This window comes from Mycolicibacterium neoaurum ATCC 25795, assembly GCF_000691525.1.
Taxonomy (GTDB): Bacteria; Actinomycetota; Actinomycetes; order Mycobacteriales; family Mycobacteriaceae; genus Mycobacterium; species Mycobacterium neoaurum.
On sequence record NZ_JMDW01000008.1, the window covers coordinates 222,774 to 278,932 of the forward strand.

At 67.7% G+C, this 56,159-nt stretch carries 56 protein-coding genes and 1 tRNA gene (2 of these 57 cut by a window edge); 32 read left to right on the plus strand and 25 right to left on the minus strand.

The window, feature by feature from the left end:
- Positions 1–369: the 5' end (the start) of a 1,4-dihydroxy-2-naphthoyl-CoA synthase gene (locus tag IC40_RS0108560; protein WP_030134324.1), read on the minus strand. The gene continues 534 nt to the left of window position 1, outside the view; the window shows 369 of its 903 coding nt (coding positions 1–369); the start codon lies at positions 367–369; the stop codon falls past the left edge of the window.
- A 103-nt stretch (positions 370–472) separates the two neighbouring features.
- Between IC40_RS0108560 and IC40_RS0108565 the strand changes: the two genes are divergently transcribed.
- Together IC40_RS0108565 and IC40_RS0108570 are read left to right on the plus strand one after the other, a co-directional pair.
- Positions 473–748 carry a hypothetical protein gene (locus IC40_RS0108565; protein ID WP_030134325.1) on the plus strand — a complete coding sequence of 92 codons (276 nt, stop codon included), beginning with the start codon at positions 473–475 and terminating at the stop codon, positions 746–748.
- Between the two features lie 119 nt (positions 749–867).
- Complete coding sequence (locus IC40_RS0108570) at positions 868–1,731, plus strand: DUF8686 domain-containing protein (RefSeq protein WP_042510068.1); 864 nt, start codon at positions 868–870, stop codon at positions 1,729–1,731.
- Positions 1,732–1,737: 6 nt separating this feature from the next.
- Here the strand turns inward: IC40_RS0108570 and IC40_RS0108575 are convergent, their stop codons facing one another.
- The 5 genes from IC40_RS0108575 to fadD8 all read right to left on the minus strand — a co-directional run bounded on the left by IC40_RS0108575 (position 1,738) and on the right by fadD8 (position 6,328).
- Complete coding sequence (locus tag IC40_RS0108575) at positions 1,738–2,412, minus strand: HAD family hydrolase (RefSeq protein WP_030134327.1); 675 nt, start codon at positions 2,410–2,412, stop codon at positions 1,738–1,740.
- A 14-nt stretch (positions 2,413–2,426) separates the two neighbouring features.
- Positions 2,427–3,665 (minus strand): GNAT family N-acetyltransferase, encoded by a 1,239-nt coding sequence (locus tag IC40_RS0108580; protein WP_030134328.1) that lies wholly within the window; start codon positions 3,663–3,665, stop codon positions 2,427–2,429.
- Between the two features lie 62 nt (positions 3,666–3,727).
- Complete coding sequence (locus tag IC40_RS0108585; protein WP_081843363.1) at positions 3,728–4,348, minus strand: SOUL family heme-binding protein; 621 nt, start codon at positions 4,346–4,348, stop codon at positions 3,728–3,730.
- A 58-nt stretch (positions 4,349–4,406) separates the two neighbouring features.
- Positions 4,407–4,634: a hypothetical protein gene (locus IC40_RS0108590; protein ID WP_030134330.1), complete on the minus strand. Its 228-nt coding sequence runs from the start codon at positions 4,632–4,634 to the stop codon at positions 4,407–4,409.
- 83 nt (positions 4,635–4,717) lie between these two features.
- The gene (fadD8, locus tag IC40_RS0108595) at positions 4,718–6,328 is read right to left on the minus strand and encodes a fatty-acid--CoA ligase FadD8 (protein ID WP_030134331.1); all 1,611 of its coding nucleotides are present in this window, start codon (positions 6,326–6,328) and stop codon (positions 4,718–4,720) included.
- 58 nt (positions 6,329–6,386) lie between these two features.
- Between fadD8 and IC40_RS0108600 the strand changes: the two genes are divergently transcribed.
- From IC40_RS0108600 to IC40_RS0108610, 3 genes are all read left to right on the plus strand, one after another.
- Positions 6,387–6,638, plus strand: coding sequence for a DUF3253 domain-containing protein (locus IC40_RS0108600; RefSeq protein ID WP_030134332.1), 252 nt, complete (start codon positions 6,387–6,389; stop codon positions 6,636–6,638).
- Between the two features lie 63 nt (positions 6,639–6,701).
- Positions 6,702–8,324, plus strand: coding sequence for an amidohydrolase (locus tag IC40_RS0108605; protein ID WP_030134333.1), 1,623 nt, complete (start codon positions 6,702–6,704; stop codon positions 8,322–8,324).
- A gap of 24 nt (positions 8,325–8,348) precedes the next feature.
- Complete coding sequence (locus tag IC40_RS0108610; RefSeq protein ID WP_042510067.1) at positions 8,349–9,347, plus strand: o-succinylbenzoate synthase; 999 nt, start codon at positions 8,349–8,351, stop codon at positions 9,345–9,347.
- 112 nt (positions 9,348–9,459) lie between these two features.
- On the opposite strand, the gene IC40_RS0108615 is transcribed toward IC40_RS0108610, so the two are convergent.
- Positions 9,460–9,654 carry a toxin-antitoxin system HicB family antitoxin gene (locus tag IC40_RS0108615; protein WP_030134335.1) on the minus strand — a complete coding sequence of 65 codons (195 nt, stop codon included), beginning with the start codon at positions 9,652–9,654 and terminating at the stop codon, positions 9,460–9,462.
- Between the two features lie 90 nt (positions 9,655–9,744).
- Here IC40_RS0108615 and IC40_RS0108620 point away from each other — a divergent pair, with 90 nt between their 5' ends.
- From IC40_RS0108620 to IC40_RS0108640, 5 genes are read left to right on the plus strand one after another with little or no spacing between them, the layout of a single operon-like run.
- Entirely contained in the window at positions 9,745–10,707 is a 963-nt protein-coding gene (locus tag IC40_RS0108620) for a GlxA family transcriptional regulator (RefSeq protein ID WP_030134336.1), read from the plus strand.
- A gap of 9 nt (positions 10,708–10,716) precedes the next feature.
- A complete protein-coding gene (locus tag IC40_RS0108625; RefSeq protein WP_030134337.1) occupies positions 10,717–11,430 on the plus strand; it encodes a DJ-1/PfpI family protein in 714 nt (237 codons plus the stop codon).
- Positions 11,431–11,440: 10 nt separating this feature from the next.
- The gene (locus IC40_RS0108630) at positions 11,441–12,229 is read left to right on the plus strand and encodes an alpha/beta fold hydrolase (RefSeq protein WP_030134338.1); all 789 of its coding nucleotides are present in this window, start codon (positions 11,441–11,443) and stop codon (positions 12,227–12,229) included.
- A gap of 9 nt (positions 12,230–12,238) precedes the next feature.
- The gene (gene menD, locus IC40_RS0108635; protein WP_030134339.1) at positions 12,239–13,897 is read left to right on the plus strand and encodes a 2-succinyl-5-enolpyruvyl-6-hydroxy-3-cyclohexene-1-carboxylic-acid synthase; all 1,659 of its coding nucleotides are present in this window, start codon (positions 12,239–12,241) and stop codon (positions 13,895–13,897) included.
- A 35-nt stretch (positions 13,898–13,932) separates the two neighbouring features.
- Positions 13,933–14,469 carry a DUF3592 domain-containing protein gene (locus IC40_RS0108640; protein WP_234411708.1) on the plus strand — a complete coding sequence of 179 codons (537 nt, stop codon included), beginning with the start codon at positions 13,933–13,935 and terminating at the stop codon, positions 14,467–14,469.
- Here the strand turns inward: IC40_RS0108640 and IC40_RS0108645 are convergent.
- Positions 14,427–15,089 (minus strand): DsbA family protein, encoded by a 663-nt coding sequence (locus IC40_RS0108645; protein ID WP_234411707.1) that lies wholly within the window; start codon positions 15,087–15,089, stop codon positions 14,427–14,429. The two genes, IC40_RS0108640 and IC40_RS0108645, sit on opposite strands and share 43 nt — an antisense overlap.
- Positions 15,090–15,185: 96 nt before the next feature.
- Between IC40_RS0108645 and IC40_RS0108650 the strand changes: the two genes are divergently transcribed.
- The gene (locus IC40_RS0108650) at positions 15,186–16,313 is read left to right on the plus strand and encodes a glycosyltransferase family 4 protein (protein ID WP_030134342.1); all 1,128 of its coding nucleotides are present in this window, start codon (positions 15,186–15,188) and stop codon (positions 16,311–16,313) included.
- A 9-nt stretch (positions 16,314–16,322) separates the two neighbouring features.
- Here the strand turns inward: IC40_RS0108650 and IC40_RS0108655 are convergent, their stop codons facing one another.
- On the minus strand, positions 16,323–17,147 hold the full coding sequence (locus IC40_RS0108655) for an SDR family oxidoreductase (RefSeq protein ID WP_030134343.1): 825 nt from the start codon (positions 17,145–17,147) through the stop codon (positions 16,323–16,325).
- Positions 17,148–17,307: 160 nt separating this feature from the next.
- Here IC40_RS0108655 and IC40_RS0108660 point away from each other — a divergent pair, with 160 nt between their 5' ends.
- The 3 genes from IC40_RS0108660 (at position 17,308) to IC40_RS0108670 (ending at position 19,850) form a co-directional block, all read left to right on the plus strand.
- Positions 17,308–17,991 carry a demethylmenaquinone methyltransferase gene (locus IC40_RS0108660; RefSeq protein ID WP_030134344.1) on the plus strand — a complete coding sequence of 228 codons (684 nt, stop codon included), beginning with the start codon at positions 17,308–17,310 and terminating at the stop codon, positions 17,989–17,991.
- Between the two features lie 84 nt (positions 17,992–18,075).
- The gene (locus tag IC40_RS0108665) at positions 18,076–19,029 is read left to right on the plus strand and encodes a CobW family GTP-binding protein (protein ID WP_030134345.1); all 954 of its coding nucleotides are present in this window, start codon (positions 18,076–18,078) and stop codon (positions 19,027–19,029) included.
- A 77-nt stretch (positions 19,030–19,106) separates the two neighbouring features.
- Positions 19,107–19,850 (plus strand): SDR family oxidoreductase, encoded by a 744-nt coding sequence (locus IC40_RS0108670; RefSeq protein ID WP_030134346.1) that lies wholly within the window; start codon positions 19,107–19,109, stop codon positions 19,848–19,850.
- Between the two features lie 4 nt (positions 19,851–19,854).
- Here the strand turns inward: IC40_RS0108670 and IC40_RS0108675 are convergent, their stop codons facing one another.
- A complete protein-coding gene (locus IC40_RS0108675) occupies positions 19,855–20,715 on the minus strand; it encodes a lysophospholipid acyltransferase family protein (RefSeq protein ID WP_030134347.1) in 861 nt (286 codons plus the stop codon).
- An 88-nt stretch (positions 20,716–20,803) separates the two neighbouring features.
- On the minus strand, positions 20,804–21,331 hold the full coding sequence (locus tag IC40_RS0108680) for a helix-turn-helix domain-containing protein (protein ID WP_030134348.1): 528 nt from the start codon (positions 21,329–21,331) through the stop codon (positions 20,804–20,806).
- Positions 21,332–21,413: 82 nt separating this feature from the next.
- Here IC40_RS0108680 and IC40_RS0108685 point away from each other — a divergent pair, with 82 nt between their 5' ends.
- From IC40_RS0108685 to IC40_RS0108700, 4 genes are all read left to right on the plus strand, one after another.
- Positions 21,414–22,199 carry an aldolase gene (locus tag IC40_RS0108685; RefSeq protein WP_030134349.1) on the plus strand — a complete coding sequence of 262 codons (786 nt, stop codon included), beginning with the start codon at positions 21,414–21,416 and terminating at the stop codon, positions 22,197–22,199.
- Positions 22,200–22,210: 11 nt separating this feature from the next.
- A complete protein-coding gene (locus IC40_RS0108690) occupies positions 22,211–23,089 on the plus strand; it encodes a dihydrodipicolinate synthase family protein (protein ID WP_030134350.1) in 879 nt (292 codons plus the stop codon).
- Positions 23,090–23,125: 36 nt separating this feature from the next.
- A complete protein-coding gene (gene ppnP / locus IC40_RS0108695) occupies positions 23,126–23,407 on the plus strand; it encodes a pyrimidine/purine nucleoside phosphorylase (protein WP_030134351.1) in 282 nt (93 codons plus the stop codon).
- Between the two features lie 151 nt (positions 23,408–23,558).
- A complete protein-coding gene (locus IC40_RS0108700) occupies positions 23,559–24,776 on the plus strand; it encodes a TetR/AcrR family transcriptional regulator (protein WP_030134352.1) in 1,218 nt (405 codons plus the stop codon).
- Here IC40_RS0108700 and menJ read toward each other — a convergent pair.
- Complete coding sequence (menJ, locus tag IC40_RS0108705; protein ID WP_036469636.1) at positions 24,769–25,989, minus strand: menaquinone reductase MenJ; 1,221 nt, start codon at positions 25,987–25,989, stop codon at positions 24,769–24,771. The two genes, IC40_RS0108700 and menJ, sit on opposite strands and share 8 nt — an antisense overlap.
- Before the next feature lie 20 nt (positions 25,990–26,009).
- Between menJ and grcC1 the strand changes: the two genes are divergently transcribed.
- Together grcC1 and htpX are read left to right on the plus strand one after the other, a co-directional pair.
- The gene (gene grcC1 / locus IC40_RS0108710; RefSeq protein WP_030134354.1) at positions 26,010–27,017 is read left to right on the plus strand and encodes a nonaprenyl/(2E,6E)-farnesyl/geranylgeranyl diphosphat synthase; all 1,008 of its coding nucleotides are present in this window, start codon (positions 26,010–26,012) and stop codon (positions 27,015–27,017) included.
- A gap of 65 nt (positions 27,018–27,082) precedes the next feature.
- Entirely contained in the window at positions 27,083–27,949 is an 867-nt protein-coding gene (gene htpX, locus IC40_RS0108715) for a zinc metalloprotease HtpX (RefSeq protein ID WP_030134355.1), read from the plus strand.
- 41 nt (positions 27,950–27,990) lie between these two features.
- Here the strand turns inward: htpX and IC40_RS0108720 are convergent, their stop codons facing one another.
- Positions 27,991–28,851 carry a type IV toxin-antitoxin system AbiEi family antitoxin domain-containing protein gene (locus IC40_RS0108720; protein ID WP_030134356.1) on the minus strand — a complete coding sequence of 287 codons (861 nt, stop codon included), beginning with the start codon at positions 28,849–28,851 and terminating at the stop codon, positions 27,991–27,993.
- A 117-nt stretch (positions 28,852–28,968) separates the two neighbouring features.
- Between IC40_RS0108720 and IC40_RS0108725 the strand changes: the two genes are divergently transcribed.
- On the plus strand, positions 28,969–29,508 hold the full coding sequence (locus tag IC40_RS0108725; protein WP_030134357.1) for a hypothetical protein: 540 nt from the start codon (positions 28,969–28,971) through the stop codon (positions 29,506–29,508).
- Between the two features lie 14 nt (positions 29,509–29,522).
- Here the strand turns inward: IC40_RS0108725 and IC40_RS0108730 are convergent, their stop codons facing one another.
- Positions 29,523–30,548 carry an NAD(P)H-dependent glycerol-3-phosphate dehydrogenase gene (locus tag IC40_RS0108730; RefSeq protein ID WP_019513930.1) on the minus strand — a complete coding sequence of 342 codons (1,026 nt, stop codon included), beginning with the start codon at positions 30,546–30,548 and terminating at the stop codon, positions 29,523–29,525.
- Positions 30,549–30,614: 66 nt separating this feature from the next.
- On the minus strand, positions 30,615–31,106 hold the full coding sequence (locus tag IC40_RS0108735) for a YajQ family cyclic di-GMP-binding protein (protein WP_030134358.1): 492 nt from the start codon (positions 31,104–31,106) through the stop codon (positions 30,615–30,617).
- A gap of 71 nt (positions 31,107–31,177) precedes the next feature.
- Here IC40_RS0108735 and IC40_RS0108740 point away from each other — a divergent pair.
- Both IC40_RS0108740 and IC40_RS0108745 read left to right on the plus strand, forming a co-directional pair.
- A tRNA-Tyr gene (locus IC40_RS0108740) sits at positions 31,178–31,260 on the plus strand.
- 509 nt (positions 31,261–31,769) lie between these two features.
- Positions 31,770–33,098, plus strand: a complete 1,329-nt coding sequence (locus tag IC40_RS0108745) for a PE-PPE domain-containing protein (protein WP_030134359.1) — start codon at positions 31,770–31,772, stop codon at positions 33,096–33,098.
- A 53-nt stretch (positions 33,099–33,151) separates the two neighbouring features.
- Here the strand turns inward: IC40_RS0108745 and IC40_RS0108750 are convergent, their stop codons facing one another.
- A complete protein-coding gene (locus IC40_RS0108750) occupies positions 33,152–33,919 on the minus strand; it encodes a cutinase family protein (RefSeq protein WP_030134360.1) in 768 nt (255 codons plus the stop codon).
- A gap of 361 nt (positions 33,920–34,280) precedes the next feature.
- Between IC40_RS0108750 and IC40_RS0108755 the strand changes: the two genes are divergently transcribed.
- Positions 34,281–34,658, plus strand: coding sequence for an RNA polymerase-binding protein RbpA (locus IC40_RS0108755; RefSeq protein WP_036459591.1), 378 nt, complete (start codon positions 34,281–34,283; stop codon positions 34,656–34,658).
- 10 nt (positions 34,659–34,668) lie between these two features.
- Here the strand turns inward: IC40_RS0108755 and IC40_RS0108760 are convergent, their stop codons facing one another.
- From IC40_RS0108760 to IC40_RS0108775, 4 genes are all read right to left on the minus strand, one after another.
- Complete coding sequence (locus IC40_RS0108760) at positions 34,669–36,636, minus strand: acyltransferase family protein (protein ID WP_030134362.1); 1,968 nt, start codon at positions 36,634–36,636, stop codon at positions 34,669–34,671.
- 38 nt (positions 36,637–36,674) lie between these two features.
- A complete protein-coding gene (locus tag IC40_RS0108765) occupies positions 36,675–37,790 on the minus strand; it encodes a GGDEF domain-containing protein (RefSeq protein ID WP_051644291.1) in 1,116 nt (371 codons plus the stop codon).
- A 1-nt stretch (position 37,791) separates the two neighbouring features.
- Positions 37,792–38,265: a TspO/MBR family protein gene (locus IC40_RS0108770; protein ID WP_030134364.1), complete on the minus strand. Its 474-nt coding sequence runs from the start codon at positions 38,263–38,265 to the stop codon at positions 37,792–37,794.
- A 70-nt stretch (positions 38,266–38,335) separates the two neighbouring features.
- A complete protein-coding gene (locus tag IC40_RS0108775) occupies positions 38,336–40,699 on the minus strand; it encodes a lysylphosphatidylglycerol synthase transmembrane domain-containing protein (RefSeq protein ID WP_030134365.1) in 2,364 nt (787 codons plus the stop codon).
- 140 nt (positions 40,700–40,839) lie between these two features.
- On the opposite strand from IC40_RS0108775, the gene IC40_RS0108780 reads away from it, so the two are divergent.
- Both IC40_RS0108780 and stpK7 read left to right on the plus strand, forming a co-directional pair.
- Positions 40,840–42,270, plus strand: coding sequence for a DUF4407 domain-containing protein (locus tag IC40_RS0108780; protein ID WP_051644292.1), 1,431 nt, complete (start codon positions 40,840–40,842; stop codon positions 42,268–42,270).
- A gap of 98 nt (positions 42,271–42,368) precedes the next feature.
- Positions 42,369–44,126, plus strand: coding sequence for a serine/threonine protein kinase StpK7 (stpK7, locus tag IC40_RS0108785; protein ID WP_030134367.1), 1,758 nt, complete (start codon positions 42,369–42,371; stop codon positions 44,124–44,126).
- 3 nt (positions 44,127–44,129) lie between these two features.
- Here stpK7 and IC40_RS28450 read toward each other — a convergent pair whose 3' ends face one another.
- Positions 44,130–44,261, minus strand: a complete 132-nt coding sequence (locus IC40_RS28450; RefSeq protein WP_268817305.1) for a hypothetical protein — start codon at positions 44,259–44,261, stop codon at positions 44,130–44,132.
- Between the two features lie 346 nt (positions 44,262–44,607).
- A complete protein-coding gene (locus tag IC40_RS0108800) occupies positions 44,608–45,456 on the minus strand; it encodes an NYN domain-containing protein (RefSeq protein WP_019513943.1) in 849 nt (282 codons plus the stop codon).
- A gap of 123 nt (positions 45,457–45,579) precedes the next feature.
- On the opposite strand from IC40_RS0108800, the gene IC40_RS0108805 reads away from it, so the two are divergent.
- Positions 45,580–46,704 carry a fatty acid desaturase family protein gene (locus tag IC40_RS0108805; protein WP_030134368.1) on the plus strand — a complete coding sequence of 375 codons (1,125 nt, stop codon included), beginning with the start codon at positions 45,580–45,582 and terminating at the stop codon, positions 46,702–46,704.
- Between the two features lie 33 nt (positions 46,705–46,737).
- Here the strand turns inward: IC40_RS0108805 and IC40_RS27790 are convergent, their stop codons facing one another.
- Entirely contained in the window at positions 46,738–46,911 is a 174-nt protein-coding gene (locus IC40_RS27790) for a hypothetical protein (protein ID WP_157837307.1), read from the minus strand.
- Between the two features lie 291 nt (positions 46,912–47,202).
- Here IC40_RS27790 and IC40_RS0108815 point away from each other — a divergent pair, with 291 nt between their 5' ends.
- The 5 genes from IC40_RS0108815 (at position 47,203) to IC40_RS28015 (ending at position 52,215) form a co-directional block, all read left to right on the plus strand.
- Positions 47,203–47,958: a GAF and ANTAR domain-containing protein gene (locus IC40_RS0108815; protein ID WP_030134369.1), complete on the plus strand. Its 756-nt coding sequence runs from the start codon at positions 47,203–47,205 to the stop codon at positions 47,956–47,958.
- Between the two features lie 180 nt (positions 47,959–48,138).
- Entirely contained in the window at positions 48,139–49,287 is a 1,149-nt protein-coding gene (locus tag IC40_RS0108820) for a glycosyltransferase (RefSeq protein WP_030134370.1), read from the plus strand.
- Positions 49,278–50,291, plus strand: a complete 1,014-nt coding sequence (locus tag IC40_RS0108825) for a hypothetical protein (RefSeq protein ID WP_030134371.1) — start codon at positions 49,278–49,280, stop codon at positions 50,289–50,291. The genes IC40_RS0108820 and IC40_RS0108825 overlap by 10 nt, the downstream gene beginning before the upstream one ends.
- A 62-nt stretch (positions 50,292–50,353) precedes the next feature.
- Positions 50,354–51,763 (plus strand): glycoside hydrolase family 130 protein, encoded by a 1,410-nt coding sequence (locus tag IC40_RS0108830; RefSeq protein ID WP_090558885.1) that lies wholly within the window; start codon positions 50,354–50,356, stop codon positions 51,761–51,763.
- Between the two features lie 302 nt (positions 51,764–52,065).
- Complete coding sequence (locus IC40_RS28015) at positions 52,066–52,215, plus strand: hypothetical protein (RefSeq protein WP_169740070.1); 150 nt, start codon at positions 52,066–52,068, stop codon at positions 52,213–52,215.
- Positions 52,216–52,221: 6 nt separating this feature from the next.
- Here IC40_RS28015 and recD read toward each other — a convergent pair whose 3' ends face one another.
- A complete protein-coding gene (gene recD / locus IC40_RS0108840) occupies positions 52,222–53,832 on the minus strand; it encodes an exodeoxyribonuclease V subunit alpha (RefSeq protein WP_162179262.1) in 1,611 nt (536 codons plus the stop codon).
- Positions 53,829–56,159, minus strand: partial view of an exodeoxyribonuclease V subunit beta gene (gene recB / locus IC40_RS0108845; protein WP_030134374.1) — the 3' portion only. Its footprint extends 909 nt past the window's final position; the window shows 2,331 of its 3,240 coding nt (coding positions 910–3,240); its start codon lies off the right edge, out of view; its stop codon occupies positions 53,829–53,831. Before recB ends, recD begins: the two co-directional genes overlap by 4 nt.

Sequence of the window (56,159 nt, forward strand, 5' to 3'; positions counted from 1 at the left end):
CAGGATGTGCAACCTCCCGGCCCTTGCCGCGTCTACGGTGTCGCCCGTCTCTCCGCTTGCGTACTGGTAGCCGCTGCGGCCGCGGATGCGCTGGTCACCGCCGGAGCAGAACGCCCAGCCGCCGTCCTTGGGCGACGGGCCGTTACCGGTCAGCAGGATCACCCCGACATCGGGGGACATCCGGGCATGATCGAGCACCCGGTAGAGCTCGTCGACGGTGTGCGGACGAAACGCGTTTCGCACCTCGGGACGGTCGAACGCGACCCGCACCGTCGGTTGCGGCTTTCCGTCGATGACGTGCCGGTGATAGGTGATATCGGTCAGCTCGAAGCCGGCGACCGGCTGCCACAACGCAGGGTCGAAAGTCATTCCCCGACTGTATTCACGGTGTTTCGCCGGAGACAGTGCGGGGTACAAAGCGCGGCGACGAAGAGAATGGGGCGTGAGTCGGCGCCATGACAAGGAGGACACGATGAGGCGTACAGCGGCGGCAATACTGGCGGCTGGTGCGGCGACCGCGATGTTGGTCGGCTGTTCACCGTCGGTCACCGGTGGTGACACCGCGTGCAAGGACTTCACCGGTGCCGACGAGAAGACCCAGAACGAAGCCATCACCAAGATGCTCAAGGACGAGAAGGGATCCGACCCGCAGCAGGTCGAGATCAGCGGTACGCGACTGGCCGTGCAGACCTGGTGCCAGACGCTGGGCACCCCGGATTCCAAGATCAAGGAGGCTCCGCACCTGTAGCGGAGCCCGGTGTCTGACCAGCCGTCAGTCGGAAACGGCGGCCCTGTTCGCAGGGCCGCCGTTCTGCTGTTCGGCGCCGGAGGGCACGAGATCGGCACGCCGGCGGTAGCGTGCCGACCATGAAGTCGACCGCCGGCCGCCTCGACCGTGGCGCCCGGATCCTGGTGGTCCTGGTCGTCATCGGCGTCGTGATGGCGTGCAGTGTCGGTGGGTTCCTGGCCAGCCGCTCCTACACCCAGCAGTCCTCGGTCCCCTTCGGCACCGAGGATGCCGACAGCCCCGACGTCGTGCTGATGTCGATGTACATCACCCGGGTCGACGTTCACGACCAGTCGATGACGGTGGAACTCGATGTCAGCGACGATCCCGTCGGCGGCGTCAGCGACGGGCTCACCGAGGACATCACCGTCGAGACCAACTCGCGCCGCTCCAGCGTCGTGAAGTTCAGTGAGGGCGACCGGTTCCACACCGTGATCCAGGAGTTCGCCCTCGGTGGCAGCAGCACCGACTTCCCGTTCGACACCTACCAATCCTTCCCGGCCATCCAGGTGCTCGGCGCCGACGGCGCACCGCTACCGCTCGAGGTGACGGTGTCCAACGGTGACGCGTTCTTCGCCGTCACACCGGCGCTTTCGCCAGACCAGGGCTGGCTGTCGCTGACCCTGAAGGCCGAACGCAGCGTGCCCACCATGGTTTTCGGCGTGTTCATCATGGTGCTGATGCTGGGCCTGGCAGCCTCTGCCGCGGTACTGGCCTCCTACGTGGTGCGCACCCGCAGGGGCGTCGAGTACGGCGCCTACTCGGTGATGGCCGCGTTGCTGTTCGCGATGGTGCCGCTGCGCAACGCCATTCCCGGCGATCCGCCCATCGGGTCGTTGATCGACTTCTCCGCGTTCTTCATCGCCGAGGCGGTGATCGCGGTCTCGCTCATCACCAGCGTGGTCGTCGGGTACCGCAATCAGTTGTCCGTCGACTCGCGCTAGCCACCTCTAGAACGTGAATCCGTGCGATCGCAGCGCGGTGCGCAACCCGTCGGGACGCCGTGCGGTCGGTAGCGGGTCCACAAGGGCGAAGGCGCAACCCACGGCGCGCGCGCCGCCGTCGGCCTCCTCACTGTCACCGACCATCAGCGTCTCTTCGGCGTCCACACCGAGGCGTTGCAGCGCGATTCGGAAGATGGCGGGATCGGGTTTGACGGCGCCGACCTCGAATGACAACACGTACTCGTCGGCACCGGTGCCTGCGGCGGCCAGCGCGGGCCGTAGGTCGAAGGCGATGTTCGACACCACGGCCGTCTTGATCCCTTTGCCGCGCAGTCCGTTCAGGGCCGTCGCGGTGTCGGGGTAGGGCGTCCAGGAAGCCGGGTCCACGAGCTTCGGGTACAGGGCGGCCGCATCCGCGCCGGTGAGACCGGACTCGCGCAGCACATGCAGGTACGCCTCACGGTGTAGGTGCGGTTCCAGGTCTCGGTTGGCCCAATTGTGTTGCTGCTCTGCGTTCATGGGCACTGTGCTTCCGGTCGGCGCGGTCACACGACGCATCAGCTCGGCCTGCACGTGACCCTGCACCGCTTGTTCGTCGACGGTGATGCCGTCGAACCAGTCGTCCTGTTCCTCGAGACGGAACAGGGTGCCGGAGAAATCGAAGAGTACGGCGCGGATCACGGAGCCGTCCTTTCTCAGTAGTGGTCGGGGATGGCGGGCGCCACCGGCCAGCCGAAGCCTGCGGCCGCACGGTGTACCGAACCGGCGGTCAGTTCGTGGACCAGACCCGCGCCGGCGAGGTGGGAAAGGTTGATACCGCCGAGGTACACCGCGCCGAGGTCACGCGCGCTGATGGTGATATCGGCAGGCGCGTCGGTCTTTTCGCACGCGGCGCCGTTGAGATCGCCCCGCAACCGGTACCGCGCGGTGTTCCACGGGCAGAACTCGTCGCGCACGTCGAGAACCGTATCCACCGGTGCGGCATACCGGCGCAGCGCGAGTGCCTTAGGAACGTCGACGAGCCGGACGAAGATGCCGTCGGCGATATCGCAGCGCAGCGCTCGGCTGTCGGCCACCAGCACGCGCAGCGGTTCGTCGACCGCGGCGTCCTTGAAGACCAGACGTCGAACCAGGTCGATCTCCAGCAGGAATCGCCAGAGCTTGGCGTAGGCACGCGGATTGGTGGCGCGCACCTCCTCCACATGCAGCTCTCCGGTAGGGCCGCTGGTATCCCACGCCGACTTCGTCCGGTACCGCGCGAATCCGCTTGGCGTACCGTCGGGTTCGCGGTGCAGAGCGAATCGGATGCTGCCGCTGTTCTTGCGGCGCTCGTCGTTGTCGAAGACCTGGTAGTCCCACCACGGACGCGGCCGGTCCATCCGGCCCGGCAGATCGGCCACCGCCCGGTCGTAGATGGCGGGTCCGACGTCCAACAGTGTGTCGACGTCGATCTGCGAGACGGCGCCCGCACCGAGGTCGACATCGGGGCGGAAACCGAGATCACGCACCTGGCCGGACAGCGTGGCGTTCTGGCTCGCCAACCCGTACCCGAAGCGGCCGTAGATCGTCGTCTCGGAGGCGAACAGCATGGCCACCGCCTCGGTGCCGCGGTCGCGGATGGTGTCCAGTTGGTGGCGCATCATCCGGCTGAGCAGTCCGCGCCGCCGGTGGTCGGAGGCGACGCTCACGCCGGTCACCGCGGCAACGTCGGTGCGTGTACCGCCCGGCAAGACGACGTTCTTCCGGTAGTCCCCGGCGGTGGACACCCATCGGGTCCCGTCGTGAAACCCGAACATCCGGTCCAGATCGGTGAAGGCACGGGCGAGTCTGATGTCGTCGGGCTGGGGGTCCTCCAGGAAGGCCCAGGCCATCGCGGTGTTGAAGTCCTGGTAGTCGGTCTCGTCACGCAGGGCGCGCAGGGTCAGCTCGGGCACATACCCATGTCTACCGTGACGGGGTGATCGGGCGCGCGTCATTTTCTCGCCCGCACATCCGGCTAGATCGGCACGACCACCTCGTTGCGGCGCCGGAAGGGCAGCGTCCAGGGCGGATCGTAGAACCATGCGACCGGCTCGCCCGCCGGTTCGATGCCGTTCGCGGCGAGTGTGTCGACGAGGTCGGCGGACTGTTGGGCGACGGCCGCCGGGCTGCGGTCCCCGGTGAAGCGGATGACCGCGACGGTTTCGGGCGGTACGGACACCAGGTCGACGTCCGGGTCGTCGGGCTCCGGCAGGGTTTCCAACGTCCATTCCGACGGCATGAAGAACCGGATGGTCCAGCCCTCTTCCGCGCTGCCCTGCTGGCTCACCGGCGCGGTCATGGCGATCTCCTGGGAACCGCCCTGTTGGCTCACCGGGGCGGTCATGGCGATCTCCGTCCTGCGTCGGTTTCCGCCGAAGATGTAGGACGCCAGCGTGCGGAATCCGGCGTTCAGGGCCCGTTCTCGGTCGCCGGTGACGGTGGTCTGCGCCGCAATGCGGCGGCTGTACCGCCTGATCTCGACGTTGCCGGTGAGCGGGCGGCTGATGTAGCGCGGTTCCTCCACGGTTCGTACGCCCACCACCGACGGCACCGATTCGACTATCTGACCTGCCAGTTTGACGAGATTCACTGCCACGCTCCTTCCTGCTGAAGGTATTCGCGGCAGATCGGGTGACGGATGGGTCGACCGCCGATCAGCTTTCGCCGAATTCGTCGGCCTCGGCCTTGAAGAAGAACATGCTGACCACGAAGCTGGTCAGCGACAGCAGGCCGACTCCGAAGGTCAGACCGATGCGTTCCAGGCCGAAGGCTCCGATGGTCAGGGCAAACCCGATGATCCCGATCATCGACAGGAACAGCGCTCCGGTGCTCAGTGCCTCGGAGGTGGCGGGGCGGGAGGCGACTGCGACGCGGTCGTCCATCGTCGGGGTTCCTATCTCGGGATGCCTATGTTGTCAGCGCATCTGTACCCCGGACCGACCCGCTCCAATCCTCGGCGGGAAACTCAGCCGACCGAGCGGCCTGCACCCTCCCAGAACTGCGCACGTACCGCCTTCTTGTCCGGCTTGCCCAGCGCGGTCACCGGCACCGAATCCACCACGACCACCTGCTTGGGCACGTGCACCGAACCCTTGCGTTCCTTCACCGACGCCTGGATCTCGGCGATCATGACGTCGACCGCGGACTCGTCGGACGCGGCATCGGGACGCAGCACCACCACCGCGGTCACCGCCTCCCCCCACTTCTCGTCCGGCGTGCCGATGACGCACACCTGGGCCACCGACGGGTGTTCGGCCACGACGTCTTCGACCTCACGCGGGAAGACGTTGAAGCCGCCGGTGACGATCATGTCCTTGGTGCGGTCGACGATGAAGTAGAAACCGTCCTCGTCCTCACGGGCCAGGTCGCCGGTGTGCATCCAGCCGTCCTTGAACGTATCGGCGGTGGCCTCCGGCAGATTCCAGTAGCCGCCCGACAACAGCGGGCCGGCCACGCAGATCTCACCGACCTCGCCCTGGGGCACCGGCTTGCCGTCATCGCCCAGCAACGCCACCTTGGCGAACAGTGTGGGCCGTCCGCATGAGGTCAGGCGCTTCTCGTCGTGGTCCTTCTTGGCCAGGTAGGTGATCACCATCGGCGCCTCGGACTGCCCGTAGTACTGGGCGAAGATCGGGCCGAACCGCCGGATCGCCTCGGCCAGGCGCACCGGATTCATCGCCGAGGCGCCGTAGTAGACGGTCTCCAGCGACGACAGGTCGCGGGTGTGACTGTCGGGGTGGTCCATCAGGGCGTAGATCATCGACGGCACCAGCATCGTCGCGGTGATCTTCTGTTCCTCGATCACCCGGAGCACCTCGGCCGGATCAAATTTCGTCAGCACGATCAGCTCGCCGCCCTTGACGATCACGGGGGTGAAGAACGCGGCGCCGGCATGCGAGAGCGGGGTGCACATCAGGAACCGCGGATTCTCCGGCCACTCCCATTCGGCCAGCTGCACGGTGGTCATGGTGGTGATCGACTGCGTCGTACCCATCACGCCCTTGGGCTTGCCGGTGGTGCCGCCGGTGTAGGTGAGGCCGCCGATGTGATCGGCAGGCAGATCGGCGGCAACCAGCGGCGTGGGGTCGTACTTGGCGGCCTCGGCGCTCAGGTCGACGGCCTTCACACCGGCCTCGGTCAGTTCGGCGGGGACGGGCCCGATGGTCAGGACCTGTTCCAGCGACGGGACCTTCTGCACCAGTCCGATCGCTCGTTCGACGAACATCGGCTGCGGGTCGATGATCAGCGAGGTGACCTCGGCGTCGGAGAGCACGTAGGCGTGGTCGTCCAGCGAACCGAGAGGGTGTAGTGCCGTGCGGCGGTAGCCCTGGGTCTGGCCGGCTCCGATGATCATCAGCACCTCGGGACGGTTGAGGGAGAGCAGTCCGACGGCGGCTCCTGTCCCGGCGCCGAGCGCCTCGAAGGCCTGAATGTACTGGCTGATGCGGTCGGCGAGCTCGCCGCCGGTCAGCGTGGTGTCACCGAGGAACAGCACCGGCCGGTCCTTGTGGCGCTTCAGCGCGCCGACGGTGAGGTGGCCGGAGTGCAGGAAATGGCGCAGCTGCGAGTCGCTCATGACATCAGATTAGAACGTGTTACAGATTTAGTTTCAAGGTCCGGTGTTCACTGGAGGGGTGAGCCAGAACCCCGAGCTGCGGCGCGCGATCCTGTCCCTGGCCCGGGAGCGCGGCCCGGACAAGACCATCTGCCCGTCGGATGCCGCGCGTGCCATCGGCGGTGAGCGGTGGCGCGAGCTGATGGAGCCGGCCAGGGATATCGCCCGCGACCTGGCGCGCGACGGTGTGGTCGAGATCAGCCAGCGCGGCACGGTCCTCGACCCGGACGCCGGCTGGCGCGGTCCGATCCGGATCAGGGCCATCGGCTGATCGATGACGACCGAGTCGTTCGTTTCGCCCGGGGACGACTCGGTCGGCCTCTAACCTTGGCCCATGTCAGGCCCCGATACGCCGGCCGATCTGGTCATCACCGGCACCATCCTCACCGTCGACGATGCTCGCCCGGAGGCGCACAACCTGGCCGTCGTCGGGGGTCGGATCGCCGCCGTCGACCTGGCCGAGGACGAACTCCAGACCTGGATCGGCCCCGATACCACCGTGCTGTCGGTCGGTGACGGGTGCGTGCTACCCGGTTTCGTCGAGGCGCACGGCCATCCGTTGATGGAGGCGGTGGCATTGTCCGAGCGGATGGTCGACATCCGGCCGGTGACGCTGCCCACCGCCGAGGAGGTGGTGGCCGCGGTGCATGCCGAGGTCGCCCGCCGCGGCGCCGACGGTGCGTATCTGAACGGCTGGGATGCCCTGTTGCAGAAGGGTTTACCTGATCCGACATTGCAGTGGTTGGACAGTGTCGCCGATACCCCGCTGGTGATCATGCACAACTCGGGCCACAAGGCGTTCTTCAACAGCGCGGCGGCCCGCAAGGTCGGGATCACAAGGGATACACCCGATCCCAAGGGGGCCCGCTACGGCCGCGACGCCGATGGCGAACTCGACGGCACCGCCGAGGAATCCGCCGCGGTGTTCCCGTTGATCGGCGGGGCCATCGCGGTGGCCGACTACCCAGCGATGCTGTTGGCCGAGTGCGATCGGCTGAACCGGGCGGGCCTGACCACGTGTTCGGAGATGGCCTTCGACCCGATGTTCCGGCCCGTGCTGGCGGCGATGCACGACCAGCTGACGGTCCGGCTGCGCACCTACGAGATGTCGACGGCCGATCTGCACACCGACGCCCGGCCGTTCGACGGTGACGATCTGGTGCGTCAGATCGGTATCAAGATCTGGGTGGACGGGTCACCGTGGATCGGCAACATCGATCTGAGCTTTCCGTACCTGGACACCGAGGCCACCCGCACCATCGGTGTCGTCCCCGGCTCATGCGGGCACGCGAACTACACCCGCGAGCAGTTGGCCGAGATCGTTGGCACGTTTTATCCGCAGGGCTGGCAGATGGCCTGTCATGTGCAGGGCGACAACGGGGTCGACACCATCCTGGATGTCTACGAAGAGGCCCTGCGCGCCCATCCGCGCGATGATCACCGCCTGCGCCTGGAACATGTCGGCGCCATCACCGATGCGCAACTGGCGCGCGCGCATGCCCTGGGGGTGACCTGCAGCCTGTTCGTCGACCAGCTGCATTACTGGGGTGATGTCATCGTCGACGGGTTGTTCGGGCCCGAGCACGGCGAGCGGTGGATGCCGTGCGGTTCGGCGGTGGCCACCGGTATGCGCATCTCCCTGCACAACGACCCGCCCGTCACCCCCGAGGAGCCGTTGCGCAATATCAGCGTCGCCGTGACGCGCACGGCCCCGAGCGGACGGGTGCTCGCACCGCAGGAGCGCCTGACCGTCGAACAGGCCATCCGCGCCCAGACCATCGATGCCGCCTACCAGCTGTTCGACGATGAGCGGATCGGCTCCATCGAGGTCGGCAAGTATGCCGATCTCGTTGTGCTGTCGGCAGATCCACGCACGGTCGACCCGGAGGAGGTGGCCGATCTGGAGGTCAGGGCCACCTATCTGGCGGGCAGGCAGGTCCACCCGAAGCCGGCATGAACCCGTCCGCACACCGCCGCTAGCATGGATGCGCCCACTGGTGACCTTGGGAGGATCGCGATCGCGTCATCGTCTGAGTGTCCGCCGCTGGATGACCTGCTGGAGCGTCTGCACGTCGTCTCGCTGCCCATGCGGGTCCGGTTCCGTGGCATCACCGTCCGTGAGGTCGCACTGATCGAAGGGCCGGCCGGCTGGGGCGAGTTCGGCGCCTTCACCGAATACGAGCCCACCGAGGCCGCGCACTGGCTGTCCTCGGCTGTCGAGGCCGCCTACCGGCCCGCACCCGTCGCGCATCGTGACCGCATTCCCGTCAATGCGACGGTGCCCGCGGTGGCCCCGGAACAGGTCCCCGAGGTGCTGGCGCGTTTCCCCGGTGCCCAGACGGCCAAGGTGAAGGTCGCCGAACCCGGACAGCGCCTGGCCGATGATGTCGCCAGGGTCGAGGCCGTGCGGGAGCTGGTGCCCATCGTGCGTGTCGACGCCAACGGTGGCTGGAGTGTGGCCGAGGCGGTGGAAGCGGCCGGCGCGCTCGGCGAGCTCGAATACCTGGAGCAACCATGCGCCACCGTCGAGGAGCTCGCCGAGGTGCGCCGCCGGATCGACACCCCGGTCGCGGCCGACGAGTCGATCCGCAAGGTCGTCGACCCGTTCCGGGTCGTGGCGCTCGGTGCGGCCGATATCGCGGTCGTCAAGGTGGCGCCGCTGGGCGGCGTGCAGCGGCTGCTGGTGATCGCTGCGCGCATCGGCATCCCGGTGGTGGTGTCCAGTGCACTGGACAGCGCGGTGGGCATGTCCCGCGGGCTGCTGGCCGCCGGGTGCCTTCCGGAGCTGCCCTATGCGTGCGGGCTGGGAACCGGGGGGCTGTTCGTGGAGGACATCGTGGATCCGGTGGCACCGGTCGACGGCTTACTCCCGGTCGGTCCCGTGGTCCCTGACCGCGCGCGGTTGACCGCGCTGGCGGCAACCCCGGAGCGACGGCAGTGGTGGATCGAGCGGGTGCGGCGCTGTCACGCGCTGCTGTGACCGGGCGCCGCGGTGACCGGCCGAGATGCTCCTGCGGACGTGGTACTACCGGTGGTACTGCACGCGACGGTAGTACCGCCGGTAGTACCACATGTGCGAGTCCATCATCGGGTCAGAAGCCTCGGGAATCGGTGCGGCCGACGAGCTTCTGTACCACCCACTGATTCAGTGACACCCGTTGTTCGGTCGCCTCGACGGCCTCGCCCGCCGTCTCCCTGTGTTGCCGCAGCCCGGGGAACTCCAGACAGGTCCCGACATAGGATCCCGCGGCGGGCGACCACATCGCCCGGTACGTGTATTCGGTCATGCCGGCAGCATGGTCCCGGCATCCGACATGTCCTGATCTGTGGGATGCGTGGCGTAGACGACACGGGGTCGGGCCCGCGACGATGAGGGCGTGACGCGATCGGTGGTGATCCTCGGATTCGACGGTGTGCAGGCATTGGACATCGCCGGCCCGTTCGACGTGTTCACCGGAGCCAATATGCAGCTGGCCGCGATGAGCCGGCCGGACCGCTACGACGTGCGGTTAGTATCGCTGGACGGGTCGCCGATCCGCACCATGACGGGCCTGGAATTCGGTGCGGCGGCGCTGCCCGAGACCGCGGCCATCGACACCTTGATCGTGCCCGGCGGGTTCGGCACCGAGACGGTGCGCAAGGACGCCGCGACGGTGGAGTGGATACGCGCCGTGGCCGAGACCGCACGCCGGGTCGTCACGGTGTGCTCGGGTGCCTTCCTCGCGGCCGAGGCGGGCCTGCTGGACGGCTGCCGGGCCACCACCCACTGGGCGGCCGCCGGCCACCTGGCCGACCAGTACCCCGGCGTGACCGTCGACCCCGAACCCATCTTCGTCAGGAGCTCGGAGCAGGTGTGGACCGCCGCTGGTGTCACCGCGGGCATCGACCTGGCCCTGCATCTGGTCGAGGACGATCTCGGCACCGATGTCGCGCAGACGGTGGCCCGCTGGCTGGTGCTCTATCTGCGCCGTCCCGGCGGTCAGACCCAGTTCGCGGCACCGGTGTGGGCGCCCCGGGCCAAACGCCAACCGATCCGTGACGTGCAGGAGTTCATCGAGGCCGAACCCGGCGCCGTGCTCAGCATCGGCGAGCTCGCGCGGCGCGCCGCCATGAGCCCGCGGCATTTCACCAGGGTGTTCACCGATGAGGTGGGGGAGGCGCCGGGCAGCTATGTCGAACGCATCCGCACCGAGGCGGCCCGCCGCCAACTCGAGGAGACCGATGACACCGTCACGGTCATCGCCGGCCGGTGCGGTTTCGGCAGCGCCGAAACCCTGCGCCGTAATTTCGTTCGACGCCTTGGCATTTCGCCCGACCAATACCGCAAGTCATTCGCCTAGGAGGCATACATGCAGATCGCCATCGTGCTCTACCCCGGCTTCACCGCACTGGACTTCATCGGTCCGTACGAGGTGCTGCGCTGGCTGCCCGAGGCCGAGGTGCGCTTCGTCTGGCATGAACCGGGACCCGTCGCCGCCGATTCCGGCGTCCTCGTGATCGGCGCCACCCATTCGTTCGACGAGACACCCAGCCCGGACATCGTGCTCGTCCCCGGCGGTTTCACCACGATGGAACACGCCCGCGACGAGCGGGTCCTGGAGTGGCTGCGCCGCACCCACCAGAGCACCATCTGGACCTCGTCGGTGTGCTCCGGTTCGGTGCTACTGGCCGCCGCCGGCTTGCTGGACGGCAAACGGGCCACCTCGCACTGGGCCGCCGTGCAGTCGTTGCGGGCATTCGGCGTGACGCCGGTGGGCGATGAACGCATCGTCCGGTCCGATGAGCGCATCGTGACGTGTGCCGGAGTGTCGGCCGGCATCGACCTCGGATTGTGGCTGGCCGGGGAGATCGGCGGAGAAGCCAAGGCCAAGGCCATCCAGCTGTCCATGGAGTACGACCCGCAGCCGCCCTTCGACTCCGGGCACATGTCGAAGGCCTCGACGGCCACCAAGGCCGCGGCCACCGCGCTGATGGCTCGCGAACTGGCCAGCCCACCTGCGCTGAAGGCGACCGTGGGCCTGCTCTGGGATCACGCAATCAGGAGAGCTCGCAGCCGCAAGTAGGCTCGAGCAAATGAATCTGGCATATGTCGACAAGGGCGGCACCGGCGAACCGGTGCTCTTCATCGCTGGCCGGGGCGGGGCCGGACGCACCTGGCACCTACATCAGGTCCCGGCGTTCCAGCGGGCCGGCTATCGCGTCATCACCTTCGACAATCGTGGCGTCGGCGCCACCGAGAACGCCAGCGGCTTCACCACCGAACAGGTGGTCGCCGACACCGCCAACCTCATCACCAAGGTCGTCGGCGGCCCCGTTCGGGTCGTCGGCGTCTCGATGGGTTCGTTCATCGCTCAGGAGCTGATGGTCTCGCGCCCCGAGTTGGTCAGCCAGGCGGTGTTGATGGCCACCCGCGGCCGCCATGACAAGGCGCGTGAATTCTTCAACAGGGCCGAGCGCGACTTCCACGCGGCCGGGATCACCCTGCCGCCCAGCTACGACGCGAAGATCCGGCTGATGGAGAACTTCTCGCCCAAGACCCTCAACGACGACCGGGCGGTCCTGGACTGGGCCGAGATGTTCACGATGTGGCCCACCAAGTACACCCCGGGGCTGAAGAGTCAGCTGGCCATCGCGCCCGAGGGCAACCGGCTGCCCGCTTACCAGCACATCAAGGTTCCGGTGCTGGTGATCGGTTTCGGCGATGACGTGTTGATGGCCCCCCATCTGAGCCGTGAGGTCGCCGACGCCATTCCGGGCGGGCGGTACCTGGAGATCCCCGATGCCGGGCATCTCGGGTTCATCGAGCATCCGGAGACCGTCAACGAGGCGATCCTGGAATTCTTCGCCGAAGCCAAGACATAGGCTGTTCGAGTGAATGCCTCGACGATCCAGGCCCGCATCGTCGTCGACGAATTGATCCGCGGCGGTGTCCGCGATGTGGTGCTGTGCCCCGGATCACGCAATGCCCCGCTGGCGTTCGCGCTGCACGATGCCGACAGGGCGGGCCGGATCCGGCTGCATGTGCGCATCGACGAACGCACCGCGGGGTTCCTGGCGATCGGGCTGGCGATCTCCGGGCAGGCGCCGGTGCCCATCGCGATGACCTCGGGCACCGCGGTGGCCAATCTCGGTCCGGCGGTCGTCGAGGCCAACTATGCCCGCGTGCCGCTGATCGTGCTGAGCGCCAACCGGCCCTATGAACTGCTCGGGACCGGTGCCAACCAGACGATGGAGCAACTCGGGTACTTCGGGTCCCAGGTGCGGTCCAGCATCAGCCTCGGGCTCGCCGAGGGACCGGGCGGAGATTCCGGCGACATGGCCGCGCTGAACGCCCAGTGGCGTTCGGCGACCTGCCGAGTCTTGGTAGCGGCCAAGGGTTCTCGCAGCGCCAACGCCGGACCGGTGCACTTCGACATCCCGTTGCGTGAACCACTGGTGCCCGACCTCGACGATGCCACGCCGACGCCTGAGGGTCGGCCCGACGGCCGCTCCTGGACGCACACCCCGCCGGTCACCTTCGACCAGCCGCTGGACATCGATCTGAGTGCGGACACCGTGGTGATCGCCGGACACGGTGCCGGGGTGCACCCGAACCTGGCGGGGCTGCCCACCGTGGCCGAACCGACGGCACCCGCGGCGGCCAACCCGCTGCACCCGCTGGCACTGCCCCTGTTGCGGCCCGCCCAGGTCATCATGCTGGGCAGGCCCACTCTGCACCGCACGGTGTCCGCGCTGTTGGCCGATCCGGCGGTGCCGGTGTTCGCGCTGACCACCGGCCCACGCTGGCCCGATGTGTCGGGCAACTCGCAGGCCACCGGTACCCGCGCGGTCACCACCGGTACACCGGACCCACAGTGGTTGCAGCGCGCCGACGACCTGCACCGTCGCACATTGGAAGCGGTGCGCGCCCAACTGGCACAGCATCCGCACACCACCGGGCTGCATGTCGCGGCGGCGGTGACCGCAGGCCTGCGCGACGGTGACCAGCTGGTGCTCGGCGCCTCCAACCCGGTCCGCGATATCGCGCTCGCCGGGTTCAACCAGCCCGGGGTCAAGGTGCGCTCCAATCGCGGCGTCGCCGGGATCGACGGCACCATCTCCACAGCCATCGGCGCGGCGCTGGCGCACGAGCGCAGCGGCAGCGGAACCACCCCGTTGAAGACCGTGGCGCTGGTGGGTGACCTGACCTTCGTCCACGACAGCTCAGGGCTGCTGATCGGTCCGACCGAACCGGTCCCGCGCAACCTGACCATCGTGGTCTCCAACGACAACGGCGGGGGCATCTTCGAGCTGCTCGAGCAGGGTGATCCGCGGTTCTCCGATGTGTCCTCCCGCGTGTTCGGGACCCCGCACGATGTCGATATCGCGGCGCTGTGCCAGGCCTATCACGTGCCCAACCGGCAGGTCGATGTCGATTCCCTGACCGAGGTGCTGGCCGAACCGGTCGAGGGGATGCGGGTATTGGAGGTCAAGGCGGACCGGACCTCGCTGCGCGCGTTGCATGCCTCCATCCGGGCGGCGCTGCAGTGACGTTGCGGGCGGCGCTCGCCGAGTTGTGGCGCCGGATGCCGCGAATGTTCGGTGACGGCACCGAAACTCGTCGGCAGCGCGTCATCCGCCGGGTCCGGGTCGGCATCGTCATCGCGGCCTGTGTGGTGACGTTCCAGTCGGTCCTGCTGGTTCTCGGTGCCTGGGAGAATGACCGGCGCATCGAGAGCGATATGGGGGTGGCTGCCGCCGAGGTGCTCGACGCGGGACCGCGCCGCTCGACCATCGAATTCGTCACCCCGGACCGCGTCACCTATCGACCCGAATTGGGCGTGCTCTATCCCTCCGAGCTGGAGCCCGGGATGCGCATCTATGTCGAATACGACCGCAGCGACCCCGATCTGGTGCGCGTGCAGGACCGTAACGCCGCGCTGGCGATCATCCCGGCGGCCTCGATCGCGGTATTGGGCTGGCTGATCGCCGGGGCCGCATTACTGGTCGTCGCCGTCATCGCGCGCCGCGTCGAGGACGACGAGCCCGTCGGCGATCCAGCCGGTGGTCAGGCCGGTGGTCAGGCTGAGGACATCAGCTTGTCGAGCCAGTCCGCATCGTAGATGTCGACGGTCTCGTCGGTGTTCAGGTTGTACACCGTCGGGGTGCCGGTGTACATCGGATCGACCAGATACAGCAGGTCGTAGTTGGCGGCATCCATCTCGACGGTATCCACCGCGGTCTCGCCGCGTGCGATGCGTCCCACCACATCCTCGGGTAGCCCGGCGGCACCGGCCTTTTCGGCGATGTCGTCATCATCGGGTCCGCGGCCGGAGGGGTCCTGATCGGCCCAGAGCGCCTCGACGAACCGCTGGAACGCCACCGCGGGCGAGTCAGGCTGCGAGGCCGCCACGAACAGCGCATTGCTGACCCGGGCCGAGTAACCGAGATCGCCGGTGTCCAGGAAGGTCATCGGGCGGTAGGTGACGGCGAGCTGGCCGAGGCCGATGTAGTGGGCCAACCCGTCACCGACATCGCGCTGCAGGTCCGCACAGTGTGAGCATTGCGGCTCGGCGAAGATCTCGATCTGCACCGGGGCGTCGGCGAATCCGGCGGTCAGGCCGTACCCGTCCTCGCTCACCTGGGTCAGCGGCGCGTCGGGATCCGGCTGGGCGCTGCCCTGGATCTGTTTGGTACAGCCCACACCGGCCAGCAGCGTCAATCCGGTGAGCAGGGCCATCATTCGACGCACGCCGACCACCGTACCGCTGTCGTGCTGTTCGCATGCCGGACGCCCGCACGCAACCGTGTGGTCAACCGCCGCTGCGACAGTCGGGACGTGCGCGTTGCGATCGTTGCCGAATCCTTCCTCCCGAATGTCAACGGCGTCACCAACTCGGTGCTTCGGGTGATCGAGCATCTGCGCCGCACCGGACACGAGGTGCTGGTCATCGCGCCGGACTCGCCGCGCGGGCAGCCGCCGGCGGACCGGGTGCACGATGGTGTGCGGGTGCACCGGGTACCCTCTCACATGTTCCCCAAGGTCACCTCGCTCCCGCTGGGTGTTCCGCGGCCGCGGATGGTCGGAGTGTTGCGCGGCTTCGATCCCGATATCGTCCACCTGGCCTCACCCGCGCTGCTCGGCTGGGGCGGTGTGCACGCGGCCCGCCATCTCGGCGTGCCCACGGTCGCGGTGTTTCAGACCGATGTCGCCGGTTTCGCCGAGAGCTACGGGGTCGGCGTGTTGTCGCGGGCATCGTGGGCGTGGACCCGCCGGCTGCACAGCAAGGCCGACCGGACCCTGGCCCCGTCCACCTCGGCGATGGAAAACCTTGCCGCCCATGGTGTCCCGCGGTTGCACAAATGGGGACGCGGGGTGGACATCGGTGGCTTCGTGCCGTCGGCGCGTGATGACGCACTGCGTCGGCGTTGGTCGCCCGCGGGTAAGCCGGTGGTCGGTTTCGTCGGCAGGCTGGCCCCGGAGAAACATGTCGAGCGGCTGGCGGTGCTGGCCGCCCGCGACGACCTGAAGGTGGTCGTCGTCGGCGACGGCGTGGACCGGGCCACGCTCGAATCGCTGATGCCGACGGCGGTGTTCACCGGTGAGTTGCGGGGAGCCGCGCTGGCCGCCGCCTACGCCAGCATGGACGTGTTCGTCCATCCCGGTGAGCACGAGACCTTCTGCCAGGCGGTCCAAGAGGCCATGGCATCCGGGCTACCGGTGGTGGCACCGAATGCCGGTGGTCCGCGCGACCTGGTGGTGCCGATGCACACCGGGCTGCTGCTCGACGTCGACGATTTCGCGACGCGACTCAGCGATGCGGTCGATCATCTGATCGCCGAGCGGCCCCGTTACTCGGCAGCGGCCCGGCGCAGCGTGCTGGCCCGCACCTGGCCCGCGGTCTGCGATGAGCTGCTCGGACATTACGAAGAGGTCATCGGAACGCGGCGCAGCCGGGCCGCCTGAGCCTCGCGATCAGCCCTGCGCCTCGACTGAGACCGGTTGCCACTCCCGCCAGGTTGCCAGGCGCTGGGCGTAGTCGGCCTCGGCGAGCTGCAATGGCAACTCACCGAAGAACACCCGCAGCGGCGGCTGCTCGGCGTCGACGATCTTGAGCACGGCGGCGGCCGAGGCCTGCGGATCGCCCGATCTCGCGGTGCGCTTGGCGCGGGCGTCGGCGGCCTGCTGGTGGGCCTCGGCGTAGTCCGGTATCGGGGTGGCCCGTTTGGCCGAAGAGCCTGCCCAATCGGTGTCGAACCCACCAGGTTCGATCAGCGTGACGTGGATGCCGAAGCCGGCAACCTCCTGGGCCAGCGACTGTGAGAAGCCCTCCAGCGCCCACTTGGACGCGTGATAGATGCCGACGTTCTGGAATGCCGTGATGCCGCCGATCGAGGACACCTGCAGGATGTGTCCGCTGCGCTGGGCCCGCAGGAACGGCAGCGCGGCCTGGGTGACCCACAGCGCACCGAACAGGTTCGTCTCGATCTGGTCGCGCGCCTCGGCCTCGGACAACTCCTCGATGAAGCCGAACTGCCCGTACCCGGCGTTGTTGACGATGATGTCGAGCCGGCCGAAATGCTCGTGGGCGCGCTGTACCGCGGCGAAATCGGCGGCCCGGTCGGTCACGTCGAGCTGCAGCGGCAACAGTGCGTCACCGTAACGGGCCACCAGGTCGTCGAGGGTTGCGGTATCACGCGCCGTCGCGGCGACCCTGTCCCCGCGTTCGAGGGCGGCGATCGTCCACTCCCGGCCGAAGCCGCGGGATGCGCCGGTGATGAACCAGACCTTCTCAGCCATGTGCTTGCCTTTCTCGGGGAGTGTTCTTCCCGCCAGCAGACGCGTGTACCCCCATCGCAGGCCGAAACCAGGGGAACAGCTGTCTGCTCACGCCAAGGTTCAACGTCAGCAGACGCGGCCCATTCCGGGAACCCCGAGACTCACAGGTAGTTTTGATCTGGTGAGCCGGGCGTCGTTGGAGAAGAATCCGCATGAGGTGGCGTCGATGTTCGACGCCGTGGCCCGCCGCTACGACATCACCAATACGGTGATGTCGCTGGGTCAGGACCGGTTCTGGCGGCGTCAGACCCGCGCGGCGCTGGGGATCGGGCCGGGGGACAAGGTGCTCGACCTGGCCGCCGGGACGGCGGTGTCGACGGTAGAGCTGGCCAGCTCGGGCGCGTGGTGTGTGGCCGCGGACTTCTCGGTCGGCATGCTGTCGGCCGGGGCATCGCGGCCGGTGCCCAAGGTGGGTGCCGACGCCACCAGGCTGCCGTTCGCCGATGATTCCTTCGACGCGGTGACCATCAGCTTCGGCCTGCGCAACGTCGTCGACCACGTGGCCGGACTGCGTGAGATGGCGCGGGTGACCCGCCCGGGCGGCCGGCTGGTGGTGTGCGAGTTCTCCACACCCACCAACGCGCTGTTCTCAACTGTCTACAAGGAATATCTGATGCGGGCGTTGCCGGGAATGGCCACGGCGGTGTCGAGTAATCCCGAGGCCTACGTCTATCTGGCCGAGTCGATCCGCGCCTGGCCGACGCAGGCCGAACTTGCCGCGCGTATCCGCGAGGCCGGGTGGGATTCGGTGCGCTGGCGCAACCTCACCGGAGGGATCGTCGCGCTGCACGCCGCCGTCAAGTGAAGGCGATGGGGAGTGAGCATCGTAGCGAGGTACGAGCGAGGAGCGGAGCGAGCCGGAGCCGAGCTATGAGACGCAAGCCGTGAGATGCACGCCGTGAGCGTTCCCGTCCTGGCCATCGCCGGTTTCCTCGGCGCCGGAAAGACCACCCTGCTCAACCATCTGCTGCGCAACAGCCGCGGGGTGCGAATCGGCGCGCTGGTCAACGACTTCGGCGCGGTCAACATCGACGCGATGCTGGTCGCCGGTCAGGTCGACGCGATGGCTTCGCTGTCCAACGGCTGCATCTGCTGTGCGGTGGACGCGTCGGAGGCCGCCGAGATGCTCGGCAAGCTGGCGGCCGTGCGGCCCGCGCTGGACCTGATCGTGGTCGAGGCCAGCGGTGTCGCCGAGCCGCAGGTGCTGGCGCGCACCATCGCCACCGCCGAGGACGACCGCTTCCATTACGCCGGGCTGGTGCTCGTGGTCGACGCCGTCCAGCCCGCCGATCTGGGCCATGGTGTGGCGGTGGCGGATCTGGTGGTGCTCAACAAGATCAGCGAGGCGTCCGGCGATGACGTGGCCGCCCGGATCCGCGAGCTCAACCCGCGGGTGCCGGTGCTGCCCACCGATTTCGCGCGTATCGACCCCGAGCTGCTGATCGATCCGCCGGTAGCGCGGAAACCGCCGGCGCAGTTGTCGTTCGACGAACTCCTGCACGATCACGACGACCACCACGATCACCACCACCCCGAGTATCAGAGCGCGCAGTTCTGCACCGGGGACACGGTCAACCCACGGCACTTCCTGCAGTTCCTGCAGGGACGCCCCCAAGGGCTGTACCGGGCAAAGGGTTTCGTCGATTTCGGATCCAACGGCCGGTTCCTGGTACAGCTGGTCGGCAGCTCGCTCCGGTTCCAGAAGGCGCGCGGCCGCGGTACCGAGCTGGTGTTGATCGGCACCGGGATGGACGTCGCCGCATTGGAGGCGGACCTGGTCGACTGCACGCGTGAGCCGGCCGACGAGAACGCGATGTTGGGGCTGGCCAAATACGTGGTGTGAGCACCGGAGGACTACGGACTTTCCGGGACGCTCTCGACCTGCGGTGGTGCCAGCCTGGATGGGTGAACACGTCGAATATGAGGATCACCGTCGTCGGCGCCACCGGTCTGATCGGACGCCAACTCGTGCCCTTGCTGCGTGGCCGCGGCCACGATGTCGTCGCCGCCTCCCGGGCAACGGGTGTGGATCTGCTCACCGGTGCCGGTCTCGCCGACGCGCTGACAGGTGCCGATGTGGTGATCGATGTCATCAACGCCCCGACACCCGAGGACTCGGCCCAGCAGTTCTTCGAGCAGACCTCGTCGAACCTGGCCGCCGCGGTCCGCGCGTCCTCGATCCGGCACCATGTCGTCCTGTCGATCGTCGGAGCCGACATCATGGCCCGCGACGCCGGGTATCTGCGCGGCAAGCTCGCCCAGGAACAGGCCGCCGCGGGCTCGGGGGTGCCGTGGACGGTGCTGCGGGCGACGCAGTTCCACGAGCTGGCCGAACCCATCACCGAATCGATGATCCGCGACGGCGAGGTGCGCGCACCCATCGCCGCGATCCAGACCGTCGATTCCGCCGAGGTGACCGCCGTCCTTGCCGGGATCGCCACCGGCACACCGGCTGACGGGGTGCGTGAGGTCGGTGGGCCGCAGAAGATGTCGTTCGCGGAGATGGCCCGCGTTGTGCTGGGTCGGCAGGGACACGAGCTGCCGGTCGTCGACGATCCGGCGGCCACGTATCACGGCATCCCCGTCGACCAGACCACGTTGGTCACCGGTGCCGGGGCCGAGCTGTGCCCCACGCGGTTGGCCGACTGGCTCGTGCGGCACTGACACCTCAGCCCAATAGTGGGGTGCGGCCCTCGGTCATCTCGGTCAGCGCGCTCTGCATGGCCGACTCGACCCTGGCCGCGTACTCCGCAGGCTCCTCACCGGATTCCGCCGGCATGACGGGTAGCACCCGGGTGTGCAGCTTGGTGGGCAGCGGCAGATAGGGCAACAGCCCCACGACACCGATGTTGAGCCCCCACGGCAACGAGACGCTGATCGGCGCCGACTTCAGACGCAGCAGCTTGTCGAGGCGGGTGGCCCGGGCCAGGCGTTCCCCGCTGGAGATGACGAACAGGGACTCACCCGCTCCTGCGGTCACGATCGGGACGATGGGGACGCCGTTGTCGATGGCCAGGCGGGCGAAACCGGCGCGCCCACCGAATTTGATCCGGTTGCGGTCCTCCCAGGCCTTCGCGGCGTCGATATCGCCGCCCGGGTACACCGCGACATGCTCACCGCGGGCGAAGGCGTCCTGCGCGGATTCGACGCTGGCGGGCCGGGCACCGATGGGTTCGATGAAACGCCCGACGCCGAGGGTCCAGGCGAGCTGATGGGTCAGGATCGTCACATCGCGATCGAGGTTCAACTGCTCCAGCGCGGCACTGGTCGCGAAGACGTTCAGGTCGAAGATCCCGCCGAAGCCGTGGTTGGCGACGAACAACACCGGATCGTCGAAACTGTGCTCGGTGGTGTCGATTTCGAGCCGGTTGTACTTGCGGACGAACTCGATACCCAGCTTGCGGAATGCCGCCATGGTGGTGCGTAGGAGCTCCGGTGCGGTTTCGGAAACGCTGCCCTCGATGGCATCGAGTAGGGCGTCGGCGAGGTTCTCGGAATCGGTCCGGTCCGGTTCGTCCGACATAGACATGGTGGTCTGCTCCCTCGGGGTGGCTGATCGGGACTGTCGATGCTGCCGCATCGGGTCCTCGGCGTCCTTCGATTCGGTCGATCCTGTGCTATCCCCGTCGGCCCGGTGCGCTGTAGGCCACCACCACGACCTCGGCGCCGGTGTCGCCGATCTGCCGTAGCTTGTGCGACACCGAGGCGTCGAAGTAGGCGCAGTCCCCGGTCTGCAGCGATACCACGGTGCCGTCGAGATTCAGCTCGACGGCACCGGCGTGCACGAAGACGAACTCCTGGCCGGGGTGGCTGGGATGGGGGTGCGCGGTGAACTGGCGGCCGGGTCGGACGACGAACGGCGACATGGCTTTGCCCAGCATCCCGGCGGCCACCGCGTGATGACGCTCGGTGCCGCGGTCGGCGGCCCGTTCGACGGTCAGTGACGAGACCTCGGGATCGTCGGAGAACAGTTGTGCCACATCGACGTCGAGTGCGCGGGAGATCTTCAGTGCGGCGGCGATCGATGGCACGCTCTGGCCGCGTTCGACCTTGGACAGATAGCTCTTGGTCAGACCGGTCGCCGCGGACACCTCGTCCAGCGTCATGCCCCGCTGCTGGCGCACGGCGCGTAACAAGCCACTCACGAATCAGAGATTACCGCATTGACGATATGACACAAAGTGTCCTATCGTTCTCGTTGTGTCATCACGAGAGGAGATCGCCACGATGACGAGCACCCTGCAGGATTCCAAGTCCGAACTGATGCGCCGTGCGCTCGACGGCCTCGGTCGGAACATCGCCGATACCGGTCTGAGTGCCCGCGAAAAGGTCGCGCTGACCTGCCGCGCGTTGTTCGACGCCGGACACGACTCCGGCCTGGCCGGCCAGATCACCGCTCGCGCCGACGAGCCAGGCACCTACTACACCCAGCGCCTCGGCCTCGGCTTCGACGAGATCACCGCCGGCAACCTGCTGCTGGTCGACGAGGACCTCAACGTTCTCGACGGTGACGGAATGGCCAACCCGGCCAACCGTTTCCACTCCTGGATCTACCGAGCCCGCCCCGACGTCGGGTGCATCGTGCACACCCACCCGTTCCATGTGGCGGCGCTGTCGATGCTCGGAGTGCCGCTGATGGTGTCGCAGATGGACATCGCGCCGCTCTACGACGACTGCGCATTCCTGCCGGACTGGCCGGGCGTGCCGGTCGGCAACGAAGAGGGCGAGATCATCTCGGCCGCACTCGGGGACAAGAAGGCCATCCTGCTGGCCCACCACGGGCACGTCGTCGCGGGCGCCAGTATCGAAGAAGCGTGCTCGCTGGCCATGCTCATCGAACGCGGCGCCAAACTGCAGCTGGCCGCCATGGCCGCGGGAACCATTGCCGCCCTGCCTGATCGGCTGGCGCGCGAAGCCCACGACTGGACGCTGACCCCCAAGCGCAGCCTGGCCAACTTCGCCTACTACGCGCGCCGCGCGCTGGCCAACCACCCCGATACCCTCACCGCCTGAAAGGTCGCACCATGACGAATATCCACGGCATCATCGCCTATCCCATCACCCCGTTCACCGCCGACGGGTCCGGTGTCGACGCCGCCGCGCTCACCGCGCTCGTCGATCGACTGGTCGGCACCGGCGCCCATGCCATCGCGCCGACCGGTAGCACCGGCGAATCCGCCTACCTGACCGAGGACGAGTTCGACACCGTCGTCGACGTCACCGTGGGTGCTGTCGCCGGTCGTGTCCCGGTCATCGTCGGCGCCTCGGAACTGACCACCGCCAATACCGTCCGCCGCGCCCGCTATGCGCAACAGGCCGGCGCCGATGCGCTGATGATCCTGCCGGTGTCCTACTGGAAGCTCACCGAACGCGAGATCATCGCGCACTACGCCGCCGTGGCGGCCGCCGTCGACCTGCCGATCATGGTCTACAACAACCCCGCGACCAGTGGCATCGACATGAGCCCCGAACTGCTGGTGCGGATGTTCGACGAGATCGACAACGTCACGATGGTCAAGGAGTCGACCGGTGACCTGATGCGGATGCGGCGCATCAAGGAGCTCTCCGGCGGCGAACTGCCCTTCTACAACGGCAGCAACCCGCTGGTGCTCGATGCACTCACCGAAGGGGCCGCAGGTTGGTGCACCGCGGCGCCCAACCTGCGACCGCAGCCCTGCCTGGACCTCTACGACGCGGTGCGCGCCGGTGACGTCGATCGCGCCCGGCAGATCTATGACGATCTCGCGCCGCTGCTGCGGTTCATCGTTGCCGGGGGTCTGCCCACCACGGTGAAGGCCGGCCTCGAGCTGCTCGGCAGCAATGTCGGCGATCCGCGGGCACCGCTGCTGCCGCTGGATGCGTCCGGGCGCGCTGAGCTGCGGGCGATGCTCGCCGGGGTGTGATCCACCGTCCGGGGAGCGGGTCGCTAGTCTGCGCGCATGTTCAAAGTCAACGAGTACTTCGACGGCGCCGTCGCCTCGATCGCCTTCAGCCCCGCCGATGGGCCGGCGACCGTCGGCGTGATGGCGGTCGGGGAGTACGAGTTCGGGACCTCCCAGCTGGAGATCATGCACGTGATCAGCGGGGCCCTGACGGTCCGGTTGCCCGGCGCAGACGAGTGGGAAACCTTCTCGGCGGGTGCGCAATTCACCGTGCCCGCGGACAGCAAGTTCGGGGTGCGGGTCGAGGTCGAGACCGCTTACCTCTGCCAGTACCGCTGAGGAGAACCCCTCCTGATGTGAATCGCGCTTCTGCCTACGGCTGCGCCCGGTTGGAGTGGTTTACGCTGATGAAATATCGAAAATGGTTGCTTGATGTGAACCTCGATTAGTCGCAACGCCGGTTTTTCGATGTATGCGTTACCGTGGGTACATGTCAACAGTCGGCCGCCCGGTGCCGGCTGGTAGACGTGCTCCCGACCGCAGGGCGCAGATCGTGAAGGCGGCCGCGGACGCGTTCAGCGCGCTCGGATACCACGCGGTCAGCATGGAGGACATCGCATCGCGGGTCGGCATCTCCGCGGCTGCGTTGTACCGGCACTCGCCCGGGAAGTACGAGCTGTTCCGCGAGGCGGTGGTCGCGTTGGGGCAGCAGCTGGTGGACGGTACCGAGATCATCGATCCGGATGCCGATCCGACGATCCGGCTCGACGACCTGGTGGGTGCCCTGGTCGATATCGTCATCGCCAACCGCAGCTCCGGAGGCCTGTACCGCTGGGAGGGCCGCTATCTCAACGATGCGGACAAAGTGGTCCTCAACGGGCAGATCGAGCTGGTCAACCGACGCCTGCAACAACCGCTCAAGCAGCTGCGTCCGCACCTCACCTCGAAGGAACGCTGGACGCTGTCCTCGGCGGCCATCAGCGTGATCGGCAGCATCACCGACCACCGGGCCGCGCTCCCGATCGGCGAGTTACGCACGCTGATGGCCGGCCTGGCATCGGCGGTGCTGTGGGCCGAGCTGCCCGCCCCCGCCGGATCCGGCGAGCCGGCGCGGCCGCTGCGCAGCGGTGCTGCGGTCGGCGGCAAGTACGAAATCCTGCTACACGAATCGCTGCTCTTGTTTCACCGCAAGGGTTTTCGCGAAACCAGCGTGGAGGACATCGCGGCGGCCGCGGGTATGCAGCCCTCCGGCATCTACCGGTTCTTCCCGAGCAAGGGGGACATTCTCGCCGCATCGTATCGGCGCAGCGCCGACCGGGTGTCCGGGGACATCTCCAGCGTCCTTGCCGTGCAACCAGATCCGAAACGAGCGCTGGCCGAACTGGTGCACCGGTATGTCGACCGATCCTTCGGTGACCCCGAATTGGCCTATGTCTACTACACCGAGCGCACCAACGTTCCCGAGGCCGACCGGATGGTGTTGCGCAACATCCAACGCGCCACCGTCGACGAGTGGGCGCGCCTGCTGTCCGAGGTTCGAACCGAATTCAGCCACGCCCAAGCACGTTTCGCCGTGCATGCCGCATTCGGACTGGTGGTCGATCTGGGTCGGCTGGTGCACCATGAGGACACCCCGCATGCCCGGGCCGGTGTTCGACTGCTGATGGAGCTGACGCTGCTGGGCCGACCGTCGCGCTCGCTCAGCTGAACGGTGCGCGCTGGTCGAACCGCCGCGATGCCAGCCCCGCCGAGCGCCACGTCCGTGCGATCCAGTCGGTGTCCTCTTCGGTCACCAGATTGCCCATCATCCGCACGGCGACCTTCATCAGGAAATGTGAACGCATCGCCACCGGTCCGGCGACGGGCAGGAATTTCGGCAACGTCAGCAGCAGCGCCAGTCGGCGTGCGGCGGAGAACCCGCGGGCGTAGTGCTCGGTCAGCACCGCCGGCCAGGCCGCGCCGAGATCACCGGAACCCAGGAGTTCGGCGGCCAGTCGTCCGGTTTCCAGGCCGTAGTCGATGCCTTCGCCGTTGAGCGGGTTGACGCATGCCGCGGCGTCACCGATCAGCATCCAGTTCGGCCCGGCCACCCCGCTGACCGCACCGCCCATCGGCAGCAGGGCCGACAGGCCCGCTCGGGGTTCGCCCTCGAAACCCCACTCGTCGCGGCGCAGACCCGCGTAGTAGGACAGCAGGGGACGCAGCGCCGCATCGGCGGGGCGCTTGGCCGTGGCCAGCGCACCGACGCCGATGTTCACCTCACCATTGCCAAGGGGGAAGATCCAGCCGTATCCGGGCAGCACCTCACCCTGCGGAGACCGCAGCTCCAGATGCGAGGTGATCCACGGTTCATCCGAGCGTGGTGTGGCGATGTACGCGCGAATGGCGGTGCCGTACACCGTCTCGCGATGCCAGACCCGACCCAGCGCGCGGCCCAGTGTGGACCGGGCGCCGTCGGCGACGATCAATTCGCCCACCCGGATCTCCGAACCGTCGTCGAGCAACAGCTCCGATACCCGCCCGGACGGATCGTGACGGACGTCAACGGCTTTGACGCCGAGCATCATCTTGGCGCCCTCGTCGGCGGCCACCATCCTGATCCGGTCGTCCAACTCGGTGCGCGGCACCGCGCTGCTGGTCGCCGGGAACGAAGGACCGGGCCAGCGCACTTCGACGTCGGCGCCGAAGCCCGACATCCGCAGGCCGTGGTGAGTGATCCGGCCGCTCAACCAGTCGCCGAGGCCCAGCTGACGCAGTTCGGCGATGGCGCGTGGGGTCAGCCCGTCCCCGCAGGCCTTGTCGCGGGGGAACTGCGCCGAGTCGATCACCAGGACGTCGCGACCGGCCCGGGCCGCCCAGGCGGCGGCCGCCGAGCCCGCGGGCCCGGCGCCTACAACAACCACATCTGCTGGACTCGGCACCCTCCCAGTATGTTGGAACAATGAGGACACCGGCGAGCGTGGTGGCGGGCGTGGATTTCGGGGACCCCGATTTCGCGACGCGGGTGCGTGACGGCGTGGAACGCGTCGAGGATCTGATGTCTACCGAGCTGGGCAAGGCCGATGTGCTGATGGCCGAGGCGGTCCAGCATCTCTTCCAGGCCGGCGGCAAGCGCTTCCGCCCGCTGTTCACCGTGCTGGCGGGTTCGCTGGGACCGCGGCCGGAGGATCCGGAGGTCACCATCGCCGGCGCCGTCATCGAGCTGGTGCACCTGGCCACGCTCTATCACGACGACGTGATGGACGAGGCCCAGGTGCGGCGCGGTGCCGACAGCGCCAACGCCCGCTGGGGCAACAACATCGCCATCCTGGCCGGTGACTACCTGTTCGCAACCGCCTCCCGATTGGTCTCCCGACTCGGCCCGGACGCCGTGCGGGTGATCGCCGATACCTTCGCCCAGCTGGTCACCGGCCAGATGCGGGAGACCCGCGGAGCTGCCGAGGGCACCGACGAGATCGAGCACTACCTCAAGGTGGTCTACGAGAAGACCGCCTGCCTGATCGAGGCATCCGGCCGGTTCGGGGCGACGTTCTCCGGTGCCGACACCGAGCAGATCGAGCGGTTGTCCCGGCTGGGCGGCATCGTCGGCACGGTCTTCCAGATCTCCGACGACATCATCGACATCGACAGTGACCCGGACGAATCGGGCAAGCTGCCCGGGACCGACCTGCGCGAGGGTGTGCACACCCTGCCGGTGCTCTACGCCCTGCGCGAGGACGGCGCCGACGCCGACCGGTTGCGGCTGCTGCTGGCCGCGCCGCTGACCGATGACGCCGAGGTCGCCGAGGCGCTGACCCTGCTGCGCCGCTCCCCGGGCATGGCCAAGGCCAAGGAGAAGGTGCGCGAGTACGCCGGACGGGCCCGCGACGAGCTGGCCAACCTGCCGGCCGGACCCGGCCGCGACGCCCTGGCCACACTGGTCGACTACACCGTCAACCGGCACGGCTGAGTCACCGGAACCTGAAGCGGTCGTCGGCCGTTGAATCAGCGAAGACTCTCGGAGGAGAAAAGCTGATGACCTGGCATCCCCATGCCAATCGATTGAAGACGTTCGTGCTGCTGGTCGGCATGTCCGCGCTGATCGTCTTCATCGGTGCCCTGTTCCAGAACCAGTCGATCCTCATGCTGGCCGTGCTCTTCGCCGTCGGCATGAACGCCTACGTCTACTTCAACAGCGACAAGATGGCGCTGCGGGCCATGCACGCCCAGCCCGTCAACGAGATGCAGGCGCCGGCGATGTACCGGATCGTGCGGGAGCTCGCGACCGTTGCGCGCCAGCCGATGCCGCGGCTCTATATCAGCGATACCGCCGCGCCCAACGCATTCGCCACCGGTCGCAACCCGCGTAATGCCGCGGTGTGCTGCACCACCGGCATCCTCGGCATCCTCGACGAGCGCGAGCTGCGTGCGGTGCTCGGCCATGAGCTGTCCCACGTCTACAACCGCGACATCCTGATCTCGTGTGTGGCCGGAGCGATGGCCTCGGTCATCACCGCCCTGGCCAATATCGCGGTGTTCGCCTCGATGTTCGGCGGTAACCGCGAAGGTGGCGCGAATCCCTTTGCGATGCTGCTGGTTTCGATGCTCGGTCCGATCGCGGCGACCGTCGTCAAGCTCGCGGTGTCACGGTCGCGGGAGTACCAGGCCGACCAGTCCGGCGCCGAGTTGACCGGTGATCCGCTGGCCTTGGCCAGCGCCCTGCGCAAGATCGCCTACGGTGTGCAGGCCGCGCCGCTGCCGCCCGAGCCCCAACTGGCCGATCAGGCGCACCTGATGATCGCCAACCCGTTCCGGGCGGGGGAGAAGATCGGCAAGCTGTTCTCCACCCACCCGCCGATCGAGGACCGCATCCGTCGGCTGGAGCAGATGGCCGGCCGCTGAGGCTTTGCGATTTCGGTGAGGATACGTGTGGTCTGCGCACGTTATCTCACCGAAATCGCAGCGCGGGTGACTGAGATGACCCGATCCGGATACTCGACCAGGTCCAGCCAGGTGAACCTGATCACTGTCCATCCGTTCAGGACGAGGTAGTTCTGCCGACGACGGTCTTTGACGAACTTGTCCGGGTCGCTGTGAAAAGCCCAGCCATCCACCTCGATGGCCACCATGAGATCTGGAAAAGCGACGTCAACCTTGTACGGGCCGACCTGATGGTTGGCCACCCACCCGGTGATGCGGTGCTCCACGAGCAGAGAGATCATCAGCCGTTCGGCCTCGGATTGGGCGCCGCTTTCCGCCGCGCGCAGTAGTCGTCGTGCGGCGGGTGACCCATATCGGCCCTTGTTCCGCATGTGTGTCTGCCAAAGCTCGGGCAGGGTGGCGCTCGCCTGCAACGCCGAGTCCATGATCTTCGGCCCGCCGGAACGGCGGGTGGCTGCTTCGACGGCCGTCAACGCCAGCGTGGTGACGCGAAGACCGCGCAAGCCGACGACATCGCGAGAATCGAGATCGCGACGTCGGGGGCGGCAACCTGGCCTGGCGCGGCCGTATCCGTTGCGCGCCAACGTCACTTCCACGATCTTGGGCGGGAAGCGGGTGAGCTCGTGCCACCATGCGGCGGCCAGTCCGCTCGCGCACGCGGCGGGCCCATAGGACCAGACCGCGGCCCGGATACGTGCTGCATCGTCGAATGGACGGTCGTCTGCGAAGTACACCCCCGGCGCACATCGGCGCCACGACCCAGCGCGCACCCGCCGCCGCACCGCGTCTGGACTCAGGCCCAACGAGCGCGCCTGTGCCAGCGTGATGACGCCGTCATTGCAACGCACGTGGTCGTTCAGCATGCTTGATTCGACGCAGCGTCGCGGTGTCCGGTTCCACTCTTTGCGATTTCGGTGAGGATCCGTGCGGTGAGCGCCTGAATCCTCACCGAAATCGCACGAGGGGATAGGGTGTGGCGCATGCGTACCCGAGGTGTGCTGAGTGCCGTGGCAGCCATGGCTGCGCTGAGCGCCCCCGCGATCGCGGGAGCCGAACCCCCGCCGCCGCCTCCTCCGCCACCGGCGCCCGATATCGGCGGCTACGCATTGGTGAAGCCCTCGGAGTACGCGGTCAACGACGGCAGCATGTATGCCTTCACCGCTGGCGCGGGCATCACCTGCGTCATGAGCCGGGCCAACGGCAGCTACGGCTGCAGCGGACCGCCCTTCCCCGGTGCCCCGGGCGGCGCCAACGTCGTCACCGGCGCGCAGATCGGCGCTCCGGGATTCGCCGTCGCGGCCAACCCGGTCTATGTCGGCGACAAGCCGGCGCTGCCGCTGCCCGCGAACTCGCGCATCAGCTTCCAGCACGTCACCTGTGGCACCGATGGTGCGTTGATCACCTGCCAGAACTCGTTCGACCAGTCCGGATTCGTCATCAGCCAGGGCGGCAGCTGGATCGTCAACCCCACCAACCCACTGCTGGACCGGCCCGAGGGACGCAACCCCTACTTCAACTGAGCCGACCGGTGGGCTCAGAACCCGGAGCCGTGCACCTCGTGGCCCGGGTTCTCCACCATCAGCCCGCGGTAGGCGTCCTCGACCGTGTGCCCGTGATTGATGACACCGTCGACCTCGCGGGCGATCGGCATGCTCAGGTCGTACTTCTCGGCGAACTCCATGATGACCGAGGCCGCCTTGACGCCCTCGGCGACCTGATTCATCGAGGCGATGATCTCCTCGACGGTCTTCCCCGAACCCAGCTGCTCACCGACATGCCGGTTGCGGCTGCGCAGCGAGGTGCAGGTGACGATCAGATCGCCCATGCCGGCCAGTCCGCCGAAGGTGTCCCGGTGCCCACCCATCGCGACGCCCAGCTTGGACATCTCGGAGACCGCGCGGGCCATCACCATGGCGCGGGTGTTCTCCCCGATGCCCAGCGAGTAGCCCATGCCGACGGCGATGGCGTAGACGTTCTTGAGCGCGCCCGCCATCTCGACGCCGACGACATCGTCGGTGGTGTACGTGCGGAAGCGCCGGGTCCGGAACAACCCCGCCAGGTTGGCGGCGAGGTGCTGATCGGGCATCGCCAGCACGGCCGCGGCGGCATAACCCTCGGCGACCTCGCGGGCGATGTTGGGCCCGGCCAGGATTCCCGCCGGATGCCCGGGCAGCACCTCGTCGACGATCTGGCTCATCCGCATGTTGGTGCCCTGCTCAAGGCCTTTCACCAATGACACCACCGGCACCCACGGGCGTAGCTCGCGCGCCAGCTCGATGAGCACCCCACGGAAGCCGTGCGAGGGCACGCCCATCACGATGACGTCGGCGCGCTGGGCGGCCTCCGAGAAATCGGTGGTCGCCTGCAGTCCGTCGGGCAGCACGCACTCGTCGCCCAGATACCGGGAGTTGCGGTGGTTCTCGTTGATGTCCTTGGCGGTCTCCTCGGAACGCACCCATTGCAGGGTGGGCCCGCGCCGAGCACAGATGGAGGCGACGGTGGTTCCCCAGGAGCCGCCGCCGAGGACGACGACGTTCGGTTCGCGTTGTGCAGGTGCCATCCGGTCAGCGTATTGCCGCGACGGTGCCGGTGAGCCCGACTTGCCGAACTCCCCGGGGCCGAAGCGCTACCGGTAGTTGACGAACTGCAGCGCCACCGGGAGGTCGGCCCCGCGCAGCAGCGCCTGCACGGCCTGCAAATCGTCCCGCTTCTTCGAGCTGACCCGGATCTCCTCGCCCTGGATCTGCGCCTTGACGCCCTTGGGGCCCTCGTCGCGGATCAGCTTGGTGATCTTCTTGGCGTTCTCGCTGTCGATGCCCTGCTTGATGCTGCCGATGATCTTGTAGGTCTTTCCCGAGGGCTGCGGGTCGCCGGCATCGAAGGCCTTCATCGAGATGTCGCGGCGGATCAGCTTCTCCTTGAAGACGTCGACCGCGGCCTTCACGCGCTCCTCGGTGGAGGAGGTCAGGATGATGCCCTCCTCGCCCTGCCACTCGATGGTGGTGTCCGTGCCGCGGAAGTCGAACCGGGTTGCCAACTCCTTGGCCGCCTGGTTGAGCGCGTTGTCGACCTCCTGGCGGTCGGCCTTGCTGACGATGTCGAAGCTTGAATCCGCCATTGGACCCTCCTCATGGTGCCGTTTTCGTCTTCGGTACATCCTCGTTGTAGTCTGCTACTCGCACCAAATCCGGCAGGTTGCCCGAGCGGCCAATGGGAGCGGACTGTAAATCCGTCGGCTAACGCCTACACAGGTTCGAATCCTGTACCTGCCACACTGGTCAGGCCCCCTTTCCGAGGGGGCCTGACGTGTTTCTATCGCCCGCGACGCGCCTCCGTCCGCCGATCGGCTGAATCTCTGGACGCCTGTCAAGGTGTGTTCTCGATCTCAGCAACCTCACAGCGGCCGCACCGCCGGCGGCCAGGCCCTGCGACGGGTAACGCGTCACCAGCCCCGGTGATGTGGCGCGCCGGGTCGCTGGCGGCGTCGCGGCCGCGCGTGATCCTGGACCGACGGAGCCGACGGGGGGTTGCCGACAACTGCAGGCCCCTGACGGCCGAGCTACCTATCGGTGCGCCGAACAAAGCGAATCGCCCAGCCTCGGTGGCGAACCCGGACGCGCGAGTTCAGCAAACTCGGGGCCGCGAGCGCGAGCTGCGCAGATGTGCGCTGTGGCCCTACTATTCGCCGCAAGAGATCGGTGTCACCGCGAAAGATGCACCCGCAAGTGCAGATTCAGCAACTCGTGGGCACCGTCGGGGGATCATCATGAAGGAGTCTGGGGTGAACAAGCGTCACCGAATCAGTCGTGTCGCCGTCGCGGTACCCGCGGTGGCCGTCCTGCTCGCCGCAGGAGTCGTCGACCACACCGTGCCGGCCGCCCCCGCGCCACCAGTGGTCCAGCAGCACCGCACCCTCTCCGCCCAAGCCGTCGAACTGGCCGCGCTGGCGCTGTTCGCCGTGCCCGGCGCCGGTGTGCAGTTCCCGGCCGGCGCCCTGGACACCCAGGATGGTGGCGTCTGGCGCCGCATCCCGGACGTCACCGTCCTCAACGACCCGGTGCGCTATCCCGGCAGCGTCACCGCGGCATCCGTTGACGCCGGGGCGACCTGGCTCACCGAACTGCTCGCGGCCCGTGACCCGGCCACCACCGTCAGCGCCATCAATACCGGATCGTTCGGCGGCCGCGTCGCCGCCGAGGCGCTGAACAGGCTGGCCGCCACCGGTTACGACATGTCGAGCGTGTTCGGCGTCTTCTACGGCGACTCCAACACCCCGGGCACCGGCATCTTCGCCCGCTACGGCCCCGACGAGCCCACCTTCGGTTCCGATGTGTTGGGCGGCGCCATCGCTTTGCCCGACGGCACCTATCTGCGCCTCAACCGCGAGTACGACCCCATCGCCTACTTCCCGCGGTATCTGTTCAACCCGATGAGCTGGATCCAGCTGGCCGCCGGGTTCATCTTCGAACACTCCCGACTGCAGGATTTCGACTTCGAGGATCCCGAGAACGTGGTCACCGTCGACGGAAACGTCGTCACGGTGCGGGTGCACAGCCCGGTGATGCCACTGCTGACGCCGCTCAAGCTGCTCGGTGTGCCGACCCAGTTCATCGACGCCCTGCAGGCGATCCTGCAGCCGATGGTGGAGAGCACCGGCATGTACGAGACCGGCCGAATCCAGTTCCTGCCCACACCGCAGCAGGCGTTCACCCACCTGCAGAACATCGCCGCCGGCTTCGCGCGGGCGGGCGAGATTCTTGCCGGGACGGCGCCGACGCCGGAACCACCGAGTGCGCCGCCAGTGGTCACCGCGCCGGACACGACCTCGGAGATCATCGACGCGATGGAGGATCGGGACGCCGAACTCAACGGCATCACCTCGAAGCCTGAACGGCAGGCGCTGACGGTGGAGTCCGAGGACGACGAATCCGATTCCGAGGAACGCACATTCGAGCGCACAGAGTTCACCGATTCTGACAACGATCCCGATGCGCTGACGGCCGCCGATCCCGATCCCGAGGTCGTCGAACCCGACCCGGGTCCCGAGCCGTCCGAGCCCGCCGATACGGCACCGCCGCCCTCAGACGACGACGGCGCCGATCCCGAGTAGAAACCAACACGATCGAGGCCCCCTCGCCAGAGGGGGCCTCGATCGTGTCGGGATCAGCCGACCTGCGCTGCCGCCTGCACCATGGTTGCCGACGGGGCTGCGGCGCCGAGGCGCCCGACCACGAAATCGGCTGCCTGATTTGCCATTCCGTTGCTCTTGTAGGAGCTGTGTGCGGCGCGGTCCCACCCGCCGGGGAAGCAGACCGGGTCCCCGGCGGCGCACAGCTGCAGGCTCTTGCCGGCATACAGGTCGCCGATCGCGATCGGGGGAGCGCTGCGATCGGCCAGGCTCAGGAACCAGTTGTCGGGGGTGCCGAACAGCACGACCGCGGACACATGCGAGGCGACATCGGCGGGCATCGGCCCGGCCAGTCCGGCGGGCAGGGTGTACCCGGCGGGCACGCTGCTGCTGGTGCTGTAGCCCGCCACCGCGGCGCCCTGCGAGTACCCGCCGAGCACGATCTTGGTGTCGGGGCAGTCGGCGGCGATCTGCTGAATGTGATTGGTGGCGTCGGCGATACCGTCGACGGCCCGGCCGAAGTCCAGCGATGCCGGGTAGTTGACCCCGTACACGCTGACCGACTGGCCGGGTAGCCGCGCGTTCAACGCGTCGACGAATGCCTGACCGGTCGCGCCGACGCCCGGGGCCTCGAAGGTGCCGCGGGCGAACACCACGGCGACATCCGCGCAGGAATCGGCGGCGGCCTTCGCGGTGGCGGCGGGACCGGCGAAGAGTCCGGCGACGACGGCGAAGACGGCCAGGGCTGCGAACAGTGCCGAGCGTGCGGCCCGCGCCGCCCAGGTCTGTGGCGATGTGCTCATGAGTTTCCCCGTTCTGGAATCCGATGTGCCATCGCTGCGAGTAGTGGTGGCAATTACCTGCTACAAGCCCAGTTCGGCGGGCAGGATTCCACGGCTGTCAAGTGATCCATCTCACCTGAGTGCACGGAATCAGCTCTAGCTTCGCGGGGTTGGATGCTCGGCAAAATGGCGACTTCTCCGTACCGGCCCCTGCGCAGGAGTACGGTCGAGACGGACCTCCGTTCGAGCGGGCATTCAGGCGAGCAAGCGCCAGAGGGGCGTTGCGGTTCACTCCGAAGTTTCACCATGCCTCGCGAAAAAGAGAGTCCGCCGTGTATCAAACACTTTCTGTGTCCCCGCCACCCGTCCGCGATGTCTAACGATGGCCAACCATCGATTGAAGGGCACTCGGCTCGGCACCATCAGCTACGAGTCCGACCGCAACATGCCGCAGCAACCACGGCAGATCGCCCGCTATCGCACGACGGACGGCGCCGAATTCGACGTGCCTTTCGCCGAAGGTGCTCAGGCACCTGGCCGCTGGCTGTGTCGCAACGGCATGGAGGGAAGCCTGCTCAGCGGGGAAGCCGAAGAACCGAAGAGGCGCAAGCATGTTCGCACGCCGTGGGACATGTTGCGAGAGCGTCGAACCATCGAGGAACTCGACGAACTGTTGGCCGAGCGGTTGGCCATCATTGGTGCGCGCCGGCGCGGTGCTGACGGCGCGCGGGCTGGCTCAGCGGCCGTCGACGGCTACTGATCGGCGTCGTTCACCACCAACCGGTCGCGGCGGCCAACTGCCGGCCGAGTTCGTCGGCCATCGTGCGGACATAGGTCGCCGAGAGGTGATGCGCGTCGTGGTAGATCAGCACATTGCCCTCGGCGGCGCGGCAGATGTCCGGCCTGCACACGACATCGGAGAGGTCCAACACCTGCAGCAGCGGATAGTCCGGCGCATGGTCGAGTGTCGGGTTGCGGTCGGCCAACGCCTCGGTGCGCGGCACCCCGCAGGTGTCGGCGTCCTCCCCGGATGCCAGGCAGTCGACGGGGGAGAAGAACCGGCCGTCGCGCAGCATCCACGGGGTATCCCGGATACCGAGCATGCCGATGCCGTTGTCGGACAGCTCGTCCCAGACACCGAGGTAATAGTCGGGCACGTAGTCGCCGTCCCCGTCGAGGATCGGCCGGGTGGTGGTGAAGAAGACGTAATCGGGCCGCTCCGCCACGATCTGGGCCAACGCGTTGTCCGACCAGGTGCGGCACGAGGGGTACGGCGTGAACGGCCCGGCGATGATCGGGACCTCGGCCGTGGTCAGCGGGCACCCCATCTTCATGTAGGTGGTCACCTTGAAGCCGTGCTGGCGGCCCAGTGCATGCAGCGCGGTCAGCCAATGCTCGGAATGCGAGCCGCCGGCCAGCGCGATCGTCCGGGTGGCTTTCGGGTCACCGTAGACGCAACTGACGACCTCCTCACCGCCGAAGTCGGCAAGGCACTGGTCGAGGGTCGACGGCGGTACGTCGTCGGGCGCTTCCAGCCCGGTCGGGCGCATCGGCAGTGTGGCGACCCGTCGACCATCACCGAGGGCCAGCGCGCCCGGGTAGTCGCGCAGCGGCAGGGTCGCGAGCTCGGTGCCGCTGGCCCGGATCTGTTCGACATGCTCACGCCAGCCGACCGAGGCGGCGGCGAGCGCGACCACCAGGACCGTGGTGGTGGCACCGGCGAGCACCGTGCGCCAGGCGCTCGTCCCCGCCGGCACCGCCAGCCAGGTCAGCCAGGAGGCCAGCGCCGCAGCACCCAGGATGGCAGCCGCCTCACCGATGCCGACGGTGTCGTCGTTGGTGTGGGCCAACCAGAAGATCAGCATCGGCCAGTGCCACAGGTACATGGCGTAGGCGCAGGTGATGACGGCAGAAGACGATGTGCCCGACGGTCCGCTGATGATCATGAGCACCGTCGCCGACACCGGCACCAACGCCCACGGCCCGGGATAGTCGACGACACCGTCGACCAGTAACCCGGCGCCCACGATCGCGATGACGCTCACCACCACGGCCGCCAGCCGCAGCCACGACGGCCAGGCCCACCGCCCGGCAAGGGCGGCGGCCAGAACCCCGGCGAGCAGCTCCCAGGCGCGGGTCAGCGTGCTGTAGTAGGCGACGGTCTGGTCACTGGAGGTCTGCACCACCGCCCACACCAGGGACGCCGCGGCGGCCAACCCCACAACAGCGAGCAGCGGCCCGCGCCTGCGGATCAACCAGGCCGCCACGACCAGCGCCAGCATCACCTGCCCCGCCACCGACAACGCCCACAGGTGCTGCAGCGGGGTGACGGTCTGGCCGGCCTGGAAGTAGTCGCCAACGGTCGTGGCCAGCAGCCAGTTCTGATAGAAGCCGAGGCTGGGCAGCGTCTGCTCGGCGAAGGACTCCCAGCGGGTCTGCGGCTGCACCAGCACTGTCAGCACGGCCGCGACGGCAAGCATCAGCACCAGCGCGGGGACCAGCCGGCGGGTCCAGCGCCACGCCTCGGCCCACACCGATCCCTGGCAGCCGAGGATGCGCGAGCCGAAGAAGTAGCCGACCAGCACCAGCAGGACGTCCACGCCGCCGGACACCCGGCCCAGCCACAGGTGGCCGATGACGACCAGGGTCACCGCGATGACCGTCAACGCGTCGAGGTCGGGGCGGGCATGCCGCCCGACGGGCGCAACGGGAACGGGGGTGGGGTGTGTGGTCTGCAAAGCGCCCCGAGCATAACGGGGCCGCGGAGGGGAGGTGGCTACGCAGGGTCGGCGATGGACACCCGGTCGCCGCCGTCGTGTTTGGCGCGGTACATGGCGGTATCGGCCTTGTGCAGCAGCCGCTCGAAGCACTCCATGCTGTGCACCGGCCCGCATGCCGCACCGATGCTGACCGTCACCCCGGGCGGCCCCACCTCACCGATCGCCGCCCGCAGCAGCGATCCCACCTCGGCTGCCCGATCGGCCGCCATGGCGTCGACGGCGACGAACTCCTCGCCACCGGTGCGGGCGGCCAGCGCAGGCTCGCCGAGCACCCGACGCACCTGCGCTGCGGTCTGGACCAGGATGTCGTCGCCGACGGCGTGGCCGTGCCGGTCGTTGACGTTCTTGAACTTGTCGATGTCGATGACGAACACGCACAGGTCGCTCAGCGGTTCGCCGGTGCCGATCAGTCGGGACATGTGGGCGCGCAGCCCGCGCCGATTGGCCAGCGTGGTCAGCGGGTCGAACAGCGATTCCACTGAACTGTTGCGGATCAGCCAGAAGGCGAACTGCGCGAACGGCAGGATGAACACCGTGACCAGCAGGGCCACCGCGGTCTTGCCCACGGTCAGCGGCAGCGCCTCGGGATAGTCCGAGACCGCGAGCCGCGCCGCCAGCGCAGCGATCGCCACGACCACGATCGCCAGATGCGCGACCATGGCGCGGGCCCCGTGGAAGAACAGGATGTAGATGCCGGTCACCGCAAACACCGGTGTCGCAGTCAAACCGGCCAGTGGATCGCGGTGGGCCAAGCCGGCCACCGCGATCCCGATGTCGATGAACAGGAACAGCGTGATCGACATCCGCGGGGTCGGCCACGGGCCGAACAGCCAGTAGAACGGCCAGGCCACGGCGACGACGGTGATCCCGGTGACCAGGACCCGCATCGGTCCGGCCGGGTCGGCCAGGTCGGTGGCCAGCAATGCCAGCAACGCGACGGCCATGCCCGCGCCGACCAGAGCGATGACCACCCGCAGCGAGGTCAGGAAGCCACGTGCCCGCAGAAAGTTCAGCAGGAAGTGGTGGTCGACGTCGTCGCCCCACCACAGCCGGAACTGATCGGTGTAGTGCGGCGCACCGGCAAGGCGCCAGACCGTGGAACGACGTCGCAAGTCAGCGACGGTTGAGCACCCAGATATGGGTGGATAAGGCGGTGGCGAAGGTGCACCACAGCGGATAGAGGCCCAGCGGCGCGGCCTTGGCGCCGCGCACAGCCACGGCGCGGCGGGTCAGGTCGGCGCTGCTGACGGCCAGCGCCCCGGCGGCGATGGCCGATGCGCCGAGCTTGCGCCGGTTGAAGAACAGCCAGGACCAGCCGCCGTTGAGGATCAGGTTCAGCACCAGGGCCCGGAGGTAGCCCCGGCGCACCTCCGGCGGTGCTTCGTCGAGCGTCTGGGACGAGACCACGGCGATATCGGTGTAGAGCGAGGTCCACGCGACCGGGAACGCCGCTCCCGGCGGCTGGTAGGGCGGCTTCTTCAGCTTTGCGTACCAATCGGATTCGACGGCCGGTTTGCTGGCCAGGCTGCCGACCACGGCCGTGGCGGCGACGGCGAGTGCAGTCGGTGCAAGCGTGCGAATCTGCAAGGGATGCTCCAGGCTTGTGGGGGACGTGCGTGTCCCTGTCCAGTATCCACCCGGCCGAAGGGTGAAACCCTCAGATCATGTCCTTGCGGGTCAGCCAACGCATCACGGGCCAGCCCACGAACACCGGCAGCCAGCAGGTCAGCACCCGGTAGAGCAGCACCGCGGGCACCGCCACGGCGGCCGGGACACCGAAGGCGGCCAGCCCACCGATCAGGGCGGCTTCCACCGCGCCGACACCGCCGGGGGTGGGGGCGGCGGAGGCGAGCGTGCCACCGATCATCGTCACGACGGTGACCGTAACGAACGAGGTGTCCCCACCGAAGGCCTCGATGCTGGCCCACAGCGCCAGCGCCGAGCCCAGCGTGGTCCCCGCGGCGCCCAGCACGATCAGGGCAAGGCGTTTGGGTTCCTTGGACAGCTCCCAGAGATCGGTCTTGACCTCCTGCACCTTGGGCGCCAGCGACGAGGCCAACCACCCCCGCAGCTTGGGCACCGACAGGAACACCCCGACCAGTCCGAGAGCGACACCGGCGACCAGATAGAGCACGGTCGCGCTCGGCACGAAATGCGACAGGTTCGCCGACGCGCCGGCGATGGTGGTGAACAGGATCAGCAGCACCACGTGCACCAGCACCTGCACGCTCTGCTGCAGCGCCACCGCCGCGGTGGCGCGCATGGTGGACAGTCCGCCCTTCTGCAGCACCCGGGTGCTCAGTGCCAGACCGCCGACACCGGCGGGCGTCGTGGTGGCGGCAAAGGTGTTGGCCACCTGCATGATGGCCAGGTGGCGGTAGGAGACCAGCCCGTCGGCGCACGCCCACAATGCGCCGGCCGCACCCAGATAGCGCAGCGCCGACACCCCGAGCCCGACCAGCGCCCACCACCAGTTCGCGTTGCCGAGCTCGTCGAAGAACGCGGGCACGGTGCTGATGAACGGGTAGGCCACGTAGACCAGCGCCACCAGCAACACCAGCTGGATGAGCTGGATGCGGGTGAACCGGGTGATGGTCTCGGTGCGGATGTTGTCGGCCCCGGTCTGGTGTTGGACCTGTGCACGGGCCGCCTCGATGACGGCCTTCGGGTCGTCCACTGAATCCCGGATGCGGGCGGGCACGGCGGTCTTGGTGAGCCGTCGCGACGCGGTGAGCACGGTGTCGCGGCCGAGGGTCTCGATGGCCGCGGCGACCGCGGATTCCGGTCCGTACATCGCCGAGGTGGTCACCAGCAGCTGGGCGATATCGGATTGCAGCTGCGCGTCCGTGGCGCCGTATTCGGCGTTGACGAACCCACCGAACTGCACCTGTCCGTCGTGCACGGTGATCTCGCCGCAGCACAGGTCGCCGTGCGAGATCTGGTTGTCGTGGAGCACCCGTAGCGCCTCCCACACGGCGGTCACGGGCGCGGCCTCGGCGCTCAGCGGGACACCACGCGCGGGTTTGCGGGCGTACAGCGTCCAGCCGCGGTCGAGTGCGCTGACCGATACCGAGGAGATGTTGGACCGCCCGAGGGTGTCGATCGCGATGGCCATCAGCGCGCGGTGCTCGATGGTGCGCCGCATCGAGGCGTGCAGCGGGGCGGTTTCGTCGCTGCGCAGCCGGAACTTTCGCCACAGCTGGCTCAGCGCGCCACCGCTGCGCTGGTTGGGGCCGTACAGCTCGACGACGGCGGTGCTGTCGGGTCCGGTGGCCGCCAGCACCAGCGCGCCCTCACTGGGCGCCCGGATGACGGCCAGGGCGGAGACGACGAAACCGCGGCGGGCCAGCGCGCGCACGGCGCCGTCGAGCGGGACCTCCAGTGCGGGGGTGCCGACGACCCAGACCACCAGGGCGCCGACGAACCAGCCGACGGCCAGCCCGAGCAGTGTGCGGGCCGGCACGACGGCGCTGACGAACAGGTGGATGGGCACGAACGCCAGCAGCAGCGCCCACCAGTACCGGCGCAGTCGGCGGGACAGCCACGGGCCCGAGACGGTCAGCACTGCGGCCAGCAGGGCGACCCAGCGCGGATCGTCGAGGAACTGCGAGAGCTGGGTGTCGAGCCGGTCGCCGAGGTCGAAATGCCACTGCGGCGCCGCGATCCCGCGGCCGGTGATCGACAGCGCCAGCACCGCGATCAAGCCGGCGGCTCCGTAGGCGGCCAGCAGCCGCCAGTGCCTGCCGATGATCAGCTGCACCAGGATGACGAAGGGCAGCGCCAGGATGGCGACCCCGTAGGCCAGGTAGACCAGATTGGACTGGGTGGGTGTCAGCACGCCGATGATCTCGGAGATGGACCGTTCCAGGGCCACCCAGTCGTTACGGGTGATCAGCGAGCTGGTGATGACGACGGCAAGGAACACCGCCGACAGCACCACCCGAAGGATCTCGTTGGTGCGCCGGGTGAGCGGTTGCAGCAAGCTGCCGGTGACGCTGATGTCCCGACCGTCGACTCGCACGGGGACAAACGTAACCGGGGCGGGCGGATCGGTGCGCGAGGCGGGACACACGGCGCTGTGAGAGAATTCCGGTCATTCGCAGCCGGCGTGGGTTCTTCCGCCTGGCGCACAGCACCGAGAAAGAGACTGTGGGGGCCTCTATGCGTGGCGAGAAAATCGGGGAGCCGCTGATGGGCGCGGTGGCCGCGCTGGTGAGCGGGCTGGCGCTGGCCGGTTCGACGACCTGGCCGACGGCGGCGGTGATCGCGGCGGCGCTGGCGTTCGGGGGCGTGTTCTGGGTCGTGGTGTGGGCCGTGACACAGGGCGCGGCCACGGCTTTCGGGGCCCGGGTCGCCGTCGCCGTCGCGGCGGGCCTGCTGCTCGGTGAGCTCGCGGCGGTGGCGGTGTTCGGCGGACAGATCGACGAGGTGCTGACCGCGCGGGATTCCCCCGCCGAGGCGACGGCGACGGCGGCACTGGATCAGGCGCGGGCGGAGCGGGCGGGTCTGGACGAGGCCGTCGCGCAGGCCAACCGTCATCGCGACGAGGCGCTGATCGTGGCGCGCTGTGAGGTCAATCCGTCCGCGGCGTGCCCGCAGATTCGCATCACCGGGGTGCCGGGCAGTGGGCCGGAGGCCCGCACCGCCGCTGCTTTCCTCGACGACGCCCAGCGTCGCCTCGACGCCGCGGTCACCGATCGGGACGGCCGCGCGCCGGTGTTGGACGATGAGGTGCGTATCAGGGAGCAGGCGCTGGCGCAGGCGCGGCAGGACACGCTGACCGGTGGGCTCGGCGTGCGTTGGCAGGCGATGAACACCTATGTGCTGGACCATCCGGGGTCGGTGATCCTGCGGCTGCTGGTGGTCGGCTTCTTCACCGTTCTGACCGTGCTGCCGCTCCTGTTGAAGCGGTGGCGCGGCGCGACGGCGGTCGAGGCGGATTCGGCGGCCGACACGGCGATCGCGGTGCATCGCGCACAGGTGCGTGCCCAGGTCGATCAGATGTGGGCCGAGCAGGAGCTGAACAGCGCGCGGATGGCGGTCGCGGCGCAGAACGAGATCGACGCCGAGCGCCAGCGCCGCCGGGTGGCGCAGGCGTGTGCGGCCGAGCCCGAGGCGGTCCTGGTGTCCGGGGCGCCCGAGGCGGTGGTGGCCGAGCGGGTGGGCCACGCCGAGCTGCCCGCGCCGGTGCAGCGCTCCGCCGAGCCCGAGCCGCAGCGCGGGATGCCCGTCATCGGTGAGGTCACCAACGCCGCGGCGCGGCTGATCATGCCGTTCGTCCCGCCGATCGTGGCCGGGGCTGTCGACAACGTTTCCAGGAATGTCGCGCGGACGGTGGGCAAGCCGCTGCGCCAGGTGTTCACCGAGACCGAGGAGTTCCACTTCACGCTGCGGCGCACGCATCGGGTGACCGTCGAGTCGGACGCCGAGGCCGAGGGTGCCGAGCAGCCGCGCCAGGTCACCTCGCACCGGGAATGGGTGGATGCGAACGGGCCGCACATCGAGTCACGGCGCACCCTGATTCTCGGCGAATCCGACGGGCCTGCGGAGCTGACCTCGGATGCGGGTCCGCGGCAACTGCCGCCCGAATAACGTCATGTCATGACGTCTCGTCATGACATTTTTGCCACCTGTGATGTAACTTCGATCGACAGCACGAGGCCCGCAGGCCTGCGCCGAGAGGAAAACAGGTGGACTCGACGCCGTTCGGCCACTATCAGCTGCGGGGGCTGATCGGCCGGGGCGGTATGGGCGAGGTGTACCGGGCCTACGACACCAAGACCGATCGCGTGGTGGCGTTGAAGGTGCTGCCGCCGCAGATGGCCCAGGACAAGGTGTTCCAGCAACGGTTCCGCCGCGAATCGCAGGCCGCCGCCGGGGTCAACGATCCGCATGTGGTGCCGATCCACGGTTTCGGTGAGATCGACGGCCGGCTGTACCTGGACATGCGCCTGATCGAGGGACGCACGCTCGGAGAGCTGTTGTCCGAGACCGGCAAGCCGTTGAATCCGACGTTCGCGGTACAGGTGGTCGAACAGATCGCCTCGGCGTTGGATGCCGCCCATCAGCAGGGTCTGATCCACCGCGATATCAAGCCGTCCAACATCCTGTTGACCAAGGCGAATTTCGCCTACCTCATCGATTTCGGTCTGGCCCGCACCGCGGGGGAGACCGGTATGACGACGGCAGGCAGCACGTTGGGGACGCTGGCCTACATGGCGCCCGAACGGTTCGACGGCGGGTATGCCGACGCCCGCGCGGACACCTACGCGCTGACCTGTGTGCTCTACGAATGTCTCACCGGTGCCAGGCCGTATCCGGCCGACAGCCTGGAGCAGCAGATCGCCGGGCACATGGTGTCGCCCACGCCGAAACCGTCGGAAACGAATCCCCGGCTGGCCCCGTTCGACGAGGTGATCGCCACGGGCATGGCCAAGAAACCGGAGAAGCGGTATCAGACCGGTGCCGAGCTGGCGGCCGCGGCGACGCGTGCGCTGCGGGCACCGGTGCGTATCACCGGGTCGGGTCGACACACGGCCCGGCGGCGGGCACCGCAGTCGCGCCGGCCTCCGCGCCGGGCGCTGGTGCTGGCAGGGGTGCTGGTGCTCGTCGGTGCCGGTGTGGTCGGGGTGTGGAAGTGGCAGGAAACCCGTGACGCCGGACAGTGGCCCGAGGGCGCGGTGCCCGCGATCGCCGCCGCGGTTCCCGCCGACGTGCGGGCCGCAGGCACCCTGGTTGTCGGTGTGAATGTGCCATATGCGCCAAATGAATTCACCAATTCCGACGGTGAGATCGTCGGGTTCGACGTGGATCTGCTGGATGCCGTCGCGCGGACGATGGGGCTGACCACCGAGTACCGCGAGAGCGAGTTCGACGACATCATCCCCGCGGTGCAGGCCGGAGCGGTCGATGTCGGGATGTCCTCGGTGACCGACACGGTGGCCCGGCAGAAGCTGGTCGATTTCGTCACCTATTTCCAGGCGGGCACGTTGTGGGCGCAGCGGGCCGGATCGTCGGTGGATCCGACCGCCGCATGCGGGTTGCGAGTGGGAGTGGCCCACAGCGTAATTCAGGAGACGGTCGAGATCCCGGCCAAGAGCGACGAATGTGTGGCCGCCGGGCTGGCCCCGATCGAGAAGGTGGTCTTCGGCAGGCAGGACGATGTGACCGCAGCGCTGATCGCCGGTGACATCGATGCGATGAGCGCGGATTCGCCGGTCACGGGTTTCGCCATCAAACTCAGCGGCGGCGCCTTGGTGCCGGCCGGCGAGGTGTTCGACTCCGCCCCCTACGGGTGGCCGGTGGCCAAGGGATCGGAACTGGCCCGGCCGTTGCTACAGGCCGTCACCCATCTGATCGGCACCGGTGAGTACCGGACCATCGCGACCATGTGGGGTGTGGAGCGCGGGATGATCACCGAGCCGGTGATCAACGGCGCCGCGCGCTGAGTTTCACCGCTTCTTGGGGTGCAACACGTCCTCGGTCGTGTGGGAAGACTCACCGGCACGCTTGGCCGCGCGTTTCTCTTTGAGCGATTTGCCGGACTTTTTGGTCATGCTCTGACGTGGTGACTTATCGGCCATGATGGCCCTTCTGACGAGAGGGCCTGTGTGGTCCCGCTCCTTCGACCATACACGTTGACAAGCGCGGGCCATCGGCGTTGACTGGGGAGGTGGCCGAGTGAATTTTCTTGCGCTTTCGCGATTTTCGCGTCGGCTGCAGGGAAGAACGGACATGCCACACTTCTGCGAACCGCGCCCTATGGTTAATGACACGGACATGTGTTCGTCGTCGGCGCACACCAGCCCGCGGTCAGCCACAGCCCTGGCGACCGCCCCGGACACCGACGCCGTCGATCGATCACGCAGCGACTCCTCGGCGGCCGAATCGCGATGGGACTCCGAGGGTGGCCACCTGGCGCGCTGATCGTCAGTCGGCCTGGCGCAGCCGCACCAACCTCGTCGTCGAGCTCTCGTCCAGTTCGACCAGGTCGGTGCGTGAGCGGAGGAAATCGCTGAAGGACTTGAAGCCCAACGACTTTTCGTTGAAAGACGGGTCCATCCGTTTCATCTGCGCTTTGACCGCCGAGTTGTGCAGCCATTCGACGTCATCCTTCTCCGTGCCGATATGCAGCGCGCGAGTGAGCAGTGCAGATGCCAACAGCTGGGGATCGGGCTCGTCGGATCTCTTGGTGCGTCGGGTCGCTTTCTTGGGTTGGTCGCTGGGCTCGAAAACCGGCACCCCGGGCAGTGCGTCGTAGACGACGAACTCATCGCAGGCCGAGGCCAGTGCCTTGCTCGACGACCCGGCGACACCGATACCGACGACATAGCGGCCCAGACGTTTACAGCGCTGGGCCAGCGCGATGTAGTCCGAGTCGCCGGCGACGATGACGACATGGGTCAGGTCGGGAAGTCGGAACATGTCCTCGACGGCGTCGACGGCCAATCGGATGTCGGCACCGTTCTTGCCGTAGGCGGCTGCGGGGAACAATTGCACCAGGTCGACAGCGCGTCCGACCAGCTGCTCACGGTAGCCGGCATTGACGTCTGCCGACCAGTCGGCATACGCCCTGGTGAGGACGAGAGTGCCGAAGGACGATGCGAAATCAAGAATCGCGCCGACATCGACCGTCGCGCGCGCCAAGGCGTCATCGGTGAGCCCCTTTGCTTTGTCCCGCTGGAATGAGTTGCGCCCATTGACTTGGTCGTACCTGGAAATCACGATGTTGTCGAAGTCGAGGTAGACCGCGACACGGGTTGCGGCGGTTTCGGTCATGACTCCAGTCTGACCCATCCGGATGTCGGCATGGCACAGACCTGCCGTGGGGCATAGGCTGAGACGAACGCTCACGAGGTGGCCCCGACCCTGCCGCCGTACCAACGACGGACCGGGATCGACATGGCAGTTTCCGATATTGCGGCATACGCGAACTTGACGAGTGAGGATATCGAGGCCATCGGATCCGAGCTGGATCTGATTCGCCAGGACATCGAGGAGTCCCTGGGTGCACGCGACGCCGCGTACATCTATCGGGTCATCAGGTTTCAGCGCACACTGGATATCGCGTCGCGATTGGTGATCGCAGCCAGTCAATCCAGGGTCGGCTGGCTGGTTGGGACAGTCTCACTGGCATATGCCAAATCCGTCGAAAACATGGAGATCGGGCACAACGTGGGGCACGGCCAATGGGATTGGATGAACGATCCCGAGGTCCACTCGACCACGTGGGAATGGGACATGGCCGGTTCGTCCCGGCAGTGGCGTTACTCGCACAATTACCGCCACCACGTCTTCAGCAACGTGCTCGGCGTGGACGACGATCTGGGTTTCGGTGTGCTTCGGGTGACCCGGGACCAGCCTTGGAAGCGTGAGCACCTGTTCCAGCCGTTGCGGAACTTGTTGTTGGCAGTCGTCTTCGAGTGGGGTATCGCTCGGCATGGCCTGCATGCCGAGCGAGACCGTGCCCTCTCCGAGGTCGACAGGCAGGCAGTCACGCGGACGATGCTGACCAAGGCTGGACGTCAGATCACCAAGGACTACCTGGTGTGGCCCGGACTGAGCCTGCACCGCTGGCGGCGGACACTGGCCGCCAACATCACCGCCAACCTGCTGCGAAATCTGTGGGCCTATGTGGTGATCTTCTGCGGGCACTTCCCGGACGGCGTCCAGCAGTTCACACCGGAGTCGCTGGACGACGAGAGCAGAGGGCAGTGGTATCTGCGCCAGATGCTCGGAGCCGCCGACTTCACGGCGGGCCCATTGCTTGCCTTCTCAAGTGGAAATCTGTGCTACCAGATCGAGCATCACCTGTTTCCTGATCTGCCGAGCAACCGATACGAGCAGATCAGTCACAGGGTCCGTGCGCTGTGTGAGAAGTACGACCTGGACTATGTCACCGGGTCGCTACCCCGGCAGTACCTGCAAACGGTTCGCACCACCTTGCGCCTCGCACTCCCGGACGGCGGTTTCCGGGCCGTGTTCCGACCATCCGGTTCCGACGATGTCCGTGCACACACGCGGTGATGAATATGCCTGCAGTGCAACGGTATCAGCGAATCACACCTTGAAATGCTCGGTAACCCTGTCCGCTGTCCGCTCGACGGTGTCCTTTCCCTTTTCGATTTGGCCTTCGTCCCGAAGGCGGCGATCACCGGTCAGGCGGCCGACTCCGGTCTTTGAAGCGGCGGACACACTCTTGATCGTTCGTGCGATGGATTCACGGATGCTCATGCTGGAGTTCCTTTCGGTACCGCCGGAACGGCGGAGTGTTCGGTGTGACGGCCATGAGATCGAGATGATCTCGACATTCGCCGGATTCTGGAGCGCAGATGTGCACGTACAACCGATCTTGGTATCGGAAATTCTGACGCGACCGCGTGGTGGCGACGCGGCGAGCAATCGCTGCGTGCGTTACTCCAGTGCTGCCCACGCTACACGCTCCGGGGGCCGCGCAGGGTCGACGCGAGGTCGACAGATACCCCGACCGGCTGGTGCACGCGACATCCAGCGGGGGCGTCGGTGATGACGGGCCTTCGCGTGGGCGATGACGACGATGCCGCGACTGCGGATCTGCAGGCCGGTTTGGTCCGATTGGCGGGTCTGGTGGCGGACACGCTCAGTCTGCAGCAGGTGCTCTCGGAAGTATCGGCGGCGGCAGTGCGCGCGGTACCGGGAGCCGAGGGTGCCGGCTTGGCGATGGTCGGCCCCCCGGATGCCAGGGTCGTGGCGTCAGCATCCAGCGCGTCGTTCGTCGCCGAGCTCGATGCCCTGCAGTACCGGTCCCTGTGGGAAGGGCCGGGAGTCACCGCGATGGACGATCGGCGCTCGGTCTGGTCGAATTCACTGGGCGGAGAACGGCTATGGCCGCATTTCGGTCCGCGCGCAGGACGGGCAGGTGTGCACAGCGCCCTGGCCATGCCGTTGACCGTGTCCGATCGGATGGTCGGTGCCCTATGCGTTTATGCCAGGGGTAAAGGTGTTTTCGACGATTCCGCTGCCGGTATCGCGGAGTTGTTCAGTGCCCCAGCCGCAGTCGCCGTGCACAACGCCCGCGTTCTGTCGGATGCCCGTGCACTGGCCGGTCAGCTGCGTGCCGCGTTGTCGACCAGGCCGATCATCGACCAGGCCATCGGCATCATCCGATCGCGAACCGGCAGGACTGCGGGCGAGGCATTCGATCAACTGCGAGATCTGAGCCAGTCGGAACAACGCAAACTGTCCGATGTCGCCGAGCGAGTAGTCGAAGAAGCCGTGCGTCGGGTCCGGAACCGCCATTGAGCCGGTCGTCAGGGCGGTGGGGGTGTAGCGTGGGAGTAGTTGGGAACCCAGCCAGTCCGGGATGAGTCGACTGTCCGCCGTCGACGTCACCGAGCAATCGCTTGCGCCGGACATATCGCGCTTCGAACTGTCTGGATCGACGTGAACGCTTTTCCCCATTCCCCGCTGTCATTTGCATCGGTGCTCGAACCGGCCCGACCGCCAGCCCCAAGCTTCAGCATTCTCAGCACCTACCCACCGACGCCGTGCGGCCTGGCGAATTTCAGTGCTGCGCTGGCCGATGGATTGTCGGCCAGCGGTTCTGATGTCCACGTCGTCCGTGTCGCCGATGGCTCCCGGCACGACGCGGGCCGAGTGGTGGGTGAGTTGGTCAACGGGTCGGTGGCTTCGGTTGCGGCATGTGCGGAAATGCTCAGTGAGGCCGATATCGCGTTGATCCAACACGAGTACGGCATCTTCGGGGGCCCCGATGGTGATGAGGTGCTGGACATTCTCGGTGCATTGACCGTGCCTGCCATCGTGGTTGCCCACACAGTGCCGTCCACACCCACTCGAAACCAGCGCGCAGTACTCGAATCGGTTGTGGCAATGGCTGACAAAGTTGTCGTGATGTCCGATGCCGCCGCGATTCGGTTGCGGACGCATTTCGATGTCGAACGGCGCAAGATCACCACCATCCCGCACGGAGTGCGGCTGCCACGAACCACTCACATCAAGCGAGCCCAGCAACCGACGTTGCTGACCTGGGGTCTGCTCGGACCTGGCAAGGGGGTCGAGCGCGTCATCGATGCGATGGCTTCGTTGCAGCAACTCCCGAGCAATCCGCGCTATCTGATCGCGGGCCGGACACATCCGAAGGTGCTCGCCGCCGAAGGTGAGGCATACCGGCAGGCGCGTGCTGCGCAGGCCGAACGTCTGGGGGTGGCGAGATCGGTGTCCTTCGACGCCAGTTATCGCGATGTGGCGTCGCTGACAGCATTGGCGCAGTCCTCGGCGGTGGTGGTGTTGCCCTATGACTCCACCGAACAGGTCACCTCCGGGGTGCTGGTCGATGCCATCGCCTGTGGTCGACCGATCGTGGCGACAGCGTTCCCGCACGCTGTCGAACTGCTGCGCAGCGGCGCAGGCATCGTGGTCGAGCACGACGACCCAGCAGCGATGACGGCGGCGCTGAGAACTGTTCTGAGCGACCCGAGGGCGGCGGGGGCGATGTCGGCCGAGGCTCGTCGGATGGCACCCGGCATGGCGTGGTCAGTGATCTCGGCGGCGTATAAAGATGTGGCACATCAAATTCTGGCTCGAAAGATCGGTCACGCGCGGTGGATCTGATACCTCGCTTCGACCATCTACTGGCGATCTCCGATCACCACGGCACCTTCGAGCACTGCTGCGGTCCGATACCCCGGCGCGAGCACGGCTATTGCACGGACGACATGGCACGAGTCCTCGTGGTCACCAGCCGGGCTTCGGAGGGCGGAGACGCAACGCGGGATCTGGCCGCGCGCGCGCTGCTGTTCCTCGACGGCGCGGTGTCCGTCACAGGAAGTTGCCGTAATCGTATGGACCACCGGGGGCGTTGGACCGACACGTTCGCGGAGAAGGACAGCTGGGGTCGCTGTCTGTGGGGCCTCGGAGTCGCGGCCGCGCACAGTTCCGACGCGTCGATCCGTCGTCGGTCGACGGTTCAGTTCGAACGTGCCGCGCGCGGACGGTCGGCGTGGCCCCGGGCGATGGCCTTCGCAGTGTTGGGTGCGGCCGAGCTGCTTGGTGTGGAACCTGGAAATGCCGTTGCCAGAGCGTTGATCGGAGATTATGTCGGTGGTTTGCCGGCACCGACCGGTGACCCGTGCTGGCCCTGGCCGGAGCCACGCTTGAGTTACGCGAACGCGGTGCTGGCGGAGGCGATGATCGCCGCCGGCGACGTCGTCGGCGACGGCGGTCTTCGTCGGCGCGGCCTGGACATGCTGGGTTGGCTGATCGAACGTGAGACCAGCGGCGGGCATCTGTCACCCACCCCCACACACGGTTGGTCTCGGGGTGAGCTGCGGCCCGGGTTCGACCAGCAGCCGATCGAGGTGTCCGCACTGGCAGATGCCTGCGTTCGTGCCGCCGAATATGATGCTGGGGCGATCTGGCCAGATACCCTGCGGGCGGCTGCCGCATGGTTCCAGGGTGACAATGACGCCGGTCTGTTGATGTGGGATCCCGAGACCGGCGGGGGCTATGACGGCTTGCATGCCGACGCGGTGAACCTCAACCAGGGCGCGGAGTCGACCCTGGCGTTGCTGTCGACCTTTCAACAGGCGCGCCGGTGTGCCGGTGTCTCTCCGTGACGGCAGCGCGGCACGTCGTGGCGTCCAGGGGCAGGCAACGGTTGGCAGCGGATCCGTCACGAGTGATCACCAGACTGTTCATACCGGGCCAAGAAGGTTTCGAGGCCCATGATTCCCGGGCCGGGAGTGTGGTGGAGCGGATCCTGGCACTGGACGACGCGCAGGTTCGTGCCGCACTCGATGACGTACTGGAGCGCTTCGGTGATCGTCATCGTGATCTCGTGGTCACGTTCGGCCGACATGCGCATGAACTCGCCGACCGGCTCGATCCAGGGATCGAGCTCAGTGAGGATCGAATGCTGTTGATGGGAGCGACTTTCACCAACGAAGTGAGTATCGAGGGTGCCGCACTCTGTAACCCGAGCATGGTCGCGCATCCCGACCAGTCGGACGTGCCGGCCGGTGGCCTGCGCTTCGTCATGAGTGTGCGCGGCATCGGCGAGGGGCACCGCTCGTCCATCGGCTTCCGCACCGGCGTCATCGACGGCACGGGTGAGGTGACCGTCGACGGGACAGCTCCGGTGGCGACATCCGGCACGGTGATACCCACCATGCTCGATGCGGCCCTGTTCAACAGCGAACTCCATGACGGACACGTCGATGAGGCCACCGATTATGTACTACAGGGTCTCGAAGCGCGGTTCACCCGAGCCGCGCTCGATGAGCAGTTGGAACGGCTACACCGACACCGAGCGACGTGGGCCCATGCGAGCGAGACCATCGCATCGATGCGTTCGATAGCCGACAGGGCGTATGCCGTCGAGTTCGCCTCCGCCACCGAGGTTTCCGAACGGGTGCTGTGGCCGGCGACCGACGCCGAATCGGTCGGCATGGAGGACGCGCGATTCGTTCGCTTCGTCGAGGACGACGGATCGGTGGCCTATCACGCCAGCTACACCGCTTACGATGGTGCGCGGATCAGTCAGCAAATGTTGACGACGACGGACTTCCGGTCCTTTGTTTCGACACCGCTGGTCGGTGACGCCGCCGCCAACAAGGGCATGGCACTGTTCCCGCGTCGGATCGCGGGTCGGTTCGTCGCGCTGTCGAGATCGGACCGGGAGTCGAACTCCGTCGCGGTCAGCGACGATCTCTCGGTGTGGACCACGGCGACGCCACTGCAACAACCGGCGGAGCCCTGGGAGATTCTGCAGCTGGGAAACTGTGGCCCTCCGCTGGAGACCTCGGCGGGGTGGCTGGTGCTCACACACGGTGTCGGGCCCATGCGCACTTACCGGATCGGTGCGATTTTGCTGCGGCTGGAGGACCCCACGCAGATGATCGGCCGGCTGCGGTCGCCACTGTTGAGCCCGGGGATCGGCGAGCAGGACGGCTATGTGCCGAACGTCGTGTACTCGTGCGGAGCTCTGCTACATGCGGACACCTTGGTGCTGCCATACGGGATCGGTGATGCCGCGATTGGGTTCGCCTCCGTCCCGCTGCCGCGGCTGTTGGCGGCGCTTGTCGGCTGACGACGGTGCCGTGGTGTCCGCCGATCGGGTGTATCCGATGGGCAAGCCGAAAGCTGCGTCATCTCTCGGTTCGCCTGGGCGAAGCACCATCAGCTCGGGTGTAAAAGTTAGGTCGCCTTACTAGGCCAGCTGAGCGAGGTGTTACGACGAGCTAAGGAAAATCCCGCACGGGATCGTGTCGGGACCTGCCAGTTTCGGTGTGCGCGTACGGATCAGCGACCCCCAGATCGATACCCGGATGACTGTGATTCAACACACTCGATGAGTTACATTGTGATCGCAGTCATACGAAAGAGGTCGACATGAGTGGTGTTCTCTTAGGCGTCATCATGGTTCTGCTCGGTGCCGGCGCTGTCGGCGCTGTCGTGGTCGCCGCCATCCTTGGCTACGGCACCGCGGCACTGGCCATCGGCATCATCTCCAGCGCAGCCTTCGCCGCGCGGACCGTCTGAGACCGCCTACCGGCGCAACCGCAGCCCCAGGCCTGTCGCCCGGATGGCCTGGCGGGAGATCGCTGCACGCACCTCGGCTTCCGAGCCCACCACCCGCACCCGGTGCCTGGCCCGGGTGACCGCGGTGTAGAACAGCTGCCTGGTCAGCAGTCGAGAATCCTCGGCGGGGAGCAGTACCGTCACCTCGTCGGCCTGGCTGCCCTGGGCCTTGTGAATCGTCATGGCGTGCATGGTCTCTGCCTCGGCCAGCCGGCCCGGTGCGAATGTCTGGTCACCGACGGCCACCCGCAGCCCAGCGGGCGAGGCCACCGTCACCCCGGTGTCCCCGTTGTAGAGCTTGAGCCCATAGTCGTTGGCGGTCACCAGGATCGGCCGACCGGCGTACCACGTCGCCCACAACGGATCACCGGTCGCCTCGGTCAACCAGCGCTGCACCTGGCGGTTCCAGTGCGTCACCCCCACCGGGCCGTGCCGGTGCGCGCACAGCAGGCGGTGCTCGTCCAGGGTGGCCTGGGCGGTGTCGATATCCCCGAGAATGCAGGCCTCGCGGAGCCGGAGCGCCTGCGGTAACAGCACATCCCGCAGTGCCTCGGTCGATGCCGACCATTCAACATGGGCTCCGCCGGCAGCCAACACATCGAGCGCGGCATCGGCATCCCCGGTGCGCACCGCGTCGGCCAGCGTCCCGATCTGCGCCCCGAACCGGTGTGAAGTGCTCAGCGCGGCGACTCGATCGGGGCCCAGCCCGTCGACCAGGTCGGCCAGTACCGCGCCGGCCTCCACCGAGGCGAGCTGATCGGGATCGCCGACGAGCAACAGCCGCGTCTGGGGTCGCACCGCCTCCAACAGCCGGGCCATCATCGTCAGCGACACCATCGACGTCTCGTCGACCACGATGACGTCGTGCGGCAACCGGTTTCCGCGGTGGTGGCGAAACCGGGACGAGGTGTCGGGTCGGGCACCGAGCAGCCGGTGCAGGGTGGTCGCCGTCAGCCCCTGCAGGCGGGCGCGATCCTGCGGGTCCAGACGGCCGACCTGTTCGGCGACCGCCTCCTGCAACCGGGCCGCCGCCTTGCCGGTCGGTGCGGCCAGTGCGATCCGCGGCGCGGCCCGGCCGGCCAACGCGGCCTGCTCGACCAACAGCGCAAGCAACCGGGCCACCGTCGTGGTCTTGCCGGTGCCCGGACCGCCGGTCAGCACCGTAAGCCCCTGGGTCAGTGCTCGCCGGGCCGCCGCGCGCTGCTCGGCCCACTCGTCGGGGAACAGCCGCAACACATCCGGGAGCTCACCGGGCGGCCGGGTGGACACCAGGGCCAGCACGTCGGCGCAGACCTGCTCCTCCTCCAACCAGTAACGGTCGAGATAGAGCAGGTCGCCGAACAGCCGCAGCACGGGCGGGTCGGCGGCCAACGGGCTGGCCGCGACTGCGGCCAGCCACTCCTCGGCCACCAGGCCGGCCTCCGGCGCGGCGGCGCGCAGATCCACGCATACCGAACCGCCGCGCAGCGCACGTACCGCCAGTTGCACCGCCAGCGTCACCTCGGCCGAGGTTTCCCCGGCCAGGGTGGTCAGTCGTTGTGCCACATGGATATCCGCGGCCTCGAACTCGGTGATCACGATCCCCTCAGCACCTCGGCGATGGCGACGACGAGCGCCGCGGGCGGTTTCCAGCTGAACACACCGGCCGGGTTGCCGTCGGTCACCGGGGTGTCCGGTCCGCACATGCCGCGCACGAACAGATACAGCACGCCGCCCAGATGTGTCTCGGGGTCGTAGCCCGGCAGTCGCCAGGACAGATAGCGGTGCAGCACCACGCTGTACAGCAGTGCCTGCAGCGGATAGTCCGAATGCAGCATCGCCTCGGCAAGCCGCTCGGGGCCGTAATCGGCCGCGGTCAGTGCTCCATCGCCCGCGCCGAGCCAGTTCGTCTTGTAATCCACCACCAGATAGCGCCCGTCGACACGCAGCACCGCGTCGATGGACCCGGAGAGATACCCGTGCAACGGCTGGGCGCCCAGCGATCCCGAGGACAGCCGGTCGACGTAGCGGCGCATCGGATCCCCGGCGGGCAGGTGCGTGCCCAGCAGCGTGGCCAGGTCGGTCAGCCTGGCGAACCCGCCGACGGTGCCGTCACCGCCGGCCAGTGGAATCTCGAAGTCCAACTCGCGCAGCCGATCCGACAACCCGATCTGGCGCAGCGTGACACCCGGAGCAAGCGGGCCCAAGTCGGTGTCGTGCAGCGGTACCAACGCCGCCGCCAGCTCGGCAGCGGGCACCGTCACCGGCCACTGCGGGCTGTGGCGTTCGATATGGCCGAGCAACTCGGCAGCCAGGTCGACGGCGTGCGGGTCGGCGGTCTCCAGGACGGCGTGCACCAGCGATCCGAAGGCCGCGCCGACGGGCAACTGCGCCATCGGGGAAGGGACGTCTTCGCCGGTGGCCGGCGCCAGCACGGCGAGATCGGCCACCTCGTCGTCGAGTTCGGCGATCTCGGGCTCACTGGATACCGGCGCCTCCTCTGCCGAGCGCAGCAGACCCGAGTACGAGGTGCGGCGCCATGACAGATCGATGGGGCGGTGAAAACGTCGGATCGCGAGATCATCGGGTGTAGCGACGAGGTCGGGGGCCGGGACGGACTCGATCACCGAATCCTCCAACACGGGTCCACCCGCATCGGCCCATTCCTGCAGCCTGGCCCTGGCATCGGCGTCGGAGAGCCGGTCCGGGGAGCACACGGCGGGCACTTGGGCCTCCCCGGGCCTGCGTCCGCGCAGCAACCGGGAGAGCCCGCCGTTTCGTTCATCCCATGACGGCGCCCACCAGGCCACCACCTGAGAGCAGGCCCGCGTCATCGCCACATAGGTCAGTCGGCTGTCGTTGGCGGCGGCCTCGGCCTTCCCCGCGCGCAGGACGTCCGGACCGGCCTCGCCGACATGTAGGCACCGGGTGTCCCCGTCGTGATAGAGCACCGGGTTCGGTTCGGGTGCATACCGATTGAAGGCGAACGGCAGATAGACCACCGGATACTGCAATCCCTTGGACACCCACACAGTCATGATCTGCACGGCGGCCGCATCACTGTCCAACCGCCGGTTGCGCTCGGTGGCCCCGCCGTCCTCGCCGGTCTGGGTGCGTAACCAATCCCGCAGCGAGGGAAGGCCGTGACCCTCCCGGTGCGCGGTCTCCTGCAGTAGCTGCGTCACATGCGCCAGGTCGGTCATCAGCCGCTCACCACCCTGCCAGGACAACACCTGCGTGCCCATCCCGGCCAGCTGAGCCGCCTCGAACACCGCAGCCACCCCGCGCTCGCGGGCGTGCCCGGCCCAGCTGCGCAACTCCTCGGCCACCCGGTCGGTCAACGCATCGCCGCCTGCGGCAAGGGTTTCGGCCGTCTCGCGGAAGAACAGCGTCGACGCCGCGGCGCGCACCAACCCGGACCGGTGCGGCTGGTCGAACGCCTCCAGCAGGCACAGCCAGTCGTGTGCGGCGCGGGAGGCGAACACGTTCGAGTCCCCGGTGTAGACCGCCGGGATCCCGGCCTTGGCCAGCGCCGCATCACAGGCCCTGGCATCGCGGTGGGTTTCGACGATCACCGCGATATCGCGCGCCTGCAGCCGTCGGCCGTCGAAGGTGGCCCCGCTGTTCAACAACGCACCGATATCGGCGGCCAGATCGTCGCCGATATGGGTGCGCAACCGGTCCATCGAGATGGTGCGGGTGCCGGTGCCGGTGCGCGAGACCACCCGCAACCGGAACGGGTCGTTGCGCGGGGCGCCGGCCAGCCGGCTGCCCTGATGGTGGGCCTGAACTTGGTGCACGACGATCTCGGGACCGCCGAGCTGGGCGCCGCCGAGCACCACCTGCAACCGTTCGACCAGAGCGGCATCGCTGCGCCAGTTGGTGCCGAGGGTCTGCTTGTCGCCCGCGGTCTGCGCGGCGCGCAG

Bases quoted from the DNA above. Each gene is read 5' to 3' on its own strand.
- IC40_RS0108780 (WP_051644292.1), top strand. From the start codon at position 40,840: ATGCGTGGCGAGAAAATCGGGGAGCCGCTGATGGGCGCGGTGGCCGCG.
- IC40_RS0108700 (WP_030134352.1), top strand. From the start codon at position 23,559: ATGTCAACAGTCGGCCGCCCGGTGCCGGCTGGTAGACGTGCTCCCGAC.
- fadD8 (WP_030134331.1), bottom strand. From the start codon at position 6,328: ATGAGCGACTCGCAGCTGCGCCATTTCCTGCACTCCGGCCACCTCACC.
- IC40_RS0108625 (WP_030134337.1), top strand. From the start codon at position 10,717: ATGCAGATCGCCATCGTGCTCTACCCCGGCTTCACCGCACTGGACTTC.
- IC40_RS28450 (WP_268817305.1), bottom strand. From the start codon at position 44,261: ATGGCCGATAAGTCACCACGTCAGAGCATGACCAAAAAGTCCGGCAAA.
- IC40_RS0108610 (WP_042510067.1), top strand. From the start codon at position 8,349: ATGGATGCGCCCACTGGTGACCTTGGGAGGATCGCGATCGCGTCATCG.
- IC40_RS0108720 (WP_030134356.1), bottom strand. From the start codon at position 28,851: ATGCTGAACGACCACGTGCGTTGCAATGACGGCGTCATCACGCTGGCA.
- IC40_RS0108735 (WP_030134358.1), bottom strand. From the start codon at position 31,106: ATGGCGGATTCAAGCTTCGACATCGTCAGCAAGGCCGACCGCCAGGAG.
- IC40_RS0108605 (WP_030134333.1), top strand. From the start codon at position 6,702: ATGTCAGGCCCCGATACGCCGGCCGATCTGGTCATCACCGGCACCATC.
- IC40_RS0108590 (WP_030134330.1), bottom strand. From the start codon at position 4,634: ATGGACGACCGCGTCGCAGTCGCCTCCCGCCCCGCCACCTCCGAGGCA.
- IC40_RS0108725 (WP_030134357.1), top strand. From the start codon at position 28,969: ATGCGTACCCGAGGTGTGCTGAGTGCCGTGGCAGCCATGGCTGCGCTG.
- IC40_RS0108685 (WP_030134349.1), top strand. From the start codon at position 21,414: ATGACGAGCACCCTGCAGGATTCCAAGTCCGAACTGATGCGCCGTGCG.
- IC40_RS0108640 (WP_234411708.1), top strand. From the start codon at position 13,933: ATGCCGCGAATGTTCGGTGACGGCACCGAAACTCGTCGGCAGCGCGTC.
- IC40_RS27790 (WP_157837307.1), bottom strand. From the start codon at position 46,911: ATGAGCATCCGTGAATCCATCGCACGAACGATCAAGAGTGTGTCCGCC.
- IC40_RS0108665 (WP_030134345.1), top strand. From the start codon at position 18,076: ATGCACGCCGTGAGCGTTCCCGTCCTGGCCATCGCCGGTTTCCTCGGC.
- IC40_RS0108755 (WP_036459591.1), top strand. From the start codon at position 34,281: ATGGCCAACCATCGATTGAAGGGCACTCGGCTCGGCACCATCAGCTAC.
- ppnP (WP_030134351.1), top strand. From the start codon at position 23,126: ATGTTCAAAGTCAACGAGTACTTCGACGGCGCCGTCGCCTCGATCGCC.
- IC40_RS0108630 (WP_030134338.1), top strand. From the start codon at position 11,441: ATGAATCTGGCATATGTCGACAAGGGCGGCACCGGCGAACCGGTGCTC.
- IC40_RS0108750 (WP_030134360.1), bottom strand. From the start codon at position 33,919: ATGAGCACATCGCCACAGACCTGGGCGGCGCGGGCCGCACGCTCGGCA.
- IC40_RS0108805 (WP_030134368.1), top strand. From the start codon at position 45,580: ATGGCAGTTTCCGATATTGCGGCATACGCGAACTTGACGAGTGAGGAT.
- IC40_RS0108800 (WP_019513943.1), bottom strand. From the start codon at position 45,456: ATGACCGAAACCGCCGCAACCCGTGTCGCGGTCTACCTCGACTTCGAC.
- IC40_RS0108815 (WP_030134369.1), top strand. From the start codon at position 47,203: ATGACGGGCCTTCGCGTGGGCGATGACGACGATGCCGCGACTGCGGAT.
- htpX (WP_030134355.1), top strand. From the start codon at position 27,083: ATGACCTGGCATCCCCATGCCAATCGATTGAAGACGTTCGTGCTGCTG.
- IC40_RS0108570 (WP_042510068.1), top strand. From the start codon at position 868: ATGAAGTCGACCGCCGGCCGCCTCGACCGTGGCGCCCGGATCCTGGTG.
- IC40_RS0108670 (WP_030134346.1), top strand. From the start codon at position 19,107: ATGAGGATCACCGTCGTCGGCGCCACCGGTCTGATCGGACGCCAACTC.
- IC40_RS0108645 (WP_234411707.1), bottom strand. From the start codon at position 15,089: ATGATGGCCCTGCTCACCGGATTGACGCTGCTGGCCGGTGTGGGCTGT.
- IC40_RS0108615 (WP_030134335.1), bottom strand. From the start codon at position 9,654: ATGACCGAATACACGTACCGGGCGATGTGGTCGCCCGCCGCGGGATCC.
- IC40_RS28015 (WP_169740070.1), top strand. From the start codon at position 52,066: ATGAGTGGTGTTCTCTTAGGCGTCATCATGGTTCTGCTCGGTGCCGGC.
- IC40_RS0108675 (WP_030134347.1), bottom strand. From the start codon at position 20,715: ATGTCTATGTCGGACGAACCGGACCGGACCGATTCCGAGAACCTCGCC.
- IC40_RS0108655 (WP_030134343.1), bottom strand. From the start codon at position 17,147: ATGGCTGAGAAGGTCTGGTTCATCACCGGCGCATCCCGCGGCTTCGGC.
- IC40_RS0108730 (WP_019513930.1), bottom strand. From the start codon at position 30,548: ATGGCACCTGCACAACGCGAACCGAACGTCGTCGTCCTCGGCGGCGGC.
- IC40_RS0108565 (WP_030134325.1), top strand. From the start codon at position 473: ATGAGGCGTACAGCGGCGGCAATACTGGCGGCTGGTGCGGCGACCGCG.
- IC40_RS0108690 (WP_030134350.1), top strand. From the start codon at position 22,211: ATGACGAATATCCACGGCATCATCGCCTATCCCATCACCCCGTTCACC.
- grcC1 (WP_030134354.1), top strand. From the start codon at position 26,010: ATGAGGACACCGGCGAGCGTGGTGGCGGGCGTGGATTTCGGGGACCCC.